The sequence below is a fragment of the Leucobacter sp. BZR 635 genome (genome assembly GCF_048061935.2).
GTDB lineage: Bacteria > Actinomycetota > Actinomycetes > Actinomycetales > Microbacteriaceae > Leucobacter.
This window is the reverse complement of record NZ_JBLUNZ020000059.1, coordinates 1-41284: the sequence shown is the minus strand read 5'-3', so window position 1 is coordinate 41284 and position 41284 is coordinate 1. Positions and strand designations below refer to the sequence as shown.

Genomic DNA, 41284 nt, shown 5'->3' with positions numbered 1-41284 from the left:
TCGCGTGAGAACGTACGCTCCGGCTCGGCGGCGAGCGCGGCGAGCAGCGCGCTCTCGGTTGCTGTCAGCGTGATCCGGCCGTCGTACGGGGACTCGATCCACTGCTCGTCGGGCGAGAACTCCCACTCCCCGATGTCGAGCACTCGCCCGCCAGCGTCGTAGCGGCGAGTGAGCGCCCGGAGCCTCGCGTTGAGCTCCGCAAATTCGAAGGGCTTCACGAGGTAGTCGTTTGCGCCGGCGTCGAGCCCGTCCACCCTGTCGTGGAGCTGGCCGAGTGCGGTGAGCAAGAGGATCGGCGTCTGCACCCGCCGCGCACGCAGCTCCCGCACCCAGTCGTCGCCGCTCATACCGGGAAGGCCCCGGTCGACGACGAAGGCGTCGAAGTGGCGGGATGCAGCAGCCACCGCGCCAGCCTCGGCGCTCGCGACGAGCTCGACCTCCCAATCCGCGGCGAGCACGTCGCGGATGATCGGCCCGAGCCGCGGATCGTCCTCCACCACCAGCAATCTGAGCTTCACTTGGCTTCCTCCCCGCTCGCAAGCGGAAGCAGCAGTTCGAATTCCGTGCCCTCGGGGCCGGAGCGCGCGACGCGCACCCGCCCGCCGTGCGCGGCGCAGAGCTCACGCACGAGGGCGAGCCCGATGCCGCGGCTCCTGCGCGCGCTGCCGCGCGGCGTGTCCGGTGCCGCCCCCTGCGCGAAGCGGTCGAATACCCGCGCGGGGGTGATCCCCTGGATGCCGCTGCCCTCGTCGCGCACTCGCACGACCGCTTCGGCCCCACGCTTCTCGCCCGTAATGGAGACGGTGCCACCGGCCGGCGAATGGTCGATCGCGTTGTCAACCACCGCGACGAGGCAGCGCCGCAGCACCGTCGCGGGAAGCGCGACCGTGAGTCTGTCGCTCCTGTGCGTGATATTCACGTCAAACTGCCGGGCGACGTCGCCGAGGTCTCGGGCGACTGCGGCGACTGCCTCGTCGAGGGCGGCGCTGCCCCGCGCTTGCGCGGCACCTGACGCGGTGTCGAGCATCTCTTCAATTACCTCGGTCATGATTCGCGCGTCTTGCCGCAGCTCGGTGAGCACCGTCTGCCGGGAGTCACCCGCCGGGGTGAGAGCCGCGAGCTGCTGTGCTCGCGCGTCGATCACCGCGAGTGGGGTGCGCAGCTCGTGACTCACATCTGCGATGAAGCGCCGCTGCAGCCGGAAGGCCGCGTCGAGTGGCTGCACCGCCCGCCGCGCGATCACCCGCGCGGCCAGGCCCGCGCAGAGCACTGCCCCGAGCACGAGGAGCGTGGCGGCGAGCATGAGCTCTCCGGGGTCGAGCCGCACTTCGATTTCACCGGGCTGCGGGGCCTTGTTCGCCTCTCCCGGGGTCGTCTGCCAGAACACGAACGCCAGGATCACTGCGCCGCCGACCACGAAGAGCGCCGCGCACACCGCCATCACTTGCCAGCCGATCCGCGCTGCCGACCTGCGGTAGGCGGCCTCGTCTGGAAGTTCGCGGGAGCTGGGTTGAGACCGAGCCATCTCAAACCTCCTCTTCCCGGGACCGGTCGCCGGCCCCGCGTACCCGTATGGAGTCCACTGTCGCACGTTTGCCTGGACCCAGCTATGCAAGATCGCCGGAACCTGCGGCGCGCGCCTCGTCCGTTTCGCGGGCGTTGGCGGCCTCACGCACACAGGCGAGCACGACGCCGACGGCCATGAGGAGCGAGAGGAGCGAGGTACCGCCCGCCGAAATAAACGGGAGCGGCACCCCGAGCACGGGGATGAACCCGAGCACGACCGAGACGTTCGCGATCATCTGCGCGGTGATCCACGCGCAGAGGCCGCCGAGCACCGCGCGAGCGAACGGTGTCTGGCAGCACGCCATGAGTCCCATGAGCACGGTTGCGAGCGTCACGAAGGCGAGGATCACCACCATCGCGCCAAGGAACCCGAGTTCTTCGCCGAGGATCGCGAACACGAAGTCGTTCTCCGCTTCTGGGAGCCAGTGCCACTTCGCCGTCGAGTTGCCGACGCCCACCCCGAGCACCCCGCCGTTGGCGAGCGCCCAGAAGCCGTTGAGGGTTTGCCAGCAGCCGGCGTAGGCGTGCTCCGCGTCCGTGAGGCAGTCGACCTCGAAGAAGTGCATGATCCGCACGACCCTGTTGGGTTTCACGAGGGTCATGGCGGTGATCCCGAGCGCCGCGACCCCTGCGATCCCCGCGAGGATCCGCAACCGCACCTGCGAGAAGTACAGGCAGCCGAAGACGAGCGCTGCGAGGATCACGAGCGTACCCAGATCACCGCCGAGGATGTTGATGAACATCGACGCGGCGACAACGGGCAGGATCGGGATCACCACGTGGGGCCACCGGTCGAGCAGCCGCGCCTTGTTCGCGATCACCGCGGACACCCAGAGGAGCAACACGAACTTCATGAACTCCGCCGGCTGCATCGAGACGGGCCCGAGCCGCAGCCAGTTGCGGTTGCCGCCGGCCTCGTAACCGAGCGGCGAATACACGAGTGCCTGCAGCGCGAATCCGCCGAGCAGCAGCAGCCACGAGTATCGCCGCAGCACGGCTGTCGGGATGCGGCTGATTCCAAGCATGAGCGCGATCCCGAGCGCCGCATAGCTGCCCTGCCGCAGCACCCCTTCGAGCGGGTGCCTGCCCGCGGAGATCGCCACCACCTGACTCGCTGACTGCACCATGAGCACGCCGACGGCGACGAGCAGCAGCACGACGCTGAGCAACACGATCGTAAGGTTCCTGAGCCTGCCGGGCCGGGCCGGAACGATCGCCCATCGGCTCTCCACGGCTTGGTCGAGGATCACGGTCTGCTGCCTCATCGCGCACCCATTCTCAGTTCACGCAGGGGATGGATCCAGCCCGGATCGGCTCCTCCCACGAGTCGTAGCTTGCGGTTCCGGGAACCGGCTCGGCCGTTTCGGGTCCCTCAGCCGCCTCCGGTGCTGCCTCGTTTTCGGGTACTGCGGCCGGCTCATCCTGCGCGGCCGCATCTGCCTCGGGATCCTCCGGGTCGGCGGTCACCGCGCCGGGGACCTCGACGGGCGCGTCGAAGTACGTGCCGTCGAGCACGGAGGCGACAATGCGCTGGATCTCATCGACGTCGACGAAGTTGACGTCGGCACCGTTGACCTCCCCGAACTCGAGAATGGGGAGCGTGATGAAGTGCGCGCCGTGCTGGGCGACGTCGTTCGCGATCTGCATGAACCCGAGCACGTCGAAGTCCGCGTCGAGCGCAACGTGCTTTTGCGTGACGTCGACGAGTGACCAGATGGTCTTGGGGTTCATGAGGGTGCTCTTGTCTCTGAGCTTCTCCGCGAGCGCAGCAAGGAAGGCCTGCTGCCGCCTCGACCGGTCAAGATCGGTGAGGTACGGCCCGTCGATTCCCGTGTCGCGGCGCTGCCGTACAAAGCTCATCGCCTGCTGCGCGTCGATCTCCTGCACCCCGGCCGCAAAGCTCGCCCCCGAGTAGAAATCCTCCGTCGCCTGATTCAGGCATACCGACACCGGTGCGACGGCCTCGGCCACATGGAAGAAACCGCCCATGGTCATTTCGACAAAATGATCGATCCTGACGTCGCCGAGAAAGTGTGAGACCGTCTCGATCTGAGCCTGCCGGCCGGCCGCGCGCGCTCGGTGATACACCTCTTCCGCGCTGAGATCCTCCTCGGTCTGCCAGGTGAGCTCGTTCATCTCTTCCTGCATCGCGAGCCCGTACGCTTCCTTGATCTTCGTGTAACCCACGCCGAGCGGGGCACCGGGAATCTCGACGTAGTCGTCGCGCGGGATCGAGATTCCAACGGTCTTCGAGCGGTCCTCGGGGATGTGCAGGAGCATGAGTACGTTCGCGTTGTAGCCGCCGTCGTCTGCCCCTCCTGCGTGCAGTGCCTCGTACACGCCGTCAGGCAGCGGGTTGCCGTTCTGGTCGACCCGGCTGTCCATGCCCATAATGAGCACGTTCTGCTCCCCCGGATCCGCGTTCACGATCTCCGCCACCTGCGGCAGCGTGAACTCCGAGCGCACGATGCTGTCTGTGGCGCGGTGCCAGACGACGGCGACCGCGGCTCCGCCGAGCAGCAGCGCGCCCACCACGCTGAGGGAGATCACGGTCGCGAGCCGCTTTCGTCTCCGCCGACTCATGCGAGGCCGGCCAACTGTATCCGGAGTCTCGAGAGGTGGGGCATCGTGCATAGGGTGTCCGTTCGTGCTGCGTGGTCGGGTGGTCGCTGGAGGCACCGCCACCCGATCGCACGAGGGCAGCGACACCACATTCAAGGCTCCCCCGCGCGCTCCAAGGAAGCTCCAAGGATTGCCCGGCGGGTGGGGTGCCGGGCTCGGTCGTGGCCGCACGCGCTGGGAATTCACAGGCTGCAGGTCACAGATCCCGCATTCGGGAATTCCGGAGAGTTCCGGTTCCTCTCCGGAACGATTCGCGGAAACCTGACTGCGTGCTTTGCTGAGCGTGACAACCCACAGTTTTGCTTGAAAGGACCCACACATGGCTATGTACACCGGAACGATCAGTGCCCAGGGCGGACACCAGAGCCGCGTCACCTGCTCGCACTGCGGCGGCGCGTTCTACATCGATCCCCATTTCGCGAAGGCTGGAGGCCGCTGGAACTGCCCGCACTGCAAGCGCGAGAACTAGGAGCCCGCGATGGGATGGTTCTCGAAGAAACCCGCTCCGCAGCCACGCGCGACCGTCGAGCGCATTCGTACCCTCTACGTCGAACGTAACGGCCCGGTGCCCTCGATCTCAGCGCAGCTCGACGCCGTGCCGGGAGTGCTTGGAGTGCCCCGCTCAGACATCGACGAGCTCGAGGCGGTCACGCTGATCCACCGGCTGTTCATCATGTCCGCGACGCAGTACACCGTGAATGTTGGAAAGCCAGACCCGTCGGCCGAGTTTGATGAGGTGGTGCGCACGAGCGGGTTTGACAATGACGCGCTCTGGGACGTTGTCTTTGGTCTCGAGTTCAGCGGCGTTGCTATAGCCGAGGCGCTCGTCGCCGACTGGTTCGCATCGGGCAGGGCAGCCGAGCTCGTCGCCACAGCGCTGCAAGAAAACGGCAAGATCACGCCGCACCGGCAGGTCAACCCGCCCGCGGGCTAACCGCAGGGCGACGCCCACAACGTGCATCAGGCCATGCTCAACATGGGGCTCTACTTTGTGGCCTACGGCCCCGGCGACCCGCAAGACCTCGCCGCTGCGATCAGCGCTGCGGTGCCCGAGGTCACCACCGCGCAGGGCAACTGGATCGCGGGCGAGAACTCGGTCGTCCGCTGGATGATCCACAGCTCGGCTGCGGGCTCAGCTGCCGTGTTTCTCCCGATGATTCCGTCTGAGGAAAGTCAGGAGCCGATCTCCCAGTTCGTCGATCGGCTCTCAGCGATGCCCGAGCCGTGGACGGTGGCGACCGGCAAACTCGATGCCTTCGTTCCCGAGGAGTGCGCGGCGATCATCAATTCGGGGTCTCCGCTCGAGCTGACCGCCCTCGACGCGCTTGCCCCTAGCCCGGTGCGGGAGCAGCGGCAGGCCCTCCGGCAGGCACTGCTCGCAGGCGGCTTCGTCGCGGTCTCGCCGGCGCTCCTGAAGGGGACCTTCCCCGCGGGCGGCGAGCGCACACAGGTCGTCATGTGTGTGTTCAGCCACCAGCTCGGGATCGTGTCGCCCGTGTGCGAGGGCGTCACCAGCGAGCTCCCTGAGCACCTCAGGGGCTTGGACGTCGGACGCTACGAGTTGGCACCGGTGCCACCGTTTGCGGCGCTCCAGTTGGTGCTCGACTACGCGACCGAGAGTGAGCTCGTCTGGCAGGAGGCATATGCGCTCGCGGAGTATGCGGATGCGCACGAGATGCAGCTCAACCCCCACGGGGGCGACCTGCTGTAACGCTGCGGGGAGGGCACGCCCCGCAGCGTTACAGCAGGGCGGCGAGCGCGCTCCCAGCGCGAGCTAGCGCAGCGCGCTCGTTCCCCGCCCGAGGAACCCCGAGTAGTCGGCTGAGGCCCGCGGTGTCTCGCACGGCCTCCCCTCGCTGAGCAGCAGCGTGCGCTCGGCGACGTCAATGATCACCGACATCACCGTCGACCACTGCGACGCCGCGGGATCCCGCGGATCCGGGTGGCAGCAGATCGCTCCCGGAGCGTCCCGGTGGTCGGCGAGTGCCGTGCTGAGCTGCTCGCGCGAGACCGGCCCAAGCGGCGTCGGAATCAGCGCGTCGAGGCGGCCAAGGCGCACGTAGCTGTCTGCCATCGTCACCGTCGCGCGTTCGGTGCCGTTCACGAGCGGCGAGCGGAAATGATTCGTGTGGAGCACCCGCCCGTGCTCCGCAATAATCGGGTGCACGCCTTCCGGGCCACCGGGTTCCGCCTCAATATTCAGGATCGTGCCGTCTGCCCCGGCCAAGACGTAGTTCCCCGACGAGGCGCGCGGCAGCTGGCCGAGCGTGAGCACCGCGTCAAACACTCGCTCGCTGTCGGCGAGCGCGCGCAGCATGACGTGAAACGGGATGCCGTCGGCCACGCCGTCCGCTGAGGTGACGAGCGTGTTCACGCACATCGCGATCCCCGCCTCATTGAGCATCGTCTTGCCGAGCAGCCCTGCCTCGACAATCGTGACGTAGTTCGGGCCGTCCTCCCGGTCGACCTCCAGCACGACGACGGAATCGACGCTGCCCTCGAGCCAGTCCCAGTTCTGCCCGACGAGCGTCGAGCCGTCGCTCGTGTGCGTGGGCTCGATCGCGAACGAGCTGCACTCGCCGCGGGGCGGGGCGGTGACAGCGCTCCACAGGATCTCCGTGCGGCAGTTCAGCGCGAGCACGTCGGCGGTCGAAAGGCCCGAACCCGCTGCGATCCCCTCGATCTCCTCCCAGATGTGCGGCAGCCGCTCCCGGATCGGTGCCTCGAAGCGCGCGGACCGGGTGAGTGCCTCATCCCACGAGATGCCCTTCGCAGCAAAGGCTGCCTCGTAGACACTGCGGGAGTGCGCGATCTGCGTGGCAGCGCGCTCACCGTACTGGTGGCCGCGCTCAGCGGGGCCACCAGATACTCGGATCCTGGGGAAGGTGCTCATCGGTTCATCTCCTGCTCATTCGTTGGCGCGAGCCGTGCCGGCGCTTCGGGGGCCGGCAGCGCGCCCGCCACGGTCTCGAGCCCGGGCAGCTGCGCGACCTCGCCAACCGTGCCGATCCAGGCACCAGCGTCGCGGAGGTGGGTGAGCGCCTGCGCGATGAAGCCGAGCCGCGAGGGCCGCCCGGAGAGCATCGGGTGGTACGTGAGCATCACGTGGCCGCCGAGCCTCGCGATCCCGTCAATCTCCGGTTGCCAGACCTCCCAGACCTCGCGCGGTGAACGGATTGTCTTCTCCCACGTGTCGTTCGCGAACCAGAAGTGCGGCGCATCGTCGAGAATCCACGAGACGGGAACCTCTGCGAGCGGGTGGCTTGCGTGGCGGTACGGGCGAAAGTCGTTGAGTAGGTTCGACGAGTATTCGAAGCCCTGCTCAGTGAGGAGTTCGAGGGTGTGCGGTGAAAATTCCCAGCTCGGTGACCGGTAGCCGCGTACGTCTGCCCCCAGCTCGCGGAGCACCGCGAGCCCGTCAATGAGCTCGGCGCGTTCGGCGTCGCGGTCGAGCGCCGTCGGCGAGGTGTGCGAGTGCCCGTGATGGCCGATCTCGTGCCCGGCCGCAATGATGCTTCGCACCGCATCCGGGTGACGCAGCGCGTCCTTCCCGCAGACGAAGAACGTCGCGCGGACGCCGTGTTCGGCGAGCAGGTCGAGGATCAGCGGAACCCCTACGCGCGCGCCATAGGCCCCCTGCGAGAGGACCCCCGGCCTGTGCGCGTTCTCCGGCTGCTCACCGATCCACACCTCCTCGGCATCAAAATCGAACGAGACCGACGCCCCGAAGCGCGCGTTTCCCGGGTACTTAATCACCGAGCTCATCTCACTTTCGTCCGGCAGGTGCCGGCTCAGGCCTGATCTTCGCTAAAGTCAACGGGCGCGAGCGGTCGCCGGAACCCGCGGGTGCTCACGAGGAGGTACACGAGCCCGAGGCCCATCCAGATGAAGCCGACGATGAAGGCGATCCCTGTGAGACTCGTCCACAGCCACGCGGTCACGACAAAGCCGAGCAGCGGGATGAGGCCGTGGCGGATCAGCGAGCCGAGGCCGAGCTGCCGCTCGTTGATGAGGTAGTGCTTGATCACGCTGAGGTTCACCATGGAGAAGGCGGCGAGCGCGCCGAAGTTGATCATGACGACGGCCTGCTCGATCGTGAGCACAGTGGACAGCAGCGCGACGACGGCGACAAGGCACAGCGCGACCACCGGGGTTTTGCGCGTCGGGTGAAGGAACGCGAGCTGTCGCGGCAGCACCCGATCGCGGCCCATCGAGAACAGGATCCGGGCCACGCTGGCCTGCGACACCATCGCCGACGCGAAGCAGCCGAGCACATAGACGATCACGAAGATTACTCCGAAGATCTGGCCGCCGAGCTGCACCATGATCTCGACGCCCGCGGCGTCGGGGTTTTCGTAGTTCGTTGCGGGGTGGGCGAGGTTGCCCGCCCAGGCGACGACCGCGAAGATGAGGCCGGCGAGCACGGTCGCGATGACGGTCGCGCGCGGCACGGTCTTGCGGGGGTTCTTCGCTTCCTCCGCCATCGTGGAGATGCCGTCGAAGCCGAGGAAGCTGAAGGCGAGGATCGCAGCACCGCCGACGATAAGCGGGAACTGTTCGGTGGTCGGGGTGAACGACGCGAGGGCTTCTCCGGGAACGGCCTGCGAGTTGCTGAAGCCGAGGATCACGAAGATCCCAATCACGACGACGGTGACGCCGAGAATGAGCGCAGAGACGCGGCTGACGACTTTCACGCCGAGTACGTTGAGCACGAGCACGAGAAGCAGCAGCCCGAGGCTGAACACCCACGGTTCGACGGTCGGGATGATCGAGTTCAGGTAAACGCCAGCGAGGAGGAAGCTCACCATCGGCAGGAACAGGTAGTCGAGCATGAGGGTCCACCCCGTCATGAACCCGGTCTTCGGACCGAACGCGTGGGTCGCGTAGCGGTAGGCGGAGCCCGCGGCGGGCACCGCGACGACCATGCGCCCGTAACTGTAGGCGGTGAGCAGCATCGCAAGCGTTGCCAGGAGGTAGGTTGCCGGCAGCAGCCCCTCGGTTTGCTGGTTGATGAGCCCGAAGGTCGTGAATACCGCGACGGGAGACATGAAGCTCAGGCCGAAGATGACGAGCGCGGGCAGCCCGAGGGTGCGGCGGAGCGCCCCGGGGTTGGACGATGGGGTGACGAGGGTCGCAAGTTGCGAGGACGACATCGCTGTAAGTCCTTTCTTGGAGGATTGCTCGACTACTTCGCGAGCGCAACAGCAACACTCGCCGATCCGGCAGGCCCCCTCAATCCGTATTATTACGCAGTGCGACGCAACCGCGCGAAGACGCGCAGCCCCACCGGAGACTCCCGGCAGCACAATACGCACTTTTGCTGATTGCCCAGACCAGCGCATGCCCGTTTGACTTACTGTGGTGCCCTGACTGGGTGCCCCAGCACGGTGATTCTGAGAGGTGCGCGATGCGACCACCAACACACGACACTGGCCGGGCCCCCGTTGCGGTCGTCACGGGCGGCGCGAACGGTATCGGCCGGGCCGTTGTCGACGCGCTCGTCGCCGACGGCTGGTCGGTTGGCGTGCTCGACGCCGACCCGTCAGTCACCGAGGCGTTCACCGATTCACCCGAGGTGCTCCCGATCGCGTGCGACGTGAGCGACGAGGCCGCGATGCGCGACGCGATCAATGCCGTCGCGATTCGGTTCGACGGCCTCGACGCGGTGGTCGCGAACGCCGGCGTCGGCGGGCCAGACACGAGCATGCTCGACACCTCTGCCGCCGCGATACAGCGCGTCATGGATATCAACTACGGCGGATCTCTGCACGCCGCCCGCTTCGGGGCCGAACAGATGCTCCGCACCGGCGGCCGCGGCCGCATCGTCTTCCTCGGTTCGCTGTTCGCGCAGCAGCCCGTCGCAGGCGCAGCCGCGTACATCTCGTCGAAGGGTGCCGTGACGGGCCTCACCCACGCGCTCGCAGTCGAGCTTGCGCCCGCGATCACGGTGAACGCCGTCGCCCCCGGATACATCATGACGGAGATGCACCGCGAGGAGCTTCGGTCACGCGCCGAGCGCGCGGGAACCAACTTCGCCGAGCAGGAGCGCCTCGTGCGTGACCTGGTCCCGCTCGCCAGGCACGGCAGCCCAGCGGACATCGCCGGAGGTGTGGCCTTCCTGCTCTCTGATCGGGCCGGCTACATTACGGGCCAGACACTGAACATCAACGGAGGAGTACAGGTTTCATGATCCATCCCACCGCGCCTGACGCGCCATACCGCCTCGTCGTCTCTGGGGCGGCCTCAGGCATCGGTGCCGCCGTCGCCCGCGGTGCCCTTGCCCGCGGCTGGGAGGTGCTTGGGCTCGACCTGCCGCACCTCGAGGGCGACTCCGGGCCCGTGCCGATCATCGGCTGCGATGTCTCTGACGAGGAGGCGGTCGTCGCAGCCTTCGCCCGCGTTGCGGAGCACTGGCCGGCGGGGCCGGACGCGCTCGTGCACAGCGCCGGCGTCTACGCCGTCACGCCGCTCCTCGAAACGGGGGCGGCCGCGTGGGATCGCGTGCTCGGCATCAACGCGCGCGGCAGCTTCCTCGTCGCGCGCGAGGGCGCACGCGCGATGGCCCCGCGCTCGGGCGACCGCTCGGTCGTGCTGCTCTCGAGTGTCGGGGCCGTGCGCGGCGACGACCGCGAGCCGAGTGCGGCCTACTCAGCTTCGAAGGGTGCCGTCACCTCGCTCACGAGGCAACTTGCCGCGGAGTTTGGCTCCGCCGGCATCCGCACCAACGCAGTCGCGCCCGGCGTGATCGACACGGCGATGACGACACTCACCAACGACCCCGAGGCCTCCGACGCGTTCTTCGCATCGCGCGTTCCGCTTCGCCGCGCCGGCACCGCCGAAGAGGTCGCGGCGGCGTGCTTGTTCCTCGCCGGGCCCGAATCGGCGTACATCACGGGCGTCGTGCTTCCCGTCGACGGCGGCCAGGCGATCCTCTAGCCGCGCGACGGCAGCACGCTCATGCGCCCGCCGCGATAGCGGTAGGTGACGTACGGCGTCGCGAGCGAGCGGTCCGAGGAGTCGCGCGGGTATCCCGCGACCGTCTGGCTCGGGGTTCCCAGGTCATAGGTGCCGTTCACCCCGCGGTGCACGACACTACGCAACACCTCGGAGACGTCGGCGGGCCGCCGCGATCCCGCATACACGAATGCGCGTGCGAGCATCTGTGCCTGATCATATGAGGCACTCGACTGGCTCCATCCCGGCGCGACCCCAAACGAATTCCGGTAGCCGGCGGAGAACCGGTCGCCAAGCGCATCGGTCGTGCGCCCGGTAGTCGTCGACCACACGAGCCCCTCCGCGTCATCGCCCAGTTCCTCGAAGAACCGTGGAATCGACGGCGTATACAGGTGGTAGACAGGCGTCGTCGTCGAGATCCGCCTGATCGCGCGCTGAATACCGATCGCAACGTCGACACTGAGGTGGGAGACGACCACGAGCGCGGGGTCGTGCGCGAGTGCATCACGCGCGACGCGATCCGCATCGGGCACCGAGAGGCCGACCCGAACCGCCCCGCTCAGCACGATCCCCGTGCCGTCGAGCGCGTTCAGCAGCTCCGGTCCGGTGACGCTGCAACCGTACCCGTCGAGCTCGATGACCGAGATCCGCGGTGCCCGCAGCCTGCCCGACTCCGCGGCCTCGCGTAGGTAGGCGGTGAGGCCCGCCGTATAGGAGTGCTCCGTCGGCGAGGTCTGGAAGAGGTGGGCGTAGCGGCTCGGCTCCTCTTCCACGAGATGCGCCGACTCGGACCACGAGTTGGTGTGCAGAAATGGCCGCCCGAACTCGGCGGCGAAGTCGAGGATCCGCGGATCCAGCGCGCTCGCATAGGTGCTGAGCACCGCGTCGACATCCTCCGCCTCGAGTCGGGCGAGGCCTGACGTCACCGACTCGGGCGAGAGCGGATCGATCGTGATCTGCACGGTCTCGAACGGCCGCCAGCCCGGCCCGCGCTGCTTCGCGGCCACCTCCGCGAGCGCGAGCTCGGCGCCCTGCGCCGCCTCGGTCCCGTCGTCGCTGAACGCGCCGGTCGTCACGAGCAGCCCGATGCGCAGCGGGGCGGGCCGCGTCGGCCTCGCCTCTGCGATCGCGGGCCCGGACGGCTCCCGCACGAGGGCGTCGAGGCGCAGCGCGGGCACTGTCGCCGACGAGATCGCGCGCCCCACCACCGGCAGTAGGTGATAGCCGCCTGCCGCGAACGCTGAGGCAAGCGCAGAGCGGCTCTCGAGCCCCTGCTTCGCAAGCAGCCTACTCACCTGCGTTGACACAGTTCGGGCGCTCGTGCCGAGCCTCGCAGCGATCGCTTTGTCGCCAAGACCGGCCGAGATGAGCGTGCCGATCTCAAGCTCCCGCACCGACAGCTCGGCTGGCGGGCCGGCCAGCGGGGTCAGGGAGACGCGGATCCGGTCCGGCCCAAGCTCCGTCTCCCGCGCTCGCAGCTCAACCAGAAACCATGCCTCGGCCGAACGGAGCGAAAACCGCAGCAGCTCGTCGCCGAGCACGGCTCCGGCGCGCACGTACGCGTCAAGAAACCGGTAGGGCGCGGGAAGCGGCTCGGGTCGCCCATGAACGAGCGCGAGATCCCATTCCCGACTCGCCGCTCCGTGAGGCGTATCAGCGTGCATCCCTCAAGTGTAAACGCCGAAATCCCACCGATCCTGAGGGAGACTGGCGCTCATTGCTACAGTGAGGTCTGATGAATAGCGTTGAGGTGCCCGAAGACCGACCACGAAGGTTCGGAGCACTCCGTGACCGCCGCTCCGGCCCCTATATTGGGGGCGCGTCGCTGTCGATGATGGCAGACAACATTGAGCACGTTCTGGCCTACTGGGTGCTCTGGCAGACTTTCCACTCGCCGTGGCTCGTCGGCTTCCAGATCGTGAGCCACTGGCTGCCCTATCTCCTGTTCTCTGTTGCCGCGGGCGCGCTCGCGGAGCGCTTCGATCCGCGCCGCGTGATCCAGGTCGGGCAGGCCCTCTTCATGTCGGTGTCAGCCGCGTGGGGGATCCTCTTCCTCACCGGCACGCTCGAGCTCTGGCACGCCTGCGTACTCCTCGTGCTGCACGGGCTCGCCGGCTGCCTCTGGATGCCCGCCGAGCAGCTGCTGCTCTATAAGTTCGCGGGCCCGAAGCAGCTCCCGGGCGCGATCCGGATGAACGCGACCTTCCGCTCGCTCGCGTTCCTCGCGGGCCCCATCGTCGGCTCGCTGTTGCTCCTCGGCCTCGGCCCCGCGATCGGGATGTTCGTGAACATCCTGTTCTATCTGCCGCTCACGGTCTTCTTGTGGTTCGTGCGGATCGACCGGACAGATGCCACGGCAGCGCCAGCAGCGGCGAGCCCAGCACCGGCCCGCTCGACCGACAAACGAATGACCTTCTTCTCGGCGTTCGGCGTGCTGCGCACCATCCGCCGCGACCGCGAGCTGCTCGGCATGATCCTGCTGTCGGCCCTGAGCGCCGCGACCATCGGCTCCGTGATCCAGAACGCAATGCCGAACTTTGCCGAGAGCCTCGGCGCGGGCTCCGCGGGTCTCGCCTACGGGGTGCTGCTGTTTGCAAACGGCGCGGGCGGCGTGATCGGCGGCTTCCTCCTCGAAGCCACCGGCCGCGTCCCCACGACCGCGCGCACCGCGGTCATCGCGGCGACGATCCTCGGGGTCACCACGATCGTGTTTGCCACGAGCTCCGTCTACCCGGTCGCGGTCATTGCCCTGCTCATCGGCGGCGTCGCCCGCATCACGGCCGACGCGACCGAGATGAGCATCGTGCAGCTGCGCGCCCCCGACGACGAGCGCGGCAGGGTGATCGGTGCGTACACGATGTTCGGCCCCGGCATGATGACGTTCAGCGGCCTGAGCGTGGCCGTACTCGGCTCACTCTTTGGGCTGCGCGGGTCGGTGTTGTTCGGCGGCATCGCGCTCACGGTCGGCGCGATCGTGCTCGGGTTCTTTATTCTGCGGCCGCAGCGCGCCGCTGCGGCCGAGAGCTAGACGCCGACGGATAGAAGGAGACGCACTCGTGTTTGCAACGCTGCTCGTCATCTACCCGTGGCTCGCCCCCGTCGTGCTGGCGACCTGTATCGTGCTCAGTCCCGCCATCGGCAGGTGGTTGCTGCCCCGACACCGCCTCGCTGTTTGGCTGCTCTCCGCGTACTGCGGGGTGCTGCTCGCAATCGTATTTCTTCCAAGCGGTCGCACCACCGATGTGTCTTGCATGATCGAGTGGACGCTGCCTCTCCCGAGCGCCCCAGAGCCGTTCGCAAACGTTGTGCTTTTCGTTCCGCTGGCGTACCTCATGGCGTTGCTGCTGCGTCGACCGCTCGTCGCCGCGGCCGCGGCGATCGCCATCTCGGTCGCCATCGAGATGACGCAGGCGCTCATTCCGGTGCTCGGGCGGAGCTGCTCAACGAACGACCTGCTCGCAAACTCGATCGGCGCGATACTCGGTGCTGCGCTCGCGAGGGGCGCGCTGCAGACGCAACAGCGAGAGGGAGGCCCCCGGCTTCGGTCGCGCGGGGGATCCCCACAATAGGTTGCTCGTACACCGGCGTCGGGTGTGCTGAGTTGCGTCATCCTTAAACGGCACACGGCACGAACCCGAGCACATTTTCCGTCGCAAACCGCTCATCGGCTGTCCGATCTGAACCTACCGACTGCCTCGAGCACGCACGTTCCGTCGCCGCCATCACTGATGTTTACCGCGGCCGCGTCAAGGCGTTTCGCGGTGACGTCCGCCGTCGCGCGGATCCGCACCCGAGCCGTGTAGGGGTATGGGGCAACGGCAGTATTACGTAGCGCAAAGCGCCGAACTGCGTGATCCGGGATATTCCGAGCAGCGAAGAGCTCGCGCAGCTTGACCACCCTGACGACCCGATCGAGACGCAGCGTACGCCACGCTCGCTTCTCGAGATCGTAGGCAACCAAGTACCAGCGCAGCGGCAACTGTGTCGAGAGCGACATCCGGGGCAGTGGACGCCATCGGCAGGTCGTGAATATCACGCCGCAGAGTTCGTTCACTGATCTCACGCCTGGCACTGAGCTCAGGGCCAGTCCATTCCCGTCGCGACTGCAGCAACGACAGCAGCTCGAGTACGCGAGCGGTTGTGCTTTCCATGCGGGACCTTTCCCGTCACTCCGGCCGGATTCTGGCCGGAACACTCGGGAGTATTGTGACAGGTTTGCCTCACACCTCAATGAAGAGATTCGCCCCCTTCCGGCTCTCCATCCCGGAAGCCGACCTGCACGACCTCCGCGAGCGCCTCGGCGGCCCGCGGTTTGCCACTCCCCCTCCGCACGATAGTTGGAGGCCAGGGGTGCCTGTGCATGTCTGAAAGACCTGGTCTCGCGGTGGGGCGTACACGATTGGCGAGCGAGCGAGGCTCGGATCAACCGGCATCCTCAGATCCTCACACGCATCGCTGGGCAGCACATTCACTCGCTACACGTGAGATCGCCCCGCAGCGACGACGGCTGGAGTCCACACCGCGTCGCAGCCGCATACGTTGACCTCATGGATCGGCTGGGGTACGAGACGTTCGCGGTGCAGGGTGGGGACTACGGTGCGCTGGTCGCCGTCGAGATTGCTCGCGCAGTACCTAACAGGCTCCTCGGCATGCATATCCGCGGATCGCTTGCTTTCCCCGAGGGGCTCGACGCGGGGCAGGTTGCGGCTTTCTCGCTGCTAGAACGCGATCGCTTGCGACGCATTCAAGCATTTGCAGTCAGCGAATCGGGGTACATTTCGATTCAGTCGACCAGGCCATGGGGCATCGGCGCCATGGCCGCAGACAGTCCCCTTGCCACGCTCGCTTGGATGTACGACAAGCTTCAGGGCTGGACGCATCCGCCCAGAGAAAGACGGCGTCGACGTGCTCGGGCCTCGTTTCGTGTTCGACAGCGCGTGTCCGTGCCGGTTCACCAATGGTGCTGGCTCCGCGGCCGATGTCGTGTACGCACAGTCGTCCGGGGGTCCCGCACCACCTGTGCTCCTGCGACCCCCGTTGGCGTCATCTCGTTTGCGCACGACGTCGCAATCCGAGCGTTTCACGACAGACAATTCAACACCGCACGCTGGACTGATGTTCCAGACCGGGGAGGGCACTTCGCGGCGTTGGAAGAGCCGTCCCGTGTGGTCGCCGACATCCGTGACTTCTTCCGAGTCTGCCGCGCCCCTGCCGCACCGACTCGATAGGCCCGCGCGCGACCTTAGTGGGCTCTTCACAGTTGGAGGTGTGGGGCATCGGCGGGGAGTCCGTGACGAGTGCGGCATTGCCCCACTCTCTGAAAGGCCAGAATCACCTGACGCGACGAACGCATCTGGGGAGCTGCGACAGGCACACGGCACGCGCCCATCTGCGCTGCATGGCAAGGGCGCGAAGTGCCCGCGGCTGTCGGTTGCGCTGGTCGGGGTTCCTCCGCGCCAATAGGCCCGGGGCGAAACCCCTTCTCGCTACGGTCACCACGTTTCCAGGGAGAGGGCACACGTCCCCTGATTCGCTCACAAGACATGTCCTCAGCGAAGTCAGGAGTGATTTTCCGTAGAAACCTCATGACCTCGCTGAGGTCATGGGTGTTGAGCGTTCTTCGTCGCGGAGGTCTACACCTTCAATCGTGAAGAGCCCCTTAGGGCCGCCGCATGCCCTGCAGCTGCTCGTCGCTGAGCTGAGCGAAGACCCCGCCGAGGGACACAGCACCCGCGCCCGCGTCGAGGAACGTCTCGGCGTTGTCGCCGTCGATTCCGCCGGTCGCGACGAAGCGCACATCGGGGAACGGCCCCCGCATCGCGGTGATCCACGAAGCGCCGAGCTCGCGCGCCGGGAACGCCTTGAGCCATCGCAGGCCGGCCAGCGAGGCCTGCTGCACCTCGGTGGCTGAGCCGACGCCGGCCAGGTGCGGCATTCCGAGCTCGATGCTGCGCGCCGCCACCGCGAGGTCGAGGCCCGGCGCCACGGTGAACGCCGCCCCGGCCGCGGCCGCACGCTCGACCAGCTCGGTGCTGATGATCGTGCCCGCGCCGGCCTGCACTCCGCGGTTCGCGGCCTCCGCGATGCACGCTCGCATTGCCAGCTCGCTCTCCTCATTCTGCAGAGGCACCTCGATGAGGCTGATGCCCGCGTCCCAGGCCCGGGTTGCGAGGGCCAGCGTCTGCTCGGCGTCATACCCGCGGAGAATGCCCATCGCGCGGTTGCTCGCAAAGGCCTCGTCAAAGTAGGTGTTCGACAGTTCAGCGTTCATCATGGTGCGCTCCTCGGCTTTCGTGTGTCGGCCCCCAGGTGCGGGGATCGCGTATTCGGTGTTCGAGCTCAGCGGCGCTCATCGCTTCGCCCTGATCAGTAGTGGACACGAGTGCGGCGGCAGCGAGGAGGTGCCCGGCCTTGACCGAGTCGACGCTGCCCCAGCCGCGCAGCGTGCCGAAGAGAAAGCCGGCGGCGAAGGCATCGCCGGCGCCGACCGCGTCGACGACTTCGACCGGCAGCGCAGGGACCTCCTCTCGGTGCCCGCCAGCGTAGACAGTCGCTGCCCGCGGCCCGTCCTTCACGACGAGGGTTTCGGGCGTGGACAGCGTGCGGCGCACCTCGTCGGGGGTCTCGCAACCCCACAGCGCCTCGGCCTCGTCGAGCCCGATGAACACCAGGTCGCTGCCCTCGGCGATGTCGCGCAGCACGGCCGAGGCCTCCGCGACCGTTGGCCACAGCACCGGGCGGTAGTTCACGTCGAAGGCGAACACGCTCCCGCTCGCGGGCGCGGCCTCGACCGCAAACCGAAGCGCGGCCTCGCAGCTGCCGGAGAGCGCAGCGGTGACCCCGCTGCTGAGCAGCACCCGCGGCTCAAGTGCGAGTGCGCGCTCGACGTCTGCGCGCGTCATCCGGCTCGCCGCGGAATCCTTGCGGTAGTAGTGCACCTTCCGGGTGTCGCCCCGCACCTCCTTCACGAAGAGCCCGGTCTGGGCTGCGGAGTCAACGGCGACGGCTCCGCAGTCGACGCCCTCCGCGGTGAGCGCGTCGCGGATCCGGGCCCCGAAGGCGTCGTCACCGAGCCGGCTCACCCACGCGGTGCGGGTGCCGAGCCTGCTCAGGCCGATCACGACGTTTGATTCCGCGCCTGCCTGGTGAAGCATCGCACGGTCGGTGTCTGTGAACCCGGGGGCGCCGTCTGGCACCAGCTGCACCATCGTCTCGCCGAGACCGACGACGTCGTTCCCGGGACCGTTGCGTTCACTCATGAGGCCCTCCGCTCCTGGTCCCCGCCTGACCGCCCGCGACGCTCAGCTCCGCCTCGAACTCCCGGAGGAAGCGCGCAATCATCGCTTCCTCCTCAGCATCGAGCGCGCGCGCCGGAGCGCGGCAATGCTCTGAGTCGATGAGGCCGCGCAGGCGCGAGATCCGCTTCTCCGCGGCAATGATCAGCTCGACGCCCTGCATCCAGTACGAAATGTACGGCAGCATCCGCGTGTGGAGCGCGATCGCCTGGTCCTCTCTCCCCGCTTGCCAGTTGGCCCACAGCTGGAGGTAGAGCTCGGTGAACGAGCAGCCCGGCTGCGCCCCGACTGCGCCACGGCGAAGCGCGTCGATGAGCTGCACGCCGCCGTAACCGACCACCGATGACAGTGCCGGAGTCTGCTCGAGCAGCTGCGAGATGAGCGCGCCAGGTGGGGTGGATTCAGCCTTGACCTGGCAAATATTGGGAAACTCCCGTGCCATTTCGGCGATGATCGGACCGTCGAGCGCGGTGCCGGTCTGCGCGGGCGCATACTGCAGCACGACGGGCGTGGGGGCTACCGCGCGTGCGATCTCTTGGACGTGCTGCCGCACCGCGGCGCTGCTCGGGCCCAGCTGGTGCGGCGGCAGCACGTTGATCGCCCCCGCGCCCTGCCGCACGGCGCTCCTGGCCCGGTCGACGGCGAGCTTCAGCGCGTGGTCGGGCACCGAGATCACCGCGACGAAGCCGGCGACATCGCGGGTGCGGTCGAGCAGCAGCGTCGTGAGCGTGTCGCGCTCCGCGTCACTCAGCTTGAGAAACTCAGAAGCAAAGCCCGGGTACATCACCGAACGCACCCCGATGCCCACGAGGTGGTCGATAAGCCGCTCAAACCCCGGGTAGTCAACCTCGCCGTCAGCGGTGAACGGGGTCTCCAGAACCGGGCAAATCCCGGATACCGGGTACTCTCGGACTGTCAAAACGCCACCCTCTCAGCCTGATCCCCCGACCTGCCAACGAGGAAGTCGAGGTCGACCCCCTTGTCGGCTTGGAGGACGTGATCCACGTACATTTTTGTCCACCCGCGATCGCGCTCGATGGCGGGCGGGGCCCAGGCCGCGCGCCGCGCGTCAAGCTCCTCATCGGAGACGAGCATGCTCAGCTCGCGATCCGCAACGCTCATGCGCACGATGTCGCCGGTCTGCACGAGCGCGAGCGGGCCGCCGACCGCAGCTTCCGGCGCGACGTGCAGCACGCACGCGCCGTAGGCTGTGCCGCTCATGCGCGCGTCGGAGATGCGCAACATGTCGCGAATGCCGAGGTCGAGCAGCCGCTTCGGCAGCGGCAGGTTGCCGACTTCCGGCATGCCGGGGTATCCGCGCGGCCCGCAGTTGCGGACGATGAGGACCGAGCGCTCGGTCACGTCGAGATCAGGATCTTCAGCCACCGCCATATAGTCCTCGAGCGAGTCGAACACGATTGCCGGGCCCTCGTGCTCGAGCAGGTGGGGCTCGGCCGCGCTGATCTTCAGCACTGCGCCGTCGGGTGCGAGGTTGCCCCTGATCACCGCGGTGCCGGACCCGGCAGGCAGCACCGGGCTGTCGAGCGGCCGAATGACCTCCGGGTCGTCGTTTCTCGCCCCGAGCATGCTCTCGCCGAGCGTCTTGCCGGTCACCGTCATCACTCCAAGATCGAGTGTGTCTTCGAGCACCGTCACGAGCGCCGGGATCCCGCCCGCGTACGCGAACTCCTCCATGAGGTAGCGGCCGCTCGGCATGAGGTCGACGAGCAGCGGCACCTCGCGCCCGATGCGGTCGATGTCGTCGAGTGTGAGGTCGACGCCTAGCCGCCCGGCGATCGCGAGCAGGTGGAGGATCGCGTTCGTGGATCCGCCGATCGCGCTGTTCAGCTTGATCGCGTTCTCGAAGGCCCTGCGCGTCATGATCTCCGACGGGCGCAGGCCCGACTCTGCGAGCTCTACGGCGCGCGCACCGGTGTCCTCGGCGAGCACCGTGCGTCTCGAATCGACCGCCGGAAGCGCGGCGGCCCCGGGCAGTTGCATCCCGAGCGCCTCGGTGAGTGAGGCCATCGACGACGCCGTTCCCATGGTCATGCAGTGCCCGGCAGAGCGGTTGAGCCCGGACTCGAATTCGGTGAACTCCTCCTGGGTCACCTCGCCAGCGCGCAGCGCCTCGGTCATGCGCCAAATATCGGTTCCCGACCCAACCGAGCGGCCACGGAAGCGGCCGTTGAGCATGGGTCCGCCGGTGAGCATGATCGCCGGCAGGTCGACGCTCGCGAGCCCCATGAGCCCCGCGGGTGTGGTCTTGTCGCAGCCGGTGAGCACGACCACGGCGTCGAGCGGGTTCGCGCGGATCAGCTCCTCGAGTTCCATCGCCGCCATGTTGCGGTACAGCATCGAGGAGGGCCGCATGAAGGGCTCCCCCAGCGACATGAACGGGAACTCGAGCGCGACGCCCCCGGCCTGGTGGATGCCGCGGCGAACACCCTCGGCGAGTTCACGCAGGTGCGCGTTGCAGGGGGTGAGCTCTGACCAGGTGTTCGCGATCCCGATCACCGGGCGACCGTCGAACTGGCGGCCCGACAGCCCCATCTGGCGCAGGTGATGGCGGGCGATGAACCCGTTCTTGCCGCCGTCGCCAAGCCACGCGCCGCTGCGCCGGGGTGCGGGCTGGGGCTGGTGTTCCGCCGCGGGCTGGTGCTCGCTCGCGGGTGTGGGCTGCTGCCGGTGCGCGGGCTGCGCCTCGCGGTCCCCGAGCCCCGTGCTGCCGAGGTTGATGGCGCTCACGCGGCACCCCTCGAGGCCAGTAGTTGCTCAATGACTCGCTGGCTCATCGTCGAGCCTCCTTCGTGCACCTCGTCGTGGTCAGATGTGCGCACACTGGCGCGTTAATAATCACATTATATGTTTATCTAACGCGCAAAGTCCACATCTGAGCGCTGCCCCGCGAGCGCCGCGGGGCAGCGCGGCACTCGCGGGGCGGAGGCGCGAGGCACCACCCGACGCAGGCGAGCGGCGCCACCCGGCAGAGGCGTGAGGCGCTACCCAGCGAACGCGTGGGCGGGGAGCCCCACGGCCCCCGTCTGCACCGCGAAGATCGCCCCGGCGTTCGGGAAGAGCTTCTCTTCCTCCGGGCCGTAGCCGTCGCGGGAGGTCGTGATAAACAACGTGGCGTAGTCGGGCCCGCCGAAGGCGCAGCTCGAGGCCTGCGGGGCATCGACTTCGACGACACCGAGGAGCTCGCCCGCCTGCGAGTAGCAGTGCACGGCCGAAGCGCCCCAGATCGCAACCCACAGGTTGCCAGAGGTGTCGATGCACATCCCATCCGGCCCGCCCTCGCCCGAGATCGGAATGGTCAGCTCGTTTCGCACGAGTTCGCCTGAGCCGTCGGCAGCCTCGCTGAAGGTGCGGATTTCCCCGGTCGGAGTATCGATGTAGAACATGGTGCCGCCGTCTGCCGACCACGCCATTCCGTTCGAGATCGTCACGCCCTCGAGCACTTCGCGCGCCCCTTCGGCGTCGAGCCGGTAGAGCGATCCCGCACCGGGAGTGACGTCGTTCGCCATCGTGCCAGCCCAGAATCGCCCGCGCGGGTCAACCTTGCCGTCGTTCATTCTCCGCGAGATGCCGTCGGCCGGGAGCACCGCGGCCACGGGCGTCACTTTGCCGCTCTCGTCGAGGTGCGCGAAACCATCGCCGGCCGCGAGCATCCATCCGCCGGCCGCGGCAGGCACGACTGCGCCTGTTGAGCGCCCGACCTCAATCACGCCGAGCTCGCTAGGCCCACCCTCCCCGTATTCGAGCGTGCGGATCACGCCGCGGTGCTGATCCACCCACATCAGGCGCGAGTTCGCCTCATCCCAGAGCGGCCCCTCCGCGTGCTCCGAAATAGGAGGCACCACCATTGCTGCCTGCCACCGATCACCCTGCATGTGCGTTCCTCCTCGCGGAAACCTGGACCGGCGCGCGACCATCGCGCTCGGGCGGCCCTTCAGACATGCACAGTAGCAGGGAGGGGTCGGGCACGCGCCTCCGGACTGTGCCCGTGCGGGCCGAACAAAGAAACTCGCGTGCTGTGGGGAACGGTTACCGCTTGCGGCGAGCAATCTTCCGCTGCAGGACCCGCTTCTTCCGCTCGAGCCGGGCAACCGACCAGAGTCCCCTGGCGACTACGTTGCCTGCCTCAGTGAGATTTGGGAGGCCTTCGGCGGCGAGCTCGGCATTGATCCGCTCGTCGCCTTGTTCCCTGAATCGGTCCGTAATTTCACGGGTCATGCGCGCTTCCGAGGAGTTGTAGGGGTGCGCCGCGAGCTCCAGCGAGCAGCTAGTTTGCCCAGATCCGACCTCCACAGCGTCTCGGTCCCACCGAAATTTCCACCATTCGCGCACCCTTGGCGCAACATATGACACCCCTGGGCTCGACCGCTCTTGGCCGCTCTTGGCCGCTCTTGGCCGCTCTTGGCCGCTCTTGGCCGCTCCACAATCGAGGGTGCAGACCCGAGCGCTCAGCTCGTGCCCGCGACGTGCCCAGTCACCCGGAATGCTGCCACACGCGCATCCTCACACCCCCGATTAATCCGTTCCGACCCGTTCCCACCCCACGCTGGGGTCGGCCTAGATTAATAGGGTCGGAGAGGATGGGAGGGGTGGCCCCCCGCACCTGTCCCCCGCCCTCGGCTACCCGGGGCGGGGAGGTGGAACCGGAACCCTAGCGGGCTCCCGCCGCCAGCCCCACCTTCGGCTTCGCCCACGACCTGCCGCTCGTGTCCTTCAAGATGTCGTACTCGACGTCGACGTGCGGCTCGATCGCGCTGTACTTGTCGTTCGGTGCGCCGATGATGAGCTGGAATCCGAGGCCCCGCCACGCACCGATCGCGCGCTTCGTGAAGTGCGCGTCGGCCTTGATGAGGGCCTCATCGAGGAAGACGGGGGCGTAGCGCGGCCGCTCGGAGCCTGCGTCACCGAGCTGGTAGCGCAACGCCGCACCGACGATAAACGCGATGAGCTCCTGCGACTCGCCACCAGACTTCTCGCCGATGTGGTCGAAGAGCGCCGCGTGCTGCCCAGTATCGGCGTGCACCTTCTCGGCGCTCACGCGCACGTGGTTGCGCACGTCAACGAGCTCAGCGAAGTCGGGCGCTGAGCGGCGGATCCGCCCGATGAACTTCTTCATCCGCTCGTATGCCTGCTCGCGATCCGCATCGTTCTCTGCCGAGGCGATGAGCGAGCGCACCTCGCGCAGCTCGGCCCGGAAGCGACGCCGCGCCTCGGACTGGTTCTCGCGCGGGGTGATCTGCAGCCGGTGTTCGTCGTCGTAGAACGGCAGATCACGCATGATCGCGTTGATCGGCTCGATGCGCTCCTTGATTTCGCGCAGCGACCGGCTGAGGGTCGAGTCGAGGTTGGTGAGGTCGTTGCCCGAGAGCTTGAGCAGGCTGTGCTTCCACTCGGTTTCGAGCTCGTGCAGCCCGCTCGTCTCGAGCTCTTCGAGGATCCGCTCGAAGTCCTTCAGCGAAGAGTCCGGGTCGGCGCGGAGGTTCGGGTTCGGCCAGCTCTCGAGGAAGCTTTCGAGTGCGCGCTTCAGGTGGTCGCGCTGCTCTTCAAGGGTGTCTTGCGCAGTCGCCTGGTCGTCGGCGAGCAGCTTGGAGGCGCTGAGGAACGCCGCATCGAAGCTCGCGAGCGTCTCGCTCTTGCTCCGCTCGCGGGCGGTCGCTGGCGCGCTGAAGCGCTCATCGAGGTAGGCGGCCTGTGCCTGGGTGAGCTCCCGCTCCGCGTCCTCCGCGTCGTCGATGGCCTGCTGGGCGGTGTCGACCTCATCGGTGACGTCGGCCCAGCGTGCGGCGATCCGCTCCTGCTGCTCCTCTGCGCGGCCGACGAGCTTCTGCAGCCCCTCGTGCTTGAGCTTGAGGCCCGCAATCTGCTCGTTCAGCGACTCGATCTCGGGGCTGCCGGTGACGAGCTCGCCGACAATCCGCTCCCAGTTGGCAAGCTCGACTTCGAGGCTCGCAACGTCAATTTGCTCCCAGCTGAGCTCGCTCACCTTCAGGTAGGCCGCGTGCTTCGCGTCGAGCGCGTCGAGGCCCGATGCGGCCTCGCGCTCGGCCCGCTCGGCGGCGAGGATCTGCGCCTCAAGGTTCGTGAGCTGCTCGGTGAGATCCGCGAGCCTGAGCTGGTTCGAGAACCCGAGCACGTTCTGCTTGCCGTGACCGCCGTGCGCGCCGCGCGCGCCCTGCGACATCTGCCCGGAGATCGTGATCGCCATCGCGTGCTTCGACAGCGTCGCCGGGTCGTCGATGCAGGCGAAGCCGAAGCGGTCAGCGAGGCGCCCTTCGAGCCACCCGGTGAACGGGGTGTCGCGCACGTCGAGCCTGCCGGGAAGGCCTGCGGGATCGAGGCGGGCCGTCCTGCGCAGCCCGGTCGGCACACCCTCGTAGCGTAGGCGGGTCGGCATGCGGAGTTCGTTGATCGCGGCCCGGAACACGGGCAGCAGCCCGTCGTCGATGAGCAGCGTCGTCGCGAAGCCGCCGAGGGCGAGGTTGAACGCCTCCCGCCAGGGCTCGAACTCGGTGCGCACCTCGACGAGCTCGCCGACGAACGGCAGCTCTTCGGGGGTGAGCCCGGCTGCGCGCGCGAGCACCTCGCGCGCCTCGTGCAGGTGGCTCGGAATGTTGCCGCGCAGGCCGGCAGCCCGGCCACGCTCGGCGGTGAGCTCAGCGACCTGAGCGCGGAGCGCGTTGGTCGCGCCGCGGGCATCGGCGTAGCCGTCGCGCACGCTCGCCTTCGATTTTGGATCCGCGAGGGCTTGCTGCGCGCGGGCCACGAGGGCGCGGAACGCCTTCTCCGTGGTCACTTCCTCGCCGAGCTCCGCGGCGGCCTCGTCGAATCGACGCCTGGTCTCGCGGACGATCGCCAGCCGCTTCTCGACGATCGACAGGTCGCGCTCGGCACGCTCGATGCGGTCGCCGCCCGAGTTACGCAGCACCTCGATGAGCCCGTCGCGCTCAGCCTCCACGGCCGACGCGAGCGTCTGCTGCGTGCGCACCTCCTGGTCGGCGTTCGCTTTCTCCTGCTGGAGTTCCGCCTCGACATCGCGCAGCAGCGAGAGCCTGCGGGTGTTCCGCCAGAGCGCCGAGAGCGACGTGGGGTCGGCAAAACGGCCGATCTCGTCGATGAGTCGGAGCTGATCGGCTGCGGCCGTGATCCTGCCACGCATGTCGCGGATCGGGCTCAGCGCGCGCACCTGCCGCTGCGCGGTGACCATGCGCAGGCGCGTCTCTTCGAGCTCGTCGAAGTGCGCGACGACGGCGTCGGCGGTGCCGAGGGTGTCTGGCTCCTCAAGCACCATCCGCTTGTAGAGTTCGTCGACCGTGGTGATCTGCTGGCCCGCCTGAATGCGCGCGAGCAGGCTCATCGCCTTCGACCCCGCACCGGCTGCCCCGATGCCGAGCACGGCGTGCATCTTCGCAGAGAACTCCCGGTCGGTGGAGAAGGTTTCGAGCCCCGCGGCCTTCACCGCGGAGTCGCTCAGGCGCTGACCGGCAGCGGCCTCGAGCGCGCTGAGGTCGAGCGGCCCGTCGCAGGTCGCGCGCACGCGCACCGTGTCCTCGATGATGCGCGCGGTCGCCGGGATGTACCAGGCCCGCACGGCCGTGAACTGCGAACCGTCGTGGTCGGTCCAGGTCATCGCGATCGCGGTCCAGGTGTCCTCCCCGTCACCGCGCAGCACGCGCACGTGCGTGCCCTCGTCGGTGCGGGACTCGTCGAGCTTGCCGCGGCCGTACGAGAGAATATTGCGCTGCTCCTCGCCGCGCGAACGCCCCGAGACGCCGCCGTTCGAGGCACCGTTAAAGGGGGTCGTGTGCGGCATCATGAGCGCGATGTACGCGTCCATGAGGGTTGACTTGCCGGAGCCCGATCCGCCGCAGAACAGCGTCGCGTTCGGCGAGAACTTCACGCGGTGCGCGCCGTCGTAGCCGCCCCAGTTCACGAGCTGCAGCTCGTCGGCGATCCACTGCTGCCCGCGGGAGGCGGCAGGGATCAGTCCAAACAGTGTGTCGAGCATGGTCATGCTGATGCGCCCTCGTGATCCTGTTCAGTGGTGTCTTGCTCGGCGGTGTCTTGCTCGGCGGTGTCTTGCTCGGCGGTGTCGGTGGGATCGGGATCCGCGACCGGCTGGGCTGGCGCCGCCGCCGGAGCGGTCTGCTCGCGCAGCCAGCCCTGCAGTTCGCGAAGCCGGTCCGCGCTCAGCACGACCTCGACGAGCGGGGTGATCGTGAAGCGCCCCTCGGTCTCTTCCTCGACGATGCCCTCCTGGCGGAGCCGGCCGAGCGCGCTGCGCACGGTCTTCTGCCTGGCCGCGGGGTTGCCCTCCTGCTCGTTGAAGTAGCTGAGCACGGTCTGCTCGATCTCTTCGACGTCGATCCGCACGGCGAGCTCCCCCGCCGTCGACTCGCGCTGGTACACGGTGCGGAGGTAAACGAGCACGAGCGTCTCTGCCCGGTTATACGACTCGTCGCGCAGCAGCACGGGCACCTCGAGCTCCTCCGAGCGCACCTGCTGCTTGTAGGCGACTCCGCGCTCGGGGTCGACGATGAGCCGCACGAACAGGTCGTGCAGCCGCGACTCGATGACCTGCTGATTCTCGAGGAGCACCGCCCACTCGTCGCTGTGCTTGTCGGCGAAGATGACTCGGCGCTGCAGCAGCCGCACGAGCACCCGGCGCACGGCGGGTTCAAGCACTCCGCGATCCCCCGCGAAGTATTCCTCGGGGTCGTTCTCCATCGCGACGGGCGCGACGAAGGGAGCCCCGGCGGCGGGCGCTTCGGTGCCGGGCGCTTCGGTGCCGGTTGCTTCGGTGTCGCGCACTTCAGCTGCGGTCTGGTCAGTCATGCGTGTCATCTTTCAGTGTGCGCGCGGTCACCGCGCCGAAGGCGAACTGGCGGGTGGTCCCGTCGGGGCGCAACGCCTCGACGACGGAGACCTCGCCGCTTTCGGTGAGGCCGTTGCGGTGTGCAATTTCGAGGAGGCCGAGCAGGTCAGCCGGGCGGCGGTTCACGTCGCTGGCGATTCCCGAGAACGCCTCGGCGAGATCAAAGTGGTCGCCGGCGATGCCCGCGACGTAGTCCTCAAGCTCAGTGTAGTTCGGGCCGCCCCACGCACGCGTATCGGCGTCGACAAACTCTGCGCGCTCGGCAGCCTCGCGGGCTGCGCTCAGCGGCACGGGAGTGTTCGGAGGGCGCGGATCGCTCACGGTCTGCCTGAGGTGGCCGATGCCTGCGGTCGGGAGGCTCCGCAGTGGATCGATCCGATCCCCCGCCTTCGACTCCGGCACCCACGCCTGCAGGCCCGCCATGACGCTGCGCAGCAGGTGATCGACCTCGCGGTCGCGGATCGGATCGTGCGTGCGCACCTGCGTCGTGATGACGTGCGAGGCGCGGCGCTGCGCACCGAGCACCTCCTCGACGCCCTGTTCGACGCGCTTCGCGATCGCGCGCAGGTCGTTCCGCTGCTCCGCGCTCATGTGGCGTGTGAAGGGCTTCCCGAGGAGGTTCTGCAGCTGCTCAGTGAGGTTGTCGATGTGTTCGGGATCGCCGATGAGTTCGAGCGCACCCGCGAAGGCACGCCCCTCCGGCGTCGCCTCCATGACGTGCTCGCCGCGGTGCAGGTACTCGCGGAGCACTTCGCCCGCGGGGCGCTCGTCACGGCGCAGCTGGGCCAGAACGTCACGCTGCATCGCGTTGATCGACTCGGCGACGCGCACGAAGTCGGCCGGCAGCTCGCGCGACAGGTGCAGCACGTTCTCGGTGTCTTCGAGCAGCTGGTCGTCGTCGATGGGGTCGAGCTCGCCGTCCTCGGCCTCGATCCGCTCGATCATCGCGATCTCGGCGTCGAGCGCCGCCCGCTCGTCGCGGAGCCTCGCGAGCCGGATCTGCGGGTCGGTCTCGGCGCTCTGCGTGAGCTGCTCGACCGATTCGAGGAGCGTCCGCACGCGCGACCGCGACACCTTCGCGCGGCCGCCGCCAGCGCGGCCGGCGACCTCAAGCGCCCCGACGGCCTGCGCCGACAGCTTGTACAGCTCGACGCCGTCGTGGATCTGCGGCACGAGCCAGCCGACACGCGCCCAGTAGCGGCAGATGTCGCGGCCCGAACCGTTCGGCAGTGTCCGGTCGCCGAGGTCGTAGCCCGCGGCCCGCAGCTCCTCGACGAAGGTGCCCACCTCGACGTGCGCGTCGGCGATCGGCACGCTCGCCCGCTCGGCGGAGAACATCACCGAGAGCACCGACACCACAAAGGGTGCATACCTGCCGTGCAGCAGATCGAGCGTCGGGTTCTTGAACGCTGCCACCGCACGCTGATACGCGGTCTCTGCTCTCGAACTTGTCACCGATCAAGGATAGCGGGGTGTGGGGTGTTGCTCGGGCGCGGCGGACTCAGCGTGCACCCCGGTGCTTTCAAAAAGTATTAGCTAAATTGAAATATCGCTGTTTAACTAATATGCATGACTCTCATTCAGCGCGCGACCCTCAGTGAGGCCGACGTGTTCACGCACGCCGGATTCACTGTGCACGCTCGCAGCGCGACTGAGCTCGCTGTGTCTCGTGGGCTCGAGCGCTGGCAGGTGCACGTTATTCGGCAGGCGACGAGCCCGTCCGCGCGACAGATCGCCGAATCGAATGCACTACCGACCGGGGAGGTATTTCTGTTTGTTGTTCCCCGGGCAAGCAAGCGGGTGCTCTCCCTGATTTCCGAAGCACCGCGCGCCTGGCTGATGACTGGGGACGGGCACTCCATCCTTGCAGACAAGCTTCCGCCCGTTCATACGGAGAAGGCAACTGCCCGCGGAAGAGTACCTTGGGGCCGATACGCGCTCATGCGGGCCCTGCTACGCACGCCACTCCCTCGCACTCAGCAGCAGCTCGCTGCCGAAGTAGGTCTCACCCAGGGCGCTGTCTCTGTGGCACTAGAACGACTCGGCCCCCTCGCCGAGAAACGCTCGAACGGCTGGGTTACTGCGGACCCCGAGCAGGTCTGGGATGCTTTCATAGCCGAATATCCGGGGCCGGGTGGCGTGCGCACATTCTGGTACTCGCGCACCCCGTTCATCCGGCAGGCGGAGCTACTGCGCTCGCTGACGACGTTGTCTGCGGACGGGGCCGCGGATGAGCTCGCCCCGTGGCGCCAGCCGGTGCAGATCGTCGCATATGCGGAATCGCCCATAGACATGGAGGCCCTCGGGTTTTCACCCGCGACAGCGGCTGAAGCGTCCGTGACAATCACCATGCCGAAAGACCGCACCGTTTTCCACACCGCGAGCGCCTGGCAGAGCGGTGTTGCCGACACGCCTTTGGCTGCATGGGACCTGCGGGCAAGCGGCGGCCCAGACGCCGAGGAAGCAGTGGATCGGCTCAAAGCTTCCGTTCTGGGGGCCCTTGAATCATGATCGAGCCAAGCTACGGCACGTTCTCATCCTCACGAGCTGACGATCAGGCGTTCCTAGCGCTCCGCGACGCGGCACAGGTCACCGCAGACCTTCCTGATACCCGAGTAGTCGGCGGCATGATGGTATCCCTGCTCACGGAAGCGTTCCCGGCGCAAGGATTCGTTGTTCGCCGCACAGCGGACGTGGATGCCGCACTGTCGGTGCACATTGCTCAAGCCGGCGCGGTTCACGAGCGGCTCTGTGAGGTCGGCTACACAGCGTCGAGTGGGAACAGTTACCGCAAGGGTGACCAGGTCGTAGATCTTCTGGTCCCGTCACGGACCGGCCACTTCTCTTCGGAGGAGCATGGCGGGCGCGGCTTCGACGCGGTGCCCGGCCTATCGCTTGCGATCGCAGGACATCCAGTGACACATCACGTGGATGTACTGCTGTCGGACTACACATCGTTCCGGATCACAGTGCGAACGCCCAGCGTTGAGCACGCAGTTGTCCTCAAGGCATTGGCCGTCACGGGCCGAAGCCAGGCCAAAGACCTCATCGATCTGTATAACTTGCTACTCATCGCCGAGCAGCATCCCCACGAAGAGATTGGTGGGTGGCGCCTTCACGAAGTCCATACGAGAGGAGCGAGGTTCGACGCTTCGCGGCAACTCGCGCGACTACTCACCTTGCCCGGCCTGCGCGCCGCTGTCGAGGGGTCAGGGGTACCTGTCCCGGCGCTCACGCAGCTCATTCGCGCCCTAGCCACGCCGGAGTCACGCGGAGATACCGCACACTAGCGCGAGTCACGTGGGACGGGCGCCCGGTCAAGGTCGGGGACTTCGCTCCGTTCGCGGGTCATCGCCGTGGGCTACTGACTGACTCAACTTCCGCGCTCTCACAGTCAAGATTCACTCGGACTCGCAACTTTAGTAAGGTGGTTTACAGTATGGTCATTAAGCAAATGCTTTGCGGGTCAACCCGCACCCCAGAAAGGAATCTGATGTCTGTCATCGAGATGATTGAGTTCACCACCCTCCCAGACACCACGACCGAGAGCCTCGAAACCGCGCTGCTCGCGCTCGACGAGGAACTCGCGAGCCTCGGCGGGCTCGTCTCTCGCGAGCTGTTCCGCGTAGACGGAGCCGACAACGCTTGGCTACTCGACTACCGCTGGGCATCCCTCGAGACCGCGCAACGCTCCATGGGGGCGGTCAGCGAGAGCGCGGTGTTCGGTTCGCTGATGGCCCTCGTGGCCTCGCCAGAGACGATGAAGCTCACCTACGGGGTCCCCGCGACGGCCTAGCGCCGGGCCGCGGCGCGCCGGCCTCTATCGTCGGCGCGCCGCATGCCGCACTAAATCGGGGCCCTACTACACCCGCCCCAAGCTAGACCGGGCGCACGCAGGAACACTGCAGGGCAACGAGCGTGCCCTCGGCGATCGCGACTTCGTGGTGCCCGTGCTGCGGATCCTCGGCGTGAGCATGCGCCTGAGCGTGGGCGCGGGTATGAGCGCGCGGGCCAGCATGCCGGTGCGGCGCAGCGTCGGCGCGCTCGGGATCCGCGCCGGCCACACCCTGCCCCGCCGCCACATCGTCCACCGGCGCGACAACCTCAAACCCCGGCTCCGGCCGCCAGAGCGCGACCGCCGCGACTGCGCCGATCACGGCAAGGCCGGCGAGGATCCACCACGCAGTGAGGAAGCCGGCGCTCGTCGCCACCCAGCCCGCGATCGGGTAGGTGATGAGCCAGGCGAGGTGCGAGAGCGAGAACTGCGCCGCGAACACCTCCGGGATCGCGTTCGGTTCGACCGACCCGCGCAGCACCCTGCCCGTGGGGGTGATAATCATCGCCATGCCGCCGCCAATGACAGCCCACACGACCGCGGTGAGCGGCCAGCTCGCGAGTCCCGAGAGAGCGAGCGCGACGGCCCCGGCAACCGCAACAAGCAGCACGACCGCGCCGGTGAGCATCACCCTGCGGTCGGCCACCTTGCCGAGCAGCCGCGGCACGATGAGCGCGACGATGAGGGTGCCGCCGCCCGAAGCGGCCTGCATCCAGGCGACGCCGGACTGCTCGCCGCCGAGCACGTCGCGCACGAAGTTCACGGTGTTCACGACGACGATGGATCCCGCCGCGGCGACCACGAGGTTGAGCGCCATGAGGCCGCGCAGCCTCGGGGTGCGCATGAAGGTCCGCACGCCGGAGGCCACTCGATCCCACGCACCCGCGTGCGCGCTGGGCCGCGCGTTCGGGATCCGCGTCGAGAGCACCAAGACTGCCGAGAGCGCGAAACCGACTGCGGTACCAACGAACAGCACGTTGAACGTCATGAAGCTCAGCGCGACCGCCGCGAGCACGGGGCTCAGCAGACTCTCCATTGTGGTGGCAACCTGCGAGGCGGCGAGCGCCTTCGTGTAGTTCTCCTCATCTGTGACGATGTCAGGGATCACGGCCTGGAACGTCGGAGTGAACGCCGCAGAGGCGGACTGCAGCAGCGCAATGAGCACGTAGATCTGCCAGATCTCGGTGACGAACGGCAGCATGAGCACGACGCCGGCGCGCACGACATCGAGCAGCACGAGGAACATGCGGCGCGGCAGCCGATCAACGTAGGCCGCGGCCAGCGGCGCGATCACGACGTACATCACCATCTTGATGGTGAGTGCGGTGCCGAGGACGGCGCCGGCGCTCGGGCCCGCGAGCTCGTAGGCGAGGAGGCCGAGCGCGACGGTGGCGAGGCCGGTTCCGAAGAGCGCAACGATCTGGGCCGCGAACAGCCGCCGGAAGTCGCGGATTGCCAGCAGACCCATTGACATCACCTTTCGATTGCTGCGACTCTTCTTGTGTCGCTCACAACAAACATATACCCCCACGGGGTATGCTGCAATGAATGTTACGTGCGGCGACTCCCCAGCTTCCCGCACCGCAATTCGCAATCTAAGGAGCACACCATGGGAACCGCTGCACACGATCCGCACGCTGAGCACACGGGCCACAAGGACCACACGGGCCACACGGGCCATACGCCTCAGGATCCGCACGCCGACCACGACATGTCGACAACCTTCGGCCTCGCACAGACAGAGGACGGCTACCGGATAGGCAAGGTCAGCGCCCCAGGCAGCGCGAACGAACCCGGCACCCTCTCCTTCGTAATCAGCGGTCCCGACGGCGACGCCGTCGCTGACTTCACCGAGGAGCACGAGAAGAAGCTGCACCTCATCGTCGCGCGCAGCGACGGTGCCCACTTCCATCACGTGCACCCCACGATGGACGCGGCAGGTACGTGGTCCGTGCCGTGGCAGTGGGACGCACCCGGCAGCTACCGTGCGTTCGCGGATTTCATCCCGACCGCCACCGGCGCAGGCCTCACCCTCTCGGCAACGGTCGAGGTCGCCGCGGAGACCCCCGGCGAGCTCGCGCTCCACCCGGCAACCCCGCGCACCGAAACCAGCGTCGGCGGCTACGACGTCACGGTGAGCGGATCCATCACCCCGAACCACGGCAGCGAACTCCAGTTCACGGTGAGCCGCGACGGCGAACCGGTCACGGCGCTCGAACCGTACCTGGGGGCGTTCGGGCACCTCGTCGCGCTGCGCGACGGCGACCTCGCCTACCTGCACGTGCATCCGCACGGCGACGCCCCGCAGCCCGGCGCAACCTCGGGGCCGCACATCGCCTTCGAGATCACCGCCCCCACACCGGGGCGCTACCTACTGTTCCTTGATTTCCAGGTCGCGGGCGAGGTGTTCACCGCGCCGCTCGTCATCGACACCGTCGGGTGAGGCGGGCGGCTGGCCGATCGAGCAGGGGCGTTGGTGTACTTCCCTGGCCTGTGGCCCACCCTTACTGTTCGGCGAGGAGCGCCCAGAACACCTGGGTGAGGTCTGTGCTCGGATTTGGGTAGTTGAGCAGCACCACTTTTCCGTGATGTTCCACCGTAAACACGGGGGAACTACTCCCTGCAGAGAGACGTTCAAGTATCCCTTCGAGGCGGTCAGCGAGCGTGCGGGCGTCGGCGTCTGTCTCGTGGGCAAACGCGATAGTCATCGTCATGACTGAGTCCTGCTCACTGACAGCACTCCCGAACCCGGTTACCGCGACATCCTGCATAAGCGGCTGCGCTGTAAGCCCATGGCTCTTCCCTACCGTGACAAAGAACGGCTCTTTCTCGACAAGCGCTTCCATGAGCTGCGAGGCTGCGGGATGCACTGCCAGCGAGTCGGCTCGACTAGCTGGTGGCCCCGGGGGCTCGCTGCCGGCCTCGTTCGCATACACCACCCCGTCGGCCAGAGTGTATTGGAAGCGCTCAGCTTGGTCACCCCACACGCCGCCAGGCTGTTGCCGCAGCTGATTGGAGAGGCCGGCCTCGCTGAAGTCCCCGTCAATCGCGAGAGAGAAATCGAGCTTAGAGCCTCGCTGAGCGAGCATCGTTGCTTCACCACCGAGGACATCAATGAAAGACAGCCCGTAGAGCGGGTCGCCGCAATCGGCAAAGAACGGCGACATCCCGAGCTTGTCTTCCCCGGCCGCGGCTTCCACCGCAGGGTCTGTCGGGCCCAGCTGATGCTTCAGGTCGACCGCGGTGAAGCAGAACTCCTCGGCAGGATCAATGCCTCGTACCAGAGACAGCGAGTCCACCAGTTCTTTTTTGTCTGGCCGGAGGAACAGGGAGACACCGACCGCTGTTGCCGCGACAGCGACCGCGACGGCCGCAGCTCCGATGAGAAGCCAGGTTTTGCGAGACTTCTGCAACTTGGCCTGGGCTCTGGGAGCGGGCGCGTGCACGGCCGACGTCGGATGCGCTGGCAACGGTGCTGACGTGAAGCCCTGTTGTCGCATCCACTCGATGAGCTCGGGGTAGGCGTTTGGGTGCAGCGAGACCGCGGTCCAGAAGTCGCGGTGCGAGCTGGCAATGGCCGCGAGCGTTTCGGCCGGTGTGGTCGGGTCGGCGAGGAGCCGAGCTGCGTCATGCGGGTTCTCAATGTACATGCTGGCCTTTCTGTGCAAGCCGGGAAGACCTCTCTCTCCCGGCCGGCGATGGTGTTCGATCTAGATGTGCCCGGCGTCGAATGTGCGCACCCCATACTTTGGGGCGACCGCGCTGTTCCAGAGCTCCGCGAATGCCTCTTTCGGGCCGTCTGAGGCCTTCGCGGAAGCTCTCCCTGCCTGAGACAGTGATGCACAGCCGGCGACATTTGCTGACTCCGCCCACGCGACGTACTCGACGTTCGCCGCGTGCGAGTGCCGGATTGCGTCGACGAGTTCGTCAAGCAGACGTTGTCCCTGCGGAATCCGATCGATGGGCATCGCATCGAGCGCTTCAAGGAGTTCAGCACGGTTCTCCCGCACCGCTTGCATGGTGGCGATGCTGTCGCCGTAGCCACCGGCTGGTGCGGTGCAATGCTCAAGTTTTGGAAGCGCATCCTTGACCAGCGCGCGACCGGCGTAGGCCTTCTCGAGGACCTCGATCATGTAGCGAACCTGATCTTCAGCTGTCTCCCCTGGCGCCTGCACCGAGAATGCTCCAGCTTCCTTCGATACGTCCTCAACCGTGCGCACGTCGCTGCCCAGTAGGACAAAAATGTAGCGGACCAGTCGCTGTTGGTCGGCGGTCTTCTCACCGGCGCTGTCGCGAACGGTGAGCGTACCGATGTCGTAGTCGAGCGTGAGCACGCTGCCGTCGCTCATCTGTGCAATGTAACGCCCGAGCCGCTCATCGAAGTGCAGAGCTCCCCTTGCCTCGGGGCTCGCCGGCTGCGTCGCGCCCTGGGAATAGCTGCGAGGGGTGCCATCCGCCGGCTGGTAGACGAGGTAACTGGGCTCGGTGAGGGTGATGCCGCATACGAGCACCCAACCGTCTGACAGTTCAGCCCAAGCGAGCAGCACAGTGTCCGCCGGGCACGCCGCAGGGATAGCCGTGGAAATCTGCACATCGGAAGCCCGCTGGAGCGTTGCGCCTGCCGCGCTCTCCGCTGGGCCGAGAAACGAATAACGGTCAATGATGTGTGAGCCCTCGGCGGTCGTGCAGTCCACACACTTCGGGTGACCGATGAGTACGCCCAGCGGCCCGCCGGTAATCTCACTAATATCCGTGATCTCTGGGAACTCAAAAGCACCTTGCCATTCCCCGGTTACCCCGTCGAACACCTCAACGCTAGAGACCGAGCGGGCGTCAGCCCCGAGCCCTTCTTCGGTGTTGAACACGAGCACTTCGTTCGCCGCGACGACGACCGTACCCCCAGTGATGTCGAGCGGAGCCTCGGTGCCACTGCGAAGTCCAACGACTGCATACCCCGATCCCTCGTCCCCGTTACGGCGGAGCAGCACGCCCTGTTCCTCGCCTTGCTGCACGAGATTTGGGTACTGAAGATTGCCAGGCATCCCGCCGGGAAAGGCCCAGAGCTGCTCACGAGTAGCCAAGTCGAAGACTCTGGTTCCGCCATCACTGGAGATGAGCAGAAGCTCGTTTTCCTCTCCGAGGACGCTCCAGGTAAACGCGTCAACTTCTACGAGCACCTCCTCCCGCGGTGCGTCGCAGCCGGTTCCGATGTATGAGATCTGCCCGGCGCCGGAGAGCCAGACGCAATCAGGCACGCGCGCGTTTCCCACACTCCCGGCGAATATCCCGCCCACGGCTTCGCTGCCGACGTATTGGCCCTCAGCCGAGAATTTGTCGATGGCTTCCTCTCGCAGCACCTCGATTCCGTCGGTGGAGTAGCGAACGCTGCCGAACTCTGCGTGCGCCGCAAACCCAATGCCCTGCTCGCCCACCGTGCTCAGCTGGGCGTCGCCCCCGAGCAGCGAGCTGCACGCGGCTTCAGCCCCGTCGGGGGACACGGCGCATGAGAGTGGATCCCCCGCGGCCGCGTCATCCCACAGCACGTCTCCCTGCTCTGCGTCGAGGAGCGCCCAGCGAGGCGGCGTCACGCCACGGCTTTCCTCGGTCGTGTAGTTGAGGAGCACACCAGAGTCGATTTGGATCGGCTGGTACGAGCGGCTCGCCTCGTTGATATTGCCGAGCATCCTTGGGAGGTGGCCAGTCAGCTGCCCGTCGGGGTGGAGGTCGGCACCCTCCAGGCTCCATTTCAGCTCGATTCCATCTGCGAATGTGGGCGGTGCGACCTGTTCGAGACCGGCGTTGCTGGTCTGCGCAGCAGCGGTGTCGGCACCTGAGGAGCCCTGAAATGGCCAGGTGTTCGTCAGAGCAAGCGCCGCGCCCGCCCCCGAGAGCACGAGTACCCCGGCGATCACTGACGCCGCTACCGCCGAAGCTCTCTTGCGTCCGTGTTCGAGCTGTGGAGCGTCAGGAGGAGTGAGCGCTCCCAAGCCCGGCGGAGGGGGCACGCCCCGGCCAGGCTGCGTCGACGACTCAGCGGAGGTGTTCGTATCGTTCGAGTTCATACGTGCTTCTCTATCTCTTCCTTGAGAACCGGTCCGGCATGCCGAGTGCCGCTGAGCGCGCGCCTCGGGCGTACGCCCCGGCGACTCAGTCACGCTAAGTGTCAGCCTCCCGAGGTTGGTGCCTCATGGGTAGGCAACGGCGCTCGGATACTGCCCTTCCCGGTTACCGTAGGGGTCAGTCATACTGTCTCGGAAGAAGCTTGTCTCTCACAACCGCTGTGAGGGCAGCAGGTGTTCGGCTTTTTCGCTTCTTCCCGGTTTGGCCCCGAACCCCTGACAAGGCGTCAGGATCCCCGACTTAACCAGAGGCGGCGGTGACGCAGGTTCCGCCCGTCGCGACATCAGTGTTCGCAAATTGCTCGGCCGATTCGACGAGCCCATTCGCTACGTCGTAGCGCTGCACCTCGGCAGCGCACACGTCCGCACTGCCCGCGAGGTAGAACGTCGCGATGCCGTCACCGTACCTTGGATACCCGTGGTCTTTGCCCCAGACCTCCGTGGCGCGGATCGCGTCCACACCAATGACCCTGCTGTCGTGCGGAACGTTGGTGTTGAGCGCGCCGGCGAGCTGCACCGCGATCACTCCCTGGTCTGAACGGCCGGCGATAGTGGCCGTGTGTTCCCCTCCGCGAAGTACTCGGGTGCGCGAGAGTTCGCGGGGGTGTTCCTCTGCACTGATCCCGAGCACAAACGTCACGAACTCGTCCTCCGTATACCCGCGGTAGTGCATCGTGTGCCTCGTCTGCACCACGCCGACGAACACGGGTTCGTCACCATCGAAGGTGTACGAGTAGTGCTCTGCGGTAATCGTGTAATCGTCGCGACCAGGTAGCGGGGCCAGTTCGCGCCCGGACCCGAGTAGGGCCTCAGCGTCAAGTGTGGCAACCGCGCCATTAGGGAGCCGAACCTGCCCCTCACCGTCGAGACCCGCTTCGCTGGCGTGCGCGGCGGAAATCTCGAACGGGCCGAACTGCTGCCACTCTGTGGTCGCTTCGGTGCCGCGGTCCCCCGTGCAACCCGACAAGAGTAGTCCGCCCACTGCGGCGAGCGCGACTATGCGGGCGTGCGATCGCGTTCTCAAGATCGAGAGAAAGGATCCGGTTCTACCCCGCACAGCTGGAGCAGAGTAACTGCTGTGATGTGCGTGTGTCAGATACATAGCTTGGGCCCGAGGTCCTCGGTCTTGCCGTCCACCATGATTGTGGCCTGTCCGCAAATGCGTGCCGCGGTATCCGGCTCAATGATCATCGGGGTGTAGAGCGACTGCAGCCCGATGTCGGTGCGCGACTGCGATCGCTCGCTCTCGGGATCATCGAGCGGCCACACGCGCATCGTCATGGTGTTGCCCTCGGTCTTGTCGTCGTAGCGGGTGACCCGGCCCCACACCGCCATGCAGTCGTTCGAGTACATGAGTTGCACGTGCACGAGATTGTTCAGGCGCGCCTCAGATGCCGCGATCACCGCATCATCGCGACAGCTCGTCAGCATTGGGTCTACTCCGTTGTCCGCTGCGGTGAGGTGGCGCTGGTCTCCGGCGGCTTCTGCGGCGCCGACGCCCAGTGCGTTCATCGTGAGGCCGGTCGCGAGCGCGCCAATGAGCGCAGCCCCGGCCGCAATGGACAGGGTCTGCATGAGCGAGAAGCGACGCCCCGTCTGCGCGGCTTCAAACCCACCTTCTCCGATGTTGTTTCGCGGGTCTAGCGCGTTCCGGCGACTGCGCCATTCTTTGGGATTTCCCTGGAACAGTCCCACGAGCTTCAGCACCGTGTTCTCGGTCGGGAGCGCCTTGCCAGAGAATGCGACAGAGATGACGCTCTTTGATATTCCGGTCTGGTCGCTGATCGCGGCGAGTGTAGGGTTTCCCGCGGCGATCCTCAGGTCTCGCAGCCCCTCGGCAAAGGCTTCAATCGTGTCTCGTGTGTCTGAGCTCGTACCGCTCACTTCTGGCGAAGCAGTGTTCACAGTCTTCCCCTCTGGCATCCGTGTTCGGACGGCTCGAACCTCTCGTTTGGCTATCCGAAACCATTGTTTTTCCTGTCTCACCAACCATAGGCTGCGCCGCTCCCCTGTTCAGGCACGGCACATCCCGCCCCCGAACAATTCCCCCCAGAACCGCGAGATCTCGCGGGTTTGAATTTTCCGTTCGGCCCCCGAACGTGCGCGAGCAGGGTGGGTCCGAGGCCAAACGGAACGTGATTGCGCATCAGGCGTCTCACCCACAACGCACAGTGGGGGCGCGGGCCGAAGCCCGCGCCCCCACTGGAGCATCTCGCCGAAGAGTTAGGCAGACACGAAGTAGAGTCGCTTATTCGCGAACTCTCCGATGCCAACCGGGCCCATCTCACGGCCGAAGCCCGAGCGCTTCACGCCGCCGAACGGGATCTCCGCGGCCTCAGCCGCGATGATGTTCACGTGCGCCATGCCAACCTCAAGTTTCGAGGCGACGCGCGCCGCGCGTGCTTCGTCGGTCGAGAACACCGATCCACCCAGGCCGAGCGCGCAGTCGTTCGCGAGCTCGAGCGCCTCCTCGTCGCTGTGTACCTTGTACACGGTTGCGACGGGGCCGAAGATCTCCTCCTGGTACGACGCCGAGTCACGGGGCACGCCCGTGAGCACTGCGGGCGAGTAGTGCGCGCCGGGGCCGTCCGAGAGCACGCCGCCGGCTTCGAGGGTCGCGCCCTCTGCAACCGCGCGCTGTACCTGCGCGTTGACGGTCTCAGCCGCTGCACGCGTCGAGAGCGGAGCGAACTCGCCCTCGCCGAGGTTGAGCTGGTCGCCCGGGGTGAGGCCCGTAGCGAGCTTCTTCAGCTCGGCGACGAACTCGTCGTAGATGTCGGCCATGACAATCATCCGCTTGTTTGAGTTGCAGACCTGGCCGCCGTTGTACGTGCGGAACTCCCACGCGGTCTTCGCGATCTCTGCGACGTTGTCGCTGTCGAGCACGACCATCGGGTCGATGCCGCCGAGCTCGAGCACGGCCTTCTTGAGGTGCGTGCCCGCCTGTGCGCCGATGATCGCGCCTGCGCGCTCGGAGCCGGTGAGCGAGACACCCTGCACGCGGGGGTCAGCAATCATGGTGGCGATCTGGTCGTGCGAGGTGAAGACGGCCTGGTAGCCGCCGACCGGCACGCCAGCCTGCTCCATGATCTCCTGGATCACAAGGTTCGACTTCGCGCAGATGTCGGCGTGCTTGAGCAGGATCGTGTTGCCGAGCACGAGGTTCGGCGCCGCGAAGCGGGCGACCTGGTAGTACGGGAAGTTCCACGGCATCACGCCGAGCAGCACGCCGACGGGCAGCTGCTCGATGATGGCCTTGCCCGGGATCGTGCTCGGGATCTCGTAGTCCGTGATGAGGCCGGGGCCGTACACCGCGTAGTACTCGATGATGTCGGTCGCGAAATCGACCTCGTCGAGGCTCTCGGCAATGGACTTGCCCATCTCGACGGCGATGATCTCTGCGAGTTCCTCGCGGCGCTCCGCAAAGATCTCGGCGACCCGCTTCACGACAGCCGCGCGCTCCTGCACGCTGCGCTCTCGCCACTCGCGGAAGACGGCGTCCGAGCTGGCGAGGTGTTCCTCAACCTGAGCGTCGGTCGCAGATTCGAAGCTCTCGATGATCTCACCCGTTGCGGGGTTTTGTACTCGATACTTCGCCATGGATATCAGTTTCCTGTCTGCACCTGCGTGCAATAACGCGGCACCCAATGGAAATGCCGTTTTCTGTGTGATTGCGTCGACGACCGGCTCCGCCTCCCGGCCACTCCGGCGGTCAAGCGGTTCTACTCTATCGGGCCCCTCCTGAGGAATTCCGATACCGCGTCCGCTAAACCAACCACCCATCGATGATCTTCTGGCGGAACCAGCAACTTAGAGCACGGTATCGGGCAGTTTCGGCAATCAGGTGAGCTCTGTCGCGCGCTGGCTTCGCGCGCGGTCGATGCACACGTACACCGCGTCCCACATTTCGTAGCTGCCGTCGAGCAGCGGCAGTGCCACCGTGACCTCGCGCTCGCGAAAGACACCGCTGACGAGCGCGCTGCTCGTCGCCGCATCGAGTTCG

General features: G+C 67.0%; 36 protein-coding genes and 1 pseudogene. 12 read left to right on the top strand and 25 right to left on the bottom strand.

The features are described from left to right. From ACI1US_RS12050 to ACI1US_RS12035, 4 genes are all read right to left on the bottom strand, one after another. The coding region (locus ACI1US_RS12050; RefSeq protein ID WP_461640686.1) for a response regulator transcription factor at positions 1–518 on the bottom strand (518 nt) is incomplete at its 3' end. Continuing rightward, a complete protein-coding gene (locus tag ACI1US_RS12045) occupies positions 515–1525 on the bottom strand; it encodes a sensor histidine kinase (RefSeq protein ID WP_461640685.1) in 1011 nt (336 codons plus the stop codon). The genes ACI1US_RS12050 and ACI1US_RS12045, both read right to left, overlap by 4 nt. Positions 1526–1607: 82 nt before the next feature. Continuing rightward, positions 1608–2831, bottom strand: coding sequence for an FtsW/RodA/SpoVE family cell cycle protein (locus tag ACI1US_RS12040; protein ID WP_461640684.1), 1224 nt, complete (start codon positions 2829–2831; stop codon positions 1608–1610). Positions 2832–2844: 13 nt separating this feature from the next. Beyond that, complete coding sequence (locus ACI1US_RS12035; RefSeq protein WP_461640683.1) at positions 2845–4149, bottom strand: LCP family protein; 1305 nt, start codon at positions 4147–4149, stop codon at positions 2845–2847. Positions 4150–4507: 358 nt separating this feature from the next. On the opposite strand from ACI1US_RS12035, the gene ACI1US_RS12030 reads away from it, so the two are divergent. Genes ACI1US_RS12030 through ACI1US_RS12020 form a run of 3 tightly spaced genes read left to right on the top strand, consistent with a single transcriptional unit; the run spans position 4508 to position 5899 of the window. Beyond that, on the top strand, positions 4508–4657 hold the full coding sequence (locus ACI1US_RS12030; RefSeq protein WP_461640682.1) for a hypothetical protein: 150 nt from the start codon (positions 4508–4510) through the stop codon (positions 4655–4657). Between the two features lie 9 nt (positions 4658–4666). Further along, positions 4667–5122, top strand: a complete 456-nt coding sequence (locus ACI1US_RS12025; RefSeq protein ID WP_461640681.1) for a hypothetical protein — start codon at positions 4667–4669, stop codon at positions 5120–5122. Positions 5123–5143: 21 nt separating this feature from the next. Then, positions 5144–5899 carry a hypothetical protein gene (locus tag ACI1US_RS12020; protein ID WP_461640680.1) on the top strand — a complete coding sequence of 252 codons (756 nt, stop codon included), beginning with the start codon at positions 5144–5146 and terminating at the stop codon, positions 5897–5899. A 63-nt stretch (positions 5900–5962) separates the two neighbouring features. On the opposite strand, the gene ACI1US_RS12015 is transcribed toward ACI1US_RS12020, so the two are convergent. The 3 genes from ACI1US_RS12015 to ACI1US_RS12005 are packed head-to-tail and all read right to left on the bottom strand — an operon-like array spanning position 5963 to position 9341. Then, entirely contained in the window at positions 5963–7081 is a 1119-nt protein-coding gene (locus ACI1US_RS12015) for a C45 family autoproteolytic acyltransferase/hydolase (protein ID WP_461640679.1), read from the bottom strand. Continuing rightward, positions 7078–7953 (bottom strand): polysaccharide deacetylase family protein, encoded by an 876-nt coding sequence (locus ACI1US_RS12010; RefSeq protein ID WP_461640678.1) that lies wholly within the window; start codon positions 7951–7953, stop codon positions 7078–7080. Before ACI1US_RS12010 ends, ACI1US_RS12015 begins: the two co-directional genes overlap by 4 nt. Positions 7954–7979: 26 nt before the next feature. Continuing rightward, a complete protein-coding gene (locus tag ACI1US_RS12005) occupies positions 7980–9341 on the bottom strand; it encodes an APC family permease (RefSeq protein WP_461640677.1) in 1362 nt (453 codons plus the stop codon). A 254-nt stretch (positions 9342–9595) separates the two neighbouring features. Here ACI1US_RS12005 and ACI1US_RS12000 point away from each other — a divergent pair, with 254 nt between their 5' ends. Together ACI1US_RS12000 and ACI1US_RS11995 are read left to right on the top strand one after the other, a co-directional pair. Then, entirely contained in the window at positions 9596–10378 is a 783-nt protein-coding gene (locus tag ACI1US_RS12000; RefSeq protein ID WP_461640676.1) for an SDR family NAD(P)-dependent oxidoreductase, read from the top strand. Next, positions 10375–11124 (top strand): SDR family NAD(P)-dependent oxidoreductase, encoded by a 750-nt coding sequence (locus ACI1US_RS11995; protein ID WP_461640675.1) that lies wholly within the window; start codon positions 10375–10377, stop codon positions 11122–11124. Before ACI1US_RS12000 ends, ACI1US_RS11995 begins: the two co-directional genes overlap by 4 nt. Here ACI1US_RS11995 and ACI1US_RS11990 read toward each other — a convergent pair. Continuing rightward, positions 11121–12806: an ABC transporter substrate-binding protein gene (locus tag ACI1US_RS11990; RefSeq protein ID WP_461640674.1), complete on the bottom strand. Its 1686-nt coding sequence runs from the start codon at positions 12804–12806 to the stop codon at positions 11121–11123. The two genes, ACI1US_RS11995 and ACI1US_RS11990, sit on opposite strands and share 4 nt — an antisense overlap. Before the next feature lie 71 nt (positions 12807–12877). Between ACI1US_RS11990 and ACI1US_RS11985 the strand changes: the two genes are divergently transcribed. Together ACI1US_RS11985 and ACI1US_RS11980 are read left to right on the top strand one after the other, a co-directional pair. Further along, positions 12878–14170, top strand: coding sequence for an MFS transporter (locus tag ACI1US_RS11985; protein ID WP_416550151.1), 1293 nt, complete (start codon positions 12878–12880; stop codon positions 14168–14170). Between the two features lie 28 nt (positions 14171–14198). Then, positions 14199–14711, top strand: a complete 513-nt coding sequence (locus ACI1US_RS11980; RefSeq protein WP_461640673.1) for a VanZ family protein — start codon at positions 14199–14201, stop codon at positions 14709–14711. A gap of 92 nt (positions 14712–14803) precedes the next feature. On the opposite strand, the gene ACI1US_RS11975 is transcribed toward ACI1US_RS11980, so the two are convergent. Together ACI1US_RS11975 and ACI1US_RS11970 are read right to left on the bottom strand one after the other, a co-directional pair. Beyond that, entirely contained in the window at positions 14804–15139 is a 336-nt protein-coding gene (locus ACI1US_RS11975) for a WYL domain-containing protein (RefSeq protein WP_461640672.1), read from the bottom strand. 22 nt (positions 15140–15161) lie between these two features. Further along, positions 15162–15293 (bottom strand): annotated as a pseudogene (locus tag ACI1US_RS11970) (HTH domain-containing protein); the annotation flags it as partial. Between the two features lie 186 nt (positions 15294–15479). Between ACI1US_RS11970 and ACI1US_RS11965 the strand changes: the two are divergent. Beyond that, a complete protein-coding gene (locus tag ACI1US_RS11965; protein WP_461640671.1) occupies positions 15480–16370 on the top strand; it encodes an epoxide hydrolase N-terminal domain-containing protein in 891 nt (296 codons plus the stop codon). Positions 16371–16801: 431 nt separating this feature from the next. Here the strand turns inward: ACI1US_RS11965 and ACI1US_RS11960 are convergent, their stop codons facing one another. The 9 genes from ACI1US_RS11960 to ACI1US_RS11920 form a co-directional block, all read right to left on the bottom strand. Further along, the gene (locus ACI1US_RS11960; protein WP_461640670.1) at positions 16802–17416 is read right to left on the bottom strand and encodes a bifunctional 4-hydroxy-2-oxoglutarate aldolase/2-dehydro-3-deoxy-phosphogluconate aldolase; all 615 of its coding nucleotides are present in this window, start codon (positions 17414–17416) and stop codon (positions 16802–16804) included. Further along, the gene (locus ACI1US_RS11955; protein WP_461640669.1) at positions 17403–18401 is read right to left on the bottom strand and encodes a sugar kinase; all 999 of its coding nucleotides are present in this window, start codon (positions 18399–18401) and stop codon (positions 17403–17405) included. The genes ACI1US_RS11960 and ACI1US_RS11955 overlap by 14 nt, the downstream gene beginning before the upstream one ends. Continuing rightward, the gene (locus ACI1US_RS11950) at positions 18394–19356 is read right to left on the bottom strand and encodes a dihydrodipicolinate synthase family protein (RefSeq protein WP_461640668.1); all 963 of its coding nucleotides are present in this window, start codon (positions 19354–19356) and stop codon (positions 18394–18396) included. Before ACI1US_RS11950 ends, ACI1US_RS11955 begins: the two co-directional genes overlap by 8 nt. Further along, positions 19353–21185 carry an IlvD/Edd family dehydratase gene (locus tag ACI1US_RS11945; RefSeq protein WP_461640667.1) on the bottom strand — a complete coding sequence of 611 codons (1833 nt, stop codon included), beginning with the start codon at positions 21183–21185 and terminating at the stop codon, positions 19353–19355. Before ACI1US_RS11945 ends, ACI1US_RS11950 begins: the two co-directional genes overlap by 4 nt. Positions 21186–21439: 254 nt before the next feature. Then, positions 21440–22330, bottom strand: coding sequence for an SMP-30/gluconolactonase/LRE family protein (locus ACI1US_RS11940; protein WP_461640666.1), 891 nt, complete (start codon positions 22328–22330; stop codon positions 21440–21442). 154 nt (positions 22331–22484) lie between these two features. Beyond that, positions 22485–22673: a hypothetical protein gene (locus ACI1US_RS11935; protein WP_461640665.1), complete on the bottom strand. Its 189-nt coding sequence runs from the start codon at positions 22671–22673 to the stop codon at positions 22485–22487. Positions 22674–23106: 433 nt separating this feature from the next. Then, on the bottom strand, positions 23107–26466 hold the full coding sequence (locus tag ACI1US_RS11930; protein WP_461640664.1) for an ATP-binding protein: 3360 nt from the start codon (positions 26464–26466) through the stop codon (positions 23107–23109). After that, complete coding sequence (locus tag ACI1US_RS11925; RefSeq protein ID WP_461640663.1) at positions 26463–27287, bottom strand: DUF4194 domain-containing protein; 825 nt, start codon at positions 27285–27287, stop codon at positions 26463–26465. The genes ACI1US_RS11930 and ACI1US_RS11925 overlap by 4 nt, the downstream gene beginning before the upstream one ends. After that, positions 27280–28782, bottom strand: a complete 1503-nt coding sequence (locus tag ACI1US_RS11920) for a DUF3375 domain-containing protein (RefSeq protein WP_461640662.1) — start codon at positions 28780–28782, stop codon at positions 27280–27282. Before ACI1US_RS11920 ends, ACI1US_RS11925 begins: the two co-directional genes overlap by 8 nt. A 114-nt stretch (positions 28783–28896) precedes the next feature. Between ACI1US_RS11920 and ACI1US_RS11915 the strand changes: the two genes are divergently transcribed. The 3 genes from ACI1US_RS11915 (at position 28897) to ACI1US_RS11905 (ending at position 31123) form a co-directional block, all read left to right on the top strand. Continuing rightward, positions 28897–29838: a hypothetical protein gene (locus ACI1US_RS11915; protein ID WP_461640661.1), complete on the top strand. Its 942-nt coding sequence runs from the start codon at positions 28897–28899 to the stop codon at positions 29836–29838. Then, positions 29835–30617 (top strand): hypothetical protein, encoded by a 783-nt coding sequence (locus ACI1US_RS11910; protein WP_461640660.1) that lies wholly within the window; start codon positions 29835–29837, stop codon positions 30615–30617. Before ACI1US_RS11915 ends, ACI1US_RS11910 begins: the two co-directional genes overlap by 4 nt. A 203-nt stretch (positions 30618–30820) precedes the next feature. Next, complete coding sequence (locus ACI1US_RS11905) at positions 30821–31123, top strand: hypothetical protein (protein WP_461640659.1); 303 nt, start codon at positions 30821–30823, stop codon at positions 31121–31123. 82 nt (positions 31124–31205) lie between these two features. Here ACI1US_RS11905 and ACI1US_RS11900 read toward each other — a convergent pair whose 3' ends face one another. After that, the gene (locus tag ACI1US_RS11900) at positions 31206–32630 is read right to left on the bottom strand and encodes an MFS transporter (RefSeq protein ID WP_461640658.1); all 1425 of its coding nucleotides are present in this window, start codon (positions 32628–32630) and stop codon (positions 31206–31208) included. Between the two features lie 141 nt (positions 32631–32771). Between ACI1US_RS11900 and ACI1US_RS11895 the strand changes: the two genes are divergently transcribed. Beyond that, the gene (locus tag ACI1US_RS11895) at positions 32772–33605 is read left to right on the top strand and encodes a heavy-metal-associated domain-containing protein (RefSeq protein ID WP_461640657.1); all 834 of its coding nucleotides are present in this window, start codon (positions 32772–32774) and stop codon (positions 33603–33605) included. A 61-nt stretch (positions 33606–33666) separates the two neighbouring features. Here ACI1US_RS11895 and ACI1US_RS11890 read toward each other — a convergent pair whose 3' ends face one another. The 5 genes from ACI1US_RS11890 to ACI1US_RS11870 form a co-directional block, all read right to left on the bottom strand. Continuing rightward, positions 33667–34812 carry a variant leucine-rich repeat-containing protein gene (locus tag ACI1US_RS11890; protein ID WP_461640656.1) on the bottom strand — a complete coding sequence of 382 codons (1146 nt, stop codon included), beginning with the start codon at positions 34810–34812 and terminating at the stop codon, positions 33667–33669. A gap of 60 nt (positions 34813–34872) precedes the next feature. Continuing rightward, positions 34873–37224 (bottom strand): hypothetical protein, encoded by a 2352-nt coding sequence (locus tag ACI1US_RS11885; protein WP_461640655.1) that lies wholly within the window; start codon positions 37222–37224, stop codon positions 34873–34875. Between the two features lie 298 nt (positions 37225–37522). Next, on the bottom strand, positions 37523–38338 hold the full coding sequence (locus ACI1US_RS11880) for a hypothetical protein (protein ID WP_461640654.1): 816 nt from the start codon (positions 38336–38338) through the stop codon (positions 37523–37525). A gap of 35 nt (positions 38339–38373) precedes the next feature. Then, complete coding sequence (locus ACI1US_RS11875; RefSeq protein WP_461640653.1) at positions 38374–39186, bottom strand: DUF2690 domain-containing protein; 813 nt, start codon at positions 39184–39186, stop codon at positions 38374–38376. 318 nt (positions 39187–39504) lie between these two features. Next, positions 39505–40881 carry an aldehyde dehydrogenase family protein gene (locus ACI1US_RS11870; RefSeq protein ID WP_416550150.1) on the bottom strand — a complete coding sequence of 459 codons (1377 nt, stop codon included), beginning with the start codon at positions 40879–40881 and terminating at the stop codon, positions 39505–39507. Positions 40882–41284 lie beyond the last annotated feature (403 nt).

Excerpts from the sequence above, each read along its gene's own strand:
- ACI1US_RS12045 (WP_461640685.1), bottom strand. The coding sequence starts at position 1,525 with ATGGCTCGGTCTCAACCCAGCTCCCGCGAACTTCCAGACGAGGCCGCC.
- ACI1US_RS12040 (WP_461640684.1), bottom strand. The coding sequence starts at position 2,831 with ATGAGGCAGCAGACCGTGATCCTCGACCAAGCCGTGGAGAGCCGATGG.
- ACI1US_RS12035 (WP_461640683.1), bottom strand. The coding sequence starts at position 4,149 with ATGAGTCGGCGGAGACGAAAGCGGCTCGCGACCGTGATCTCCCTCAGC.
- ACI1US_RS12030 (WP_461640682.1), top strand. The coding sequence starts at position 4,508 with ATGGCTATGTACACCGGAACGATCAGTGCCCAGGGCGGACACCAGAGC.
- ACI1US_RS12025 (WP_461640681.1), top strand. The coding sequence starts at position 4,667 with ATGGGATGGTTCTCGAAGAAACCCGCTCCGCAGCCACGCGCGACCGTC.
- ACI1US_RS12015 (WP_461640679.1), bottom strand. The coding sequence starts at position 7,081 with ATGAGCACCTTCCCCAGGATCCGAGTATCTGGTGGCCCCGCTGAGCGC.
- ACI1US_RS12010 (WP_461640678.1), bottom strand. The coding sequence starts at position 7,953 with ATGAGCTCGGTGATTAAGTACCCGGGAAACGCGCGCTTCGGGGCGTCG.
- ACI1US_RS12005 (WP_461640677.1), bottom strand. The coding sequence starts at position 9,341 with ATGTCGTCCTCGCAACTTGCGACCCTCGTCACCCCATCGTCCAACCCC.
- ACI1US_RS12000 (WP_461640676.1), top strand. The coding sequence starts at position 9,596 with ATGCGACCACCAACACACGACACTGGCCGGGCCCCCGTTGCGGTCGTC.
- ACI1US_RS11995 (WP_461640675.1), top strand. The coding sequence starts at position 10,375 with ATGATCCATCCCACCGCGCCTGACGCGCCATACCGCCTCGTCGTCTCT.
- ACI1US_RS11990 (WP_461640674.1), bottom strand. The coding sequence starts at position 12,806 with ATGCACGCTGATACGCCTCACGGAGCGGCGAGTCGGGAATGGGATCTC.
- ACI1US_RS11985 (WP_416550151.1), top strand. The coding sequence starts at position 12,878 with ATGAATAGCGTTGAGGTGCCCGAAGACCGACCACGAAGGTTCGGAGCA.
- ACI1US_RS11975 (WP_461640672.1), bottom strand. The coding sequence starts at position 15,139 with ATGTCGCTCTCGACACAGTTGCCGCTGCGCTGGTACTTGGTTGCCTAC.
- ACI1US_RS11960 (WP_461640670.1), bottom strand. The coding sequence starts at position 17,416 with ATGATGAACGCTGAACTGTCGAACACCTACTTTGACGAGGCCTTTGCG.
- ACI1US_RS11955 (WP_461640669.1), bottom strand. The coding sequence starts at position 18,401 with ATGAGTGAACGCAACGGTCCCGGGAACGACGTCGTCGGTCTCGGCGAG.
- ACI1US_RS11940 (WP_461640666.1), bottom strand. The coding sequence starts at position 22,330 with ATGCAGGGTGATCGGTGGCAGGCAGCAATGGTGGTGCCTCCTATTTCG.
- ACI1US_RS11935 (WP_461640665.1), bottom strand. The coding sequence starts at position 22,673 with ATGACCCGTGAAATTACGGACCGATTCAGGGAACAAGGCGACGAGCGG.
- ACI1US_RS11930 (WP_461640664.1), bottom strand. The coding sequence starts at position 26,466 with ATGACCATGCTCGACACACTGTTTGGACTGATCCCTGCCGCCTCCCGC.
- ACI1US_RS11925 (WP_461640663.1), bottom strand. The coding sequence starts at position 27,287 with ATGACTGACCAGACCGCAGCTGAAGTGCGCGACACCGAAGCAACCGGC.
- ACI1US_RS11915 (WP_461640661.1), top strand. The coding sequence starts at position 28,897 with ATGACTCTCATTCAGCGCGCGACCCTCAGTGAGGCCGACGTGTTCACG.
- ACI1US_RS11910 (WP_461640660.1), top strand. The coding sequence starts at position 29,835 with ATGATCGAGCCAAGCTACGGCACGTTCTCATCCTCACGAGCTGACGAT.
- ACI1US_RS11905 (WP_461640659.1), top strand. The coding sequence starts at position 30,821 with ATGTCTGTCATCGAGATGATTGAGTTCACCACCCTCCCAGACACCACG.
- ACI1US_RS11900 (WP_461640658.1), bottom strand. The coding sequence starts at position 32,630 with ATGGGTCTGCTGGCAATCCGCGACTTCCGGCGGCTGTTCGCGGCCCAG.
- ACI1US_RS11895 (WP_461640657.1), top strand. The coding sequence starts at position 32,772 with ATGGGAACCGCTGCACACGATCCGCACGCTGAGCACACGGGCCACAAG.
- ACI1US_RS11890 (WP_461640656.1), bottom strand. The coding sequence starts at position 34,812 with ATGTACATTGAGAACCCGCATGACGCAGCTCGGCTCCTCGCCGACCCG.
- ACI1US_RS11885 (WP_461640655.1), bottom strand. The coding sequence starts at position 37,224 with ATGAACTCGAACGATACGAACACCTCCGCTGAGTCGTCGACGCAGCCT.
- ACI1US_RS11870 (WP_416550150.1), bottom strand. The coding sequence starts at position 40,881 with ATGGCGAAGTATCGAGTACAAAACCCCGCAACGGGTGAGATCATCGAG.